The sequence below is a fragment of the Streptomyces sp. NPDC059256 genome (assembly GCF_042753785.1).
In the GTDB taxonomy this organism is placed as follows: Bacteria; Actinomycetota; Actinomycetes; order Streptomycetales; family Streptomycetaceae; genus Streptomyces.
Genome location: NZ_JBHYZO010000014.1, coordinates 113,374 through 163,453 on the forward strand (window position 1 = coordinate 113,374; position 50,080 = coordinate 163,453).

General features: G+C 69.0%; 43 protein-coding genes and 1 pseudogene (1 of these 44 cut by a window edge). 33 read left to right on the top strand and 11 right to left on the bottom strand.

Annotated features, from left to right (window positions below):
• Together kynU and ACFXJL_RS25745 are read right to left on the bottom strand one after the other, a co-directional pair.
• Positions 1 to 122 carry the beginning of a kynureninase gene (gene kynU / locus ACFXJL_RS25740; RefSeq protein WP_384696095.1) on the bottom strand. The gene continues 1,114 nt to the left of window position 1, outside the view, so 122 of the gene's 1,236 nt are visible here — the first part of the coding sequence; it begins with the start codon at positions 120 to 122; the stop codon falls past the left edge of the window.
• Positions 116 to 418 carry a hypothetical protein gene (locus ACFXJL_RS25745; RefSeq protein WP_358880553.1) on the bottom strand — a complete coding sequence of 101 codons (303 nt, stop codon included), beginning with the start codon at positions 416 to 418 and terminating at the stop codon, positions 116 to 118. Before ACFXJL_RS25745 ends, kynU begins: the two co-directional genes overlap by 7 nt.
• A 194-nt stretch (positions 419 to 612) precedes the next feature.
• Here ACFXJL_RS25745 and ACFXJL_RS25750 point away from each other — a divergent pair, with 194 nt between their 5' ends.
• From ACFXJL_RS25750 to ACFXJL_RS25780, 7 genes are all read left to right on the top strand, one after another.
• Complete coding sequence (locus ACFXJL_RS25750; protein WP_358880552.1) at positions 613 to 1,563, top strand: LysR substrate-binding domain-containing protein; 951 nt, start codon at positions 613 to 615, stop codon at positions 1,561 to 1,563.
• A gap of 293 nt (positions 1,564 to 1,856) precedes the next feature.
• On the top strand, positions 1,857 to 2,579 hold the full coding sequence (locus tag ACFXJL_RS25755; RefSeq protein WP_358880594.1) for an AraC family transcriptional regulator: 723 nt from the start codon (positions 1,857 to 1,859) through the stop codon (positions 2,577 to 2,579).
• Between the two features lie 244 nt (positions 2,580 to 2,823).
• Entirely contained in the window at positions 2,824 to 3,876 is a 1,053-nt protein-coding gene (locus tag ACFXJL_RS25760; protein ID WP_384634999.1) for an iron-siderophore ABC transporter substrate-binding protein, read from the top strand.
• 38 nt (positions 3,877 to 3,914) lie between these two features.
• Positions 3,915 to 4,916, top strand: a complete 1,002-nt coding sequence (locus ACFXJL_RS25765; protein WP_358880550.1) for an iron ABC transporter permease — start codon at positions 3,915 to 3,917, stop codon at positions 4,914 to 4,916.
• A gap of 41 nt (positions 4,917 to 4,957) precedes the next feature.
• Positions 4,958 to 5,968 (top strand): FecCD family ABC transporter permease, encoded by a 1,011-nt coding sequence (locus ACFXJL_RS25770; RefSeq protein WP_384635425.1) that lies wholly within the window; start codon positions 4,958 to 4,960, stop codon positions 5,966 to 5,968.
• Positions 5,965 to 6,813: an ABC transporter ATP-binding protein gene (locus ACFXJL_RS25775; protein ID WP_384696100.1), complete on the top strand. Its 849-nt coding sequence runs from the start codon at positions 5,965 to 5,967 to the stop codon at positions 6,811 to 6,813. Before ACFXJL_RS25770 ends, ACFXJL_RS25775 begins: the two co-directional genes overlap by 4 nt.
• Before the next feature lie 278 nt (positions 6,814 to 7,091).
• Entirely contained in the window at positions 7,092 to 7,595 is a 504-nt protein-coding gene (locus ACFXJL_RS25780; protein ID WP_384635422.1) for an MSMEG_1061 family FMN-dependent PPOX-type flavoprotein, read from the top strand.
• A 160-nt stretch (positions 7,596 to 7,755) separates the two neighbouring features.
• Here the strand turns inward: ACFXJL_RS25780 and ACFXJL_RS25785 are convergent, their stop codons facing one another.
• The 3 genes from ACFXJL_RS25785 to ACFXJL_RS25795 all read right to left on the bottom strand — a co-directional run bounded on the left by ACFXJL_RS25785 (position 7,756) and on the right by ACFXJL_RS25795 (position 9,377).
• The gene (locus ACFXJL_RS25785; protein ID WP_384696103.1) at positions 7,756 to 8,436 is read right to left on the bottom strand and encodes a 2-phosphosulfolactate phosphatase; all 681 of its coding nucleotides are present in this window, start codon (positions 8,434 to 8,436) and stop codon (positions 7,756 to 7,758) included.
• A 247-nt stretch (positions 8,437 to 8,683) separates the two neighbouring features.
• A complete protein-coding gene (locus ACFXJL_RS25790) occupies positions 8,684 to 8,974 on the bottom strand; it encodes a hypothetical protein (protein WP_384634987.1) in 291 nt (96 codons plus the stop codon).
• A gap of 70 nt (positions 8,975 to 9,044) precedes the next feature.
• Positions 9,045 to 9,377, bottom strand: a complete 333-nt coding sequence (locus tag ACFXJL_RS25795; protein WP_358880547.1) for a hypothetical protein — start codon at positions 9,375 to 9,377, stop codon at positions 9,045 to 9,047.
• Positions 9,378 to 9,759: 382 nt separating this feature from the next.
• Here ACFXJL_RS25795 and ACFXJL_RS25800 point away from each other — a divergent pair, with 382 nt between their 5' ends.
• From ACFXJL_RS25800 to ACFXJL_RS25905, 22 genes are all read left to right on the top strand, one after another.
• Complete coding sequence (locus ACFXJL_RS25800) at positions 9,760 to 11,394, top strand: helix-turn-helix domain-containing protein (RefSeq protein WP_384696181.1); 1,635 nt, start codon at positions 9,760 to 9,762, stop codon at positions 11,392 to 11,394.
• Positions 11,395 to 12,394: 1,000 nt separating this feature from the next.
• Positions 12,395 to 13,873: a sugar transferase gene (locus ACFXJL_RS25805; RefSeq protein ID WP_384634975.1), complete on the top strand. Its 1,479-nt coding sequence runs from the start codon at positions 12,395 to 12,397 to the stop codon at positions 13,871 to 13,873.
• A 73-nt stretch (positions 13,874 to 13,946) separates the two neighbouring features.
• Positions 13,947 to 15,272 carry a nucleotide sugar dehydrogenase gene (locus ACFXJL_RS25810; protein ID WP_384634972.1) on the top strand — a complete coding sequence of 442 codons (1,326 nt, stop codon included), beginning with the start codon at positions 13,947 to 13,949 and terminating at the stop codon, positions 15,270 to 15,272.
• On the top strand, positions 15,262 to 16,530 hold the full coding sequence (locus ACFXJL_RS25815; protein WP_358880543.1) for a glycosyltransferase family 4 protein: 1,269 nt from the start codon (positions 15,262 to 15,264) through the stop codon (positions 16,528 to 16,530). The genes ACFXJL_RS25810 and ACFXJL_RS25815 overlap by 11 nt, the downstream gene beginning before the upstream one ends.
• The gene (locus tag ACFXJL_RS25820) at positions 16,527 to 17,924 is read left to right on the top strand and encodes a Wzz/FepE/Etk N-terminal domain-containing protein (protein ID WP_384696108.1); all 1,398 of its coding nucleotides are present in this window, start codon (positions 16,527 to 16,529) and stop codon (positions 17,922 to 17,924) included. The genes ACFXJL_RS25815 and ACFXJL_RS25820 overlap by 4 nt, the downstream gene beginning before the upstream one ends.
• Positions 17,921 to 19,492, top strand: a complete 1,572-nt coding sequence (locus ACFXJL_RS25825; RefSeq protein WP_384696111.1) for a Wzz/FepE/Etk N-terminal domain-containing protein — start codon at positions 17,921 to 17,923, stop codon at positions 19,490 to 19,492. The genes ACFXJL_RS25820 and ACFXJL_RS25825 overlap by 4 nt, the downstream gene beginning before the upstream one ends.
• A 2-nt stretch (positions 19,493 to 19,494) precedes the next feature.
• Complete coding sequence (gene asnB, locus ACFXJL_RS25830; protein ID WP_384696114.1) at positions 19,495 to 21,414, top strand: asparagine synthase (glutamine-hydrolyzing); 1,920 nt, start codon at positions 19,495 to 19,497, stop codon at positions 21,412 to 21,414.
• Between the two features lie 42 nt (positions 21,415 to 21,456).
• Positions 21,457 to 23,682, top strand: coding sequence for a bi-domain-containing oxidoreductase (locus tag ACFXJL_RS25835; protein ID WP_384696118.1), 2,226 nt, complete (start codon positions 21,457 to 21,459; stop codon positions 23,680 to 23,682).
• On the top strand, positions 23,679 to 25,661 hold the full coding sequence (locus ACFXJL_RS25840; protein WP_384696121.1) for an alginate lyase family protein: 1,983 nt from the start codon (positions 23,679 to 23,681) through the stop codon (positions 25,659 to 25,661). Before ACFXJL_RS25835 ends, ACFXJL_RS25840 begins: the two co-directional genes overlap by 4 nt.
• 8 nt (positions 25,662 to 25,669) lie before the next feature.
• A complete protein-coding gene (locus ACFXJL_RS25845; protein WP_384696123.1) occupies positions 25,670 to 27,193 on the top strand; it encodes a right-handed parallel beta-helix repeat-containing protein in 1,524 nt (507 codons plus the stop codon).
• 1 nt (position 27,194) lies between these two features.
• The gene (locus ACFXJL_RS25850; protein WP_384635419.1) at positions 27,195 to 28,517 is read left to right on the top strand and encodes an O-antigen ligase domain-containing protein; all 1,323 of its coding nucleotides are present in this window, start codon (positions 27,195 to 27,197) and stop codon (positions 28,515 to 28,517) included.
• A gap of 2 nt (positions 28,518 to 28,519) precedes the next feature.
• Positions 28,520 to 29,794, top strand: a complete 1,275-nt coding sequence (locus ACFXJL_RS25855) for a glycosyltransferase (protein WP_384696126.1) — start codon at positions 28,520 to 28,522, stop codon at positions 29,792 to 29,794.
• Positions 29,791 to 31,035: a class I SAM-dependent methyltransferase gene (locus tag ACFXJL_RS25860; RefSeq protein WP_384696128.1), complete on the top strand. Its 1,245-nt coding sequence runs from the start codon at positions 29,791 to 29,793 to the stop codon at positions 31,033 to 31,035. The genes ACFXJL_RS25855 and ACFXJL_RS25860 overlap by 4 nt, the downstream gene beginning before the upstream one ends.
• A 13-nt stretch (positions 31,036 to 31,048) precedes the next feature.
• Positions 31,049 to 31,864 carry a glucose-1-phosphate cytidylyltransferase gene (locus ACFXJL_RS25865; protein ID WP_384696131.1) on the top strand — a complete coding sequence of 272 codons (816 nt, stop codon included), beginning with the start codon at positions 31,049 to 31,051 and terminating at the stop codon, positions 31,862 to 31,864.
• Positions 31,861 to 32,508, top strand: a complete 648-nt coding sequence (locus tag ACFXJL_RS25870; protein ID WP_384696133.1) for a PIG-L deacetylase family protein — start codon at positions 31,861 to 31,863, stop codon at positions 32,506 to 32,508. Before ACFXJL_RS25865 ends, ACFXJL_RS25870 begins: the two co-directional genes overlap by 4 nt.
• A gap of 3 nt (positions 32,509 to 32,511) precedes the next feature.
• Positions 32,512 to 33,546 carry an NAD-dependent epimerase/dehydratase family protein gene (locus tag ACFXJL_RS25875; protein ID WP_384696136.1) on the top strand — a complete coding sequence of 345 codons (1,035 nt, stop codon included), beginning with the start codon at positions 32,512 to 32,514 and terminating at the stop codon, positions 33,544 to 33,546.
• Positions 33,543 to 34,883 (top strand): DUF4910 domain-containing protein, encoded by a 1,341-nt coding sequence (locus tag ACFXJL_RS25880; RefSeq protein WP_384696139.1) that lies wholly within the window; start codon positions 33,543 to 33,545, stop codon positions 34,881 to 34,883. The genes ACFXJL_RS25875 and ACFXJL_RS25880 overlap by 4 nt, the downstream gene beginning before the upstream one ends.
• Positions 34,880 to 36,208 (top strand): hypothetical protein, encoded by a 1,329-nt coding sequence (locus ACFXJL_RS25885; RefSeq protein WP_384696142.1) that lies wholly within the window; start codon positions 34,880 to 34,882, stop codon positions 36,206 to 36,208. Before ACFXJL_RS25880 ends, ACFXJL_RS25885 begins: the two co-directional genes overlap by 4 nt.
• Positions 36,205 to 37,161 carry a glycosyltransferase family 2 protein gene (locus tag ACFXJL_RS25890; RefSeq protein WP_384634932.1) on the top strand — a complete coding sequence of 319 codons (957 nt, stop codon included), beginning with the start codon at positions 36,205 to 36,207 and terminating at the stop codon, positions 37,159 to 37,161. The genes ACFXJL_RS25885 and ACFXJL_RS25890 overlap by 4 nt, the downstream gene beginning before the upstream one ends.
• Positions 37,158 to 38,411, top strand: a complete 1,254-nt coding sequence (locus ACFXJL_RS25895; RefSeq protein ID WP_384696145.1) for a polysaccharide pyruvyl transferase family protein — start codon at positions 37,158 to 37,160, stop codon at positions 38,409 to 38,411. The genes ACFXJL_RS25890 and ACFXJL_RS25895 overlap by 4 nt, the downstream gene beginning before the upstream one ends.
• A complete protein-coding gene (rfbC, locus tag ACFXJL_RS25900) occupies positions 38,408 to 38,959 on the top strand; it encodes a dTDP-4-dehydrorhamnose 3,5-epimerase (RefSeq protein ID WP_358880527.1) in 552 nt (183 codons plus the stop codon). Before ACFXJL_RS25895 ends, rfbC begins: the two co-directional genes overlap by 4 nt.
• 8 nt (positions 38,960 to 38,967) lie before the next feature.
• Positions 38,968 to 40,350, top strand: coding sequence for a glutamate-1-semialdehyde 2,1-aminomutase (locus tag ACFXJL_RS25905; protein ID WP_384696148.1), 1,383 nt, complete (start codon positions 38,968 to 38,970; stop codon positions 40,348 to 40,350).
• Positions 40,351 to 40,357: 7 nt separating this feature from the next.
• Here ACFXJL_RS25905 and ACFXJL_RS25910 read toward each other — a convergent pair whose 3' ends face one another.
• Positions 40,358 to 41,014: a phosphatase PAP2 family protein gene (locus ACFXJL_RS25910; protein WP_384696151.1), complete on the bottom strand. Its 657-nt coding sequence runs from the start codon at positions 41,012 to 41,014 to the stop codon at positions 40,358 to 40,360.
• A gap of 543 nt (positions 41,015 to 41,557) precedes the next feature.
• On the opposite strand from ACFXJL_RS25910, the gene ACFXJL_RS25915 reads away from it, so the two are divergent.
• Positions 41,558 to 42,274, top strand: a complete 717-nt coding sequence (locus ACFXJL_RS25915) for a methyltransferase domain-containing protein (protein WP_358880588.1) — start codon at positions 41,558 to 41,560, stop codon at positions 42,272 to 42,274.
• A gap of 198 nt (positions 42,275 to 42,472) precedes the next feature.
• Here ACFXJL_RS25915 and ACFXJL_RS25920 read toward each other — a convergent pair whose 3' ends face one another.
• Positions 42,473 to 42,868, bottom strand: coding sequence for a DUF5958 family protein (locus tag ACFXJL_RS25920; protein ID WP_384634918.1), 396 nt, complete (start codon positions 42,866 to 42,868; stop codon positions 42,473 to 42,475).
• Positions 42,869 to 43,219: 351 nt separating this feature from the next.
• Between ACFXJL_RS25920 and ACFXJL_RS25925 the strand changes: the two genes are divergently transcribed.
• A complete protein-coding gene (locus tag ACFXJL_RS25925; RefSeq protein ID WP_384696155.1) occupies positions 43,220 to 43,873 on the top strand; it encodes a tetratricopeptide repeat protein in 654 nt (217 codons plus the stop codon).
• A gap of 21 nt (positions 43,874 to 43,894) precedes the next feature.
• Positions 43,895 to 45,169 carry a glycosyltransferase gene (locus ACFXJL_RS25930; RefSeq protein WP_384696157.1) on the top strand — a complete coding sequence of 425 codons (1,275 nt, stop codon included), beginning with the start codon at positions 43,895 to 43,897 and terminating at the stop codon, positions 45,167 to 45,169.
• Between the two features lie 27 nt (positions 45,170 to 45,196).
• On the opposite strand, the gene rfbD is transcribed toward ACFXJL_RS25930, so the two are convergent.
• From rfbD to rfbA, 4 genes are read right to left on the bottom strand one after another with little or no spacing between them, the layout of a single operon-like run.
• Positions 45,197 to 46,132 (bottom strand): dTDP-4-dehydrorhamnose reductase, encoded by a 936-nt coding sequence (gene rfbD, locus ACFXJL_RS25935; RefSeq protein WP_384696160.1) that lies wholly within the window; start codon positions 46,130 to 46,132, stop codon positions 45,197 to 45,199.
• Positions 46,129 to 47,103, bottom strand: a complete 975-nt coding sequence (gene rfbB / locus ACFXJL_RS25940; protein ID WP_384696163.1) for a dTDP-glucose 4,6-dehydratase — start codon at positions 47,101 to 47,103, stop codon at positions 46,129 to 46,131. The genes rfbD and rfbB overlap by 4 nt, the downstream gene beginning before the upstream one ends.
• The gene (locus ACFXJL_RS25945) at positions 47,088 to 47,708 is read right to left on the bottom strand and encodes a dTDP-4-dehydrorhamnose 3,5-epimerase family protein (protein ID WP_384696166.1); all 621 of its coding nucleotides are present in this window, start codon (positions 47,706 to 47,708) and stop codon (positions 47,088 to 47,090) included. The genes rfbB and ACFXJL_RS25945 overlap by 16 nt, the downstream gene beginning before the upstream one ends.
• 34 nt (positions 47,709 to 47,742) lie before the next feature.
• A complete protein-coding gene (gene rfbA, locus ACFXJL_RS25950; protein WP_358880518.1) occupies positions 47,743 to 48,672 on the bottom strand; it encodes a glucose-1-phosphate thymidylyltransferase RfbA in 930 nt (309 codons plus the stop codon).
• A 689-nt stretch (positions 48,673 to 49,361) separates the two neighbouring features.
• Here rfbA and ACFXJL_RS25955 point away from each other — a divergent pair.
• Positions 49,362 to 50,080, top strand: a pseudogene (locus ACFXJL_RS25955) (collagen-like protein); the annotation flags it as partial.

A 50,080-nucleotide genomic window follows, 5' to 3' on the forward strand; every position in this document is an offset into this window, starting at 1 on the left:
GCGGGCAGGGCGCCCAGGGAGTTGCCGTCGAGATAGACGACGCCCTTCGGGAGGATGAAGCGGGCACGGACGTGGGCGAGGGCGTCGGCGGCGTCCAGCGCGGCGGCGCGTTCGGTCAGCATGGGGTGTCTCCGTCGTCGTACGAGGGGGTGGGTCCGGCATCGCGGTCCCAGGTGGGATCGAGCGCGCGGTGCATGAGCGGTTCCTGCCGCTCGCCGACCGGCCGTCGTCCCGTCTCGACCAGCAGGTCGCGGGTGTCGAAAGTGTGGCGCAGTGCCATCGGGGCCGTGGGCACCGCCCGGTCGACCACCGTCCGAGGCGCTTCCGGTACCTCGCCGACGGCGCGCCCGGTGACCGCGTCGACGAGCGGGAAGGGCGCGTCGGACGCGTGGAAACCGCCTCCTACGTAATGCCGCACGGGTGAACCCACCTTGCAGACCTCCGTTGCTGGGCCGGGGTTATGTCCGAAAGTCGTCCCCGGGCGTGCCGGTATAGTGCGCCCACCCACCTATGCCGATCCAATGCCGATTGACGTGGGAGGTATAGCAAAACCGGTATGGCGTTGTGCCGCACCGCCCTCAGCCCCTCGCCTCACCGAAAGGAGCCCACCGGATGGACCTCCTGGACGGCCGACTGAAGTTCCGGCACCTGACCCTTCTCATCGCGGTGTGCGAGCACGGGAGCGTCGTACGGGCGGCCGAATCCCTCCACCTCACCCAGCCCGCTGCGACCCGGACCCTCCATGAGCTGGAGGCCATCGCAGACCTACCGCTCTTCGTGCGCGTACCGCGTGGCATGCGGCCCACTGTGTACGGCAAGGCGTTGGTGGAACACGCCCGCACGGTGGTCGCCGAGGTGCGAAGGGCCGGGGAACACCTCACCGGGCTGCGGCAGGGACAGGAAGGCACGGTGACCGTGGGCACACTGCTGGCCGGCGCCAATGTGCTCCTGCCCCGGGCGGTCGCCCGACTCAAACGGGAACGGCCGCGGCTCACCGTGGTCGTCAGGGAGGGAACCCTGGACGTCCTGCACCCGGCACTGTTGGCGGGTGAGCTGGACGTCATCGTGGGTCGGGTGGGATCGGCCCCCGCGGAAGGGGACGGGCAGTGTCAGCGAATGCTGTACCGGGAGCCCATCCGGCTCGCCGTCCGCTCCGGCCATCCGCTCCTGGACGCCACGGGCGTCACGCTCACGGACACCCTTGGCTTCCCCTGGATCCTGCCGGTCGAGCAGACCGCCCTGCGTCAAGAACTCGGTGCCCTCTTTGTGGACCGGGGCCTCACACTGCCCGCCGACCGCGTCGAATGCACCTCCATCCTCACCATGCGGGCACTGCTGCTGGAGACGGACATGGTGGCGCTCCTGCCCGAACTGGTCCTGCGCGAGGACGAGCACCTCGCCGCGCTGCCGGTCGAGCTTCCCTCGGTGGGACGCACGGTGGGCACCACCGAGGCCGCCCACCGCACGCGCACACCCGCTCTACAGGCGCTGCTCCACCACCTCGATCAGGAGGCGGTCCTGCTGCGGGAGACGCTCGGCGGCATTCCAGCGGTCCCACACTGAGGGGTCGGTTCGCTCCCGGACGCATCGTGACCCGGCGTCGTTCTCCCGGTTCACCGTCGACGGAGGGGTCCTGCCGGCCGCGGGGAGCGCCCTAGGGTGAAGGCATGTCGTCCCTGCGCCCTCATGCCAAGCCCTGCCCCGACGACGCCGACCGCGCGTCGGTGGCGACCGCGCCGGAAGCCTTGAAGGCTCCTGGTGCTCTCGCTGCCGCGGCGGCGCGCGGGGCGTCCGCGACGCAGCGGACGACCCGGGAGGCGCGTTCGCTGCCCGTGGTCGCGGCGGGCGCGGTGGTGATGCCATTCGGGATCCAGCCGTACGACGAGGTCGTGGCGCACGACACCACCTGGGGTGCGCACTCCCATCCCTTCCACGAGTTGCTCTGGAATGAGCGCGGCGCGTCGACGGCCGTGGTGGGGGCACGTGTCTGGACGATCACACCCGCGCTCGGCATGTGGATGCCGGCGGGCACACTGCACTCGGGGTCGGCGGTCGCCGGCACCTGGTTCCGGGCGAGCTTCTTCGGCTTTCACACCACGCCGTCCATCTCCGACACACCGGTGGCCGTCGAGATCACCCCGCTGCTGCGGCTGCTGCTGGAGCGACTCGGCGATTCTCGGCTCTCCCCCGCCTCGCGCGCGACCACCGAGGCGATGGTGCTCGATGTGCTCGAACCGTCGCCGCGCGAACTGCTCGTCCAGGCGCCCGCTTCGGCTCTGCTGCGCCCGATCGCCGAAGCGCTCCGTGAGGATCCGGGTGACCAGCGCACCCTCGCCGACTGGGCGGAGGAGTTGTGCGTGAGCGCCCGGACCATCAGCCGTGCGTTCAACGCGGAGACCGGTACCAGTTTCGCGCGCTGGATCGCCTCGGTCCGGGCTCAGCACGCTGTCGCCCTCCTCACCCGGGGCTGGGAGGTGGAGGCCGTCGCCGAGGAGGTCGGATATCGGTCCGCAAGTGCCTTCGGGGCGGCCTTCCGACGAACCACCGGGCTCACGCCGGGCACATTCCGGGTGCCCTGAGTCGCTCGGTCCGGCCCGCGCTAGGGCCGTTTCCCCCTGACCCCAGGGGATGCACGTCCCGTTCGCTACATCAGGTGTCTCATAAGCTCGATTGCGACACGGTTCAACGTCCTCCTAGAGTGCCAAGGCAAGCCTTACCTAAGCCGCTTGCACTCAGTGCGGTGCACACACTCCACGACGGCGTCCCGGGACCGGACGTGCGAGGACCGGCACCTGACAACCGGACCAGTGGGGTTGGAAAATCATGCGTTCACATCGCCTGCGGCTGCCCATCGCAGCCGCCGCTCTCCTGAGCCTCACGGCCTGCGGCACCACTTCCTCCAACGGGGACGACGACGAGACCAAAGGCGCGAAGGGCTCATCGTCGTCGTCCGAAGCATTCCCGCTCACGGTCAAGCACGCCCTGGGCACAACGACCATCCCCGAGAAGCCGAAGCGCGTGGCCACCGTGAACTGGGCCAACCACGAGGTGCCACTGGCGCTCGGTGTCGTCCCCGTCGGGATGGCCGCCGCGAACTTCGGTGACGACGACGGCGACGGGGTACTGCCCTGGGTGGAGAAGAAGCTCACCGAACTGGGCGCGAAGACCCCGACCCTGTTCGACGAGAACGACGGCATCGACTTCGAGGCCGTCGCCGACACCAAGCCGGACGTCATCCTCGCCGCGTACTCGGGTCTGACCAAGCAGGACTACGCCACACTCAGCGAGATAGCCCCCGTCGTTGCATACCCCGATGCCCCGTGGGCGACGCCGTGGCGGGAGATCGTCCGGACGAACAGCAAGGCCATCGGGCTCACCGACGAGGGCGAGAAGCTGATCGGGGACCTGGAAGGCGAGATCGGTCGGACCGTCGCCAAGTACCCGCAGCTCAAGGGCAAGTCGGCGATGTTCATGACCCACGTCGACCCCGGCGACATCAGCAAGGTGGGCTTCTACACCGCTCATGACACCCGGACGTTGTTCTTCAAGGACCTCGGTCTGAAGATCCCCGGCAGCATCGCCAAGGCGTCACAGGGCACGGACAAGTTCGCGCTCACCCGTAGCGCCGAACAGATCGATGAGTTCAACGACGTCGACATCATCACCGGCTACGGCGACGAGAAGGGCGAGTTGGCGACGGCGTTGCGCAAGGACCCGCTGTTGTCGAAGGTCCCCGCGATCAACAACGGCTCGACCTATCTGCTCCCCGGCAGCTCGCCCCTCGCAACGGCGGCCAACCCGACGCCCCTGTCGATCTCCTGGGTGCTGGAGGACTACGTCGCCGCGCTCGCCAAGGCCGCGGACAAGGTCAAGTGACCCCCTCCCCTGCCTGCCGGACACCGGACACCACCGCGATGCGACGTCCGGTGCGGGTCCAGCTGTTGTGGCTCCTCGCGGTGGGCCTGGTCCTGGCCGCGCTCATGGTGGCCTCGGTCGCCTTCGGCTCCCGGGCCGTCGGCTGGTCCGATGTCTGGGCCGCGCTCGGGGGCGCGGACGCGTCCCTGGAACAGGCCGCCGCCGGCAAGCGAATCCCCCGAACGCTGCTCGCAGCGCTGATCGGAGCGGCGCTCGGGCTCTCGGGGGCCGTCATGCAGGGGGTGACACGCAACCCACTGGCCGACCCGGGCATCCTCGGGGTCAGTATGGGCGCGTCACTCGCAGTCGTCACGGCCGTCGCGTTCTTCGGGCTCTCCTCGCCGACCGGGTACGTGTGGGTGGCCATGGCGGGGGCTGCACTGTCGGCCGGATTCGTGTACGGCGTCGGTACGCTCGGACGTGGCGGCGCCACCCCTTTGAAGCTGGCGCTCTCCGGTGCCGCCACCTCGGCAGCATTCGCCTCGCTCGTCACCGCAGTGGTACTTCCGCGCAACGACATCGCGGGGAGTTTCCGGCTCTGGCAGATCGGCGGGGTGGGCGGCGCCTCCTTCGAGCGCATCGGGCAGGTGCTCCCCTATCTCGCGGCGGGCTTCCTGATCAGTCTGCTGTCGGCCAAGTCGCTGAACTCCCTGGCACTGGGCGAAGAACTCGCGGCAGGACTCGGCGAACGGGTCGCCCTCGCCCGGGGCATGGCCGCGCTCGGAGCCGTCGTACTGTGTGGCGCGGCAACGGCGGTGGCCGGCCCGATCGCCTTCGTCGGTCTCGTCGTCCCCCATGCGTGCAGGCTGCTCATCGGAGTGGACCACCGCTGGCTGTTGCCCTTCGCAGCACTGCTCGGGGCGGCACTCCTCACGGCTGCCGATGTGGTCGGCCGGGTCGTCGCCCGGCCCACCGAGATCGACGTGGGCATCGTGACGGCGCTGATCGGCGCCCCGTTCTTCATCTGGATCGTCCGTAGGCAGAAAGTACGTGCCTTGTGAGCACCGTCGCCCTTCCCCCTCGACCGCCCTCCGCCGAGACCGTGGCCCGCGACCGGAGAGGCAGGGCGCTTCGCCGCCGCGCGGTCGTCCTGTTGCTGGCCGCTTTGGTGACGGCCGTGTTCACCGTGACCCTGATGGCTGGGCAGACGTACTACCCCCTGGATGAAGTGGTCCGTGTGGTCCTCGGCGAGCAGGTGCCGGGGGCGTCGTTCACGGTCGGACGGCTACGGCTGCCCCGGGCCGTCCTGGCCGTAGTGGCGGGTTTCAGCTTCGGGATGGCCGGTGTCACCTTCCAGACCATGCTCCGCAACCCGCTCGCCAGTCCCGACGTCATCGGCATCAGCTCGGGCGCGAGTGCGGCAGCGGCCATGGCGATCGTCACCCTCTCCTTGGGCGAGACGCAGGTGTCGATCGTCGCGATCACCGCCGCACTCGCCGTCGCACTGCTCGTGTACACCCTGGCGTTCAAGGACGGTGTGGTCGGCACCCGGCTCATCCTCATCGGCATCGGCATCGCCGCGATGCTCGACAGCGTCGTCGCCTACGTACTGTCCCAGGCAGCCGAATGGGACCTCCAAGAGGCGATGCGCTGGTTGACCGGCAGTCTCAACGGCACCACATGGCACCAGACCGCACCCGCCGCTGTGGCGTTGGCGGTGTTGTGCCCCGTACTGCTGTCGCAGGCGCGGAACCTGTCCGCGCTGCAACTCGGAGATGACACTGCCTCAGCGCTCGGGGTACGCGTCGAGCGCACCCGTGTCACGGTGATCGTCGCCGCTGTCGGCCTGATCGCGTTCGCCACGGCGGCGTCCGGGCCGATCGCCTTCGTCGCCTTCCTTTCCGGGCCCATCGCGGCACGGATCGCCGGGCCGGGTGGTTCGCTCCTGGTGCCCGCGGGCCTGGTTGGGTCCCTGTTGGTCCTGGTCGCAGACTTCACCGGCCAGTTCGCCTTCGACGCCCGCTTCCCGGTGGGCGTCATCACCGGTGTGCTCGGCGCGCCCTACCTCGTCTACCTGATCATCCGCACCAACCGGGCAGGAAGTTCCCTGTGACCACGACCCACTCCTTGGCCGCCGAGGGGCTCACCCTCGGCTACGGCGAACGCACCGTCGTCGAGTCGCTCGATCTGGTCGTGCCGCCAGGCGGCATCACGGCGATCGTCGGAGCGAACGCCTGTGGCAAGTCGACGCTCCTGCGCTCCATGTCCCGTCTGCTGGCGCCCCGCGCGGGCCGCGTCATCCTGGACGGAAAGGAGGTGCACCGCCTGCCCGCCAAGGAACTCGCCCGTACGCTCGGGCTGCTCCCCCAGTCGCCAGTGGCCCCCGAAGGGATCACCGTCTCCGATCTCGTCGGCCGTGGGCGCCATCCTCACCAGCGAGTCTTCTCGCGTTGGAACGCGGAGGACGACGCGGCCGTGGCGGCTGCTCTGGAGGCGACGGACACGCTGCCCCTCGCCCACCGCAGCGTCGACGAGCTCTCCGGTGGACAGCGCCAACGGGTGTGGATCGCCATGGCACTCGCCCAGCAGACCGACATCCTGATGCTGGACGAACCCACCACCTTCCTCGATGCGAGTCATCAGATCGAAGTCCTTGACCTGTTGACGGACCTGAACCACTCTCGGGGAACGACCGTCGTGATGGTCCTGCACGACCTCAATCTCGCTGCCCGATACGCCAACCACATCGTCGCTCTCGCTTCGGGCCGGCTGCACATCGCCGGGACGCCGCACGAAGTGCTCACACAGGACAACGTCCGCACGGTCTTCGGTCTCGACAGCCGCATCATCGAGGACCCCGTCTCCGGCCGGCCCCTGATGCTGCCCATCGGACGCCACGGGATCAGGCCGACGCAGAGCACACCCAGCGGAACCGTCCGTGAACGCACGCCCGACTGATGAACCCGGCCGTACCACCCTAGGTCCCGGCCACCGCACACCCCGGCAGATCAGTTGCCGCACACGGGGCCAACCGGCGGCAGACAACGGCCAGCACGCACCCCACACCACCACCGGGAGTTGAGTTGTCCAGCTTGTCCAGGAGAAAAGCCACCACGGCCACGGAGCGCACCACGGCCCCATCCGCTGGAGCGGCCGACACCCCGTACGAAACTGCGCGCACCGATGCGCCTGCCGGAACCGACCTCCCGGGCGCGCCCACCGCCCGGCCAGGCTTCATCGGCCTGCGCTCACACGCGGAGTTGCAGGAGTTGCTGGGCACCCCGCATCCGATCGTCATCGACAAGGTGCACGCCCGACTGGACGAGGACGACCACGCAGTCCTGGCCCGCTCCACCTTCTGCCTGCTCTCCACGTCCGACGCGCACGGCGCCTGCGACGTCTCCCCTCGCGGCGACGGCCCCGGCTTCACCCACGTCATCGATCCCGGAACCCTGGCGCTACCGGAACGCCCCGGCAACCGCAGGGGGGACAGCCTCCACAACATCCTCGACAACCCCCACGCCGGACTGCTCTACCTCATACCGGGGAGTCGGGACGTCCTACGGATCAACGGCCGGGCACGACTCCTGGCCAACGCGCCCTTCTTCGACACGATGGCTTCCGGGGACCGGCGTCCCGACCTCGCCATTCTGATCGAGATCGACGAGATCTATCGGCACTGCCCCCGGGCCCTGCACCGTTCCGGGCTGTGGGACACCACCACCTGGGAGAGTGCCTGACGAGGCCGGCAGACTGCATCGCCTTCCGCTGCTCGACCGCGCCTGCGGTCCGTAGGGCAAGGTGCGCACCGCCCGCCGCGCAGCTGCCCAAGACGACACCGACCAGTGAGAACACCACTGTGCGGGGCCTCACCAACGTTCACTTCGGGTGGTCGTCGGTCTAGGAAGGCACTGAGCGCGGACGGAGGACCAGCAGCGAACCCTCCAAGGTCGCCACCATGGCGAAGGGGAACCGGTCGACCTCAAGGCAGAGTTCGACGTCATCGGCATGCACTCCTTGACGCACGCCTCCAGCCAACTCGGCGGCGGCGCGCGACCCGGCAGCGCGCCGAAGGAACTCAGTGGCATCCGTTGCTGCCCCCGTGGCCCTCCGGGCGATGTACTGGGCACACGCCAGATCCTCGTCGGCCTGCCCGTCCTCACCGGTGACGACGAATGTGACGTTGTCACTCGGGCGGGTACGCACGAGCTGGGCTGTTGCCTCCGCCACCACGAAACTGGCGCACAGCACCAACGACGCCTCTTTGACCGCGAGGGCGCCGACCGTCCCTGCCGTGGTCTTCTGTACGACGGTCCGACCGCCCAGGTCAACATCCCGCAGCAGGCCAGGCGAGTTGACCAGGTCGAACCCGGGCGCTGGCGGACCGTCTTTGAGTGCCGCCCAATCCGGGTGACGAGCCTTGAGCGCCAGGGCCTCGTCCAGCGACTCAGCAAGAACGATCTTGTCTGCGCCTTGACCAAACGCCCAGGCGGCGACAGTGAAGGCGCGCATGACATCGACGACAACCGCCACGGGCGGGGCTTCGACCAGCTCGGTGATACCAAGGAAACAGGCGTCCATTTGGGTCATGATCGTGCATGCCCGACCCATGGCACTCGAAGAGTGGTCCACATCACGTGGGATCGGCGAACCCCCCGATGGCCACGGCCGCGACCCACACCAGAGACCCAACTGCTGTGTCATGCCGCCGGCCACCACCCCCAACAAGTCCCGGACCTCCTTCGGAAACAACGAGCCCCGCCCGGTCTACACGATCGGGCGGGGCTCGCTACCGGTCCCGAGCGAACTCGTGAATGGCCTCAGCAGATCAGCGAGTGCACCTGATGGCGGCGTTACCCGCGAAGTAGCCGGGTGCGAGTCGGGTGGAGTAGGCGTAGAGCAGCACACACTGCTCATGGAGATATCCGCTGATCAGCGCGGACCGGCGGGCCATGTTCTCAGCTTCCCGCTTCGCCTCCTTGGGGCTGTTCTCATATGCCCAACCCGTGAACGTTTGTGTCTCCTGGACGCTCACGTCGGCGTGTGCGACAGAGGGCGCAAATGTGGCGAGGCCCGCGAGAGCCAGGGCAACGCCGCCTCGGACGAGTAGCGATTTCATGTCGGTACCCCATTCTTGATGAGTTCCTGGTGAGTTGCTTGGTGAGGTTCTTGGTGGAATGCGGTGTGAGTCAGCGCTGGCAGAACAGGTCGGCGACCGCGGAGTACACACCGCCACCGACCGACCTGACGTCGGTGGCTCGGACATAGCAGTGGTTCGCCTGCCATCCGGCCGACTGGGCGATCGTGTAAGCCATCCGGACCGCGCCGTTCACCGCCTGGGACGGCGAGGTGCCCATCCCGGAACCGGTGAACGTCCGCACCTCAGGCAGAACCAGCTTCTGTTGGGCGGCTTCTACTCCAACCGGGGCCGCCTGGGCGGAGTTGACCCCTCCGATGAGAAGCGCCGAGGTGGCAAGGGCCACGGCTGTGGAACGCAGACGTATCGTGGACGAACGGGTCACCGGGACTCCTCGATGGTTGCTTCGATCGTCACTGAAACGGTCAGCGCCGACTGTGTTGGTGTGATCGTTTGTCGAATGGCTTCCAAGACACTTGGTTGAGCGACTGATTCCGAGCAGTGGCGTTCGTTCCCTTCACCCCGGGAATGCGAACCACGTTCAGCAGTTGCATCCCCCTGCTGCGTGGTGCATCCCCTTGCTGCGTGGCCGACTTGACGGTCAACAGCTTCAGCAGCACGACGATGGACGGCAAGCACAGGGGACACTGGTGGAACACTGGAACCATTCCAGCCCCACTGACGTGGGAATACTCGGCAGGGGTGGAACGCCGCCACGAAACGCTGGGGGGCTGGAACGGTTGAGCGCGTTAGATTCGGGGACCGAGGTGTTCGCGCGTCGGCTGCGGGGAATCCGGGAGGCGTCGGGGCGCAGTTACGGAGCTCTGGCCCACCGAGTGGGGGTGAGCGCTTCCACCCTCCACCGCTACTGTTCCGGTCACATCGTGCCGTTGGAGTTCACCCCGGTCGAACGGCTGGCACGGCTGTGCGGCTGTCAGGGTGAGGACCTCGTGGAGCTGCACCGTCTGTGGGTGCTGGCGGACGGGGAGCGCCGCAGACGTCAGGCCGCTGGCGGGGTTCAGGCGCGGAGTGCGGCCGGAAGCCCCGAGGCGTTGTCGAAGCTGACTCGCGGTGGGACCGTCCCGGGAGATGCCGTCCGGGCACTCGAAGTCAGCGAGTCCGTCCCCGGGATCACCGATGCCGCGAAGTACACCGGGACTGCCGCGTTGGAAGCCGCCCCCGAGGTCACCGTCGTCCTGGAGGAGATGCAGGCCAGGGAGCCAGGGCCGGAGGCAGCCGGGTCGACCGGGTCCCCGGAGGTGCCACGGCGGCGGGTCGTCCGTGCCACCAGGGGGCGCCGGTCGTGGCCCGGGCGAACAGGTGGCAGCGCACCGGCAGCGCACCTTGCCACCGGACTGGTCGCCGTTGTGACCGTCCTCACCCTCCTCATTGCCTTCCTCGTCCTGCTGGCGTTCGAGCACTCGCCTTCCTCCTCGGAAGACCGGAACGGTCGACAGCGCGCAACCGGTCCGCGCTACGCGGGCACCGCCGTCCCTTCTCTGCGCGCCTCGGACACCACTGCCGACCCGTCCGCCCTACCCGCCCCAACGCCCTGGTCCCTCTCCCCCGGGGTGACCGCTTCCCGTCTCCCGGCCGGTCCCACCGCATCCATGGGCCCGGGCCGCACCGGCTCCCGTCCTGCGCCCCGGGAGTCCGCGGGGGCGTCGAAGCCTCGCGACCGTGCCCTGCCGTTCACCTGGGGCGTCAACCAGCACATCTGGGCGAGCGGCTGTAGTCACTCCTACATCGTCGACCGCCCACCGACGGCGGTCCCCCCGCCGCCGTCGGTGTCCGACGCCGAGCCCTGGGCCCGCTCCCTGGGGGCAGTGCACGGGGGCGACACCCTGGTCAGGTTGACCGTCCAGGGCAGTGGTGAGCAGGCGGTGGTGCTTCAGGGGCTCCGGGTACGGGTGGCGGCCCAGCGTCCCCCGCAGCGCCGAAACGTCTATGGCATGAGCCTGGGCTGCGGAGGGACGATGACGCCTCGGCTGTTCGACGTGGACCTCGACGCCGCCCGCCCGACGGCCGTTTCCGTGCCCGGCAACGATTCCGGGGTGGAGATCCCTGCCGCTTCATTTCCCTACCGGGTCTCGGCCCGGGACCCGGAGATCCTGCTCATCACCGGCCGCACGGTGACGTGTGACTGCGACTGGTATCTGGAGTTGGAGTGGAGCAGCGCGGACCGCTCAGGGACCGTACGGATCGACGACGCCGGACGGCCGTTCCGTACGAGCAGTGTCCTGGGCGGTCCCGCCTATCTGTACGACACCAACACCCGGCGGTGGGTCCCGACGACGGGAGCCGACCCGGCCCCCCACCCCGGAAACGATCCCACCACAGGCACCCCAGAGGACCCAGAAGACCCAATGGCCAGCCCAGCCCCGGGGGCTCGGGCCGAGTAGATCCGGAGGCCACCGGGGGCAAACCCACTCTGCAATCCCCGGCCCGGATCCCGTCACTGCGACCGCGTTGTGCATCGGTCCGGGCCAGGAGCGGCGATCGGGTCCATCGCCAGGGATCGCGGGGTGAGCACCGAGGTTCCGGGCCAAGTCGTGGGTCTCGACGTACGGATCGATCGCCACTCCCCCACTGTGGGCACCAACAGCCACACTGAGCAGCGCACGAACATGGAGAAGCAAGGGACACACCGGGGACCGCGGATGGTCTGCTGTGGTCCGCCGACCACTCCCGCTTGGAAGCTGCGCCGGCCGGGCAACCCGCTGGAGTGGACACCGTGATCCGCGGGTGCCGACTCCACCCCGGCGCCCGGGTCCGGTCGACGTAGAAACGATCCGCCACGATGCTCACGCGAGGGTGCCAACAGGGCCTGGATACGGCCTATTTGCCAGTCCTTGAGCACCTCGGGTTTACCGGCGCCGCCACCCCGGCGAAATCCCATCACCACAGGTCACAACATACGTCTTCGCCGTCGGACACCCGTTGACAGTCGCCGATCGGTGCATCCGGTCTCAAAGCCTGAGCACAAATTCCACACATGGCCTCCTCATGCCGGCCCCGATGGTCTAGATTGACCGTGCTTCAGCCGTTCGGGCACGAGGCGAACGACATTGATCTATAGATCCGGCGCCACCAACAGCCAGTAGTCGAGTCCCCGGCCAGACTTGGGGATGATCAGTTCAGGGAGCCCGAGAGGGGGGCCTTGGGTGCGGGGAGCACCCGAGGTTTCGATGGGCTCCACGCACCTCAAGGGCCCGGCAGAACGAGCAAATCCACTGCCGTCAGGGCGAGTTGTCACATAGTGCTGCAATTGCAGCTGCGATGCGTGCACGGGGGGCGGGGGCCTCCCGAGGGGAGGAACAGCGCGGCTCGGGGGACGGGAGCTCCCGAGACAGGAACAGTGTGAGGCGAGTACGTCGAACTGCTGGTGACCTGGGGGGTTCTGTGGAGCAGGGGGAGTTAGTCAAGCCGTTTTCGTCAACGCGCGGGCGGTTGGCGAACGGGGCAATCAGACAGCCCGCGATTGACTGGGAGGAGCGGTACCGCCGTACCGTCATCACCAGCGATACCGTGGCCACCGCCTTGGTGGTGGCGGCAATAGGGAACTTCTTCGGGGCCCGGGACGCGGCCAACTGGCACGAGAAGTGGGGAATACTCGCATTCGGCACCGAACTGTTGGTGCTGGGAGCGCTTGCAGTGAGCAGGGCTTGGGCTCCGGCCGTGCTCGGCCAGGGCGCCGAGGAGTTCCGCCGGCTCGGACGTTCCCTCTTCGCGGCGGCCGTCGTACTCGCACTCGGCGGGATCGCCCTCACCTCGCGCAACATCAAACTCTGGATATTCGTTGCGATCCCCGCGCTCGCACTCGTCACTATGACCGCGCGATATCTGTTGCGCCTGTGGCTGCACAAGCAGCGCAAGGACGGCCGGTGCCTGCGGCCGGTGCTCGCTGCCGGGAGCCTGCCCACCGTACGAGATCTGATCAATCGGGCCCGCAAGTCCCCGCATCTCGGCTGGCGAGTGGATGCGGTGTGCACGACTGACGGTCTCGGACTCGACGGCGACCAACTGGACGGAGTGCCGGTCGTCGGCCAACTGGCCGACGTCGCCAATCACGTCCGTCGCAACGGCTACCGAGTCGTGGCGGTCACACCGGACCCGCACTGGACACCGGACCGGCTGCAACGGCTGGCCTGGAACCTCGAAGGCAGCGATGCCGAGATGGTCGTGGCCCCCGTGCTGATGGAGGTGGCCGGCCCGCGACTGCACGTCGACGCGGTGCTCGGAATACCACTGCTGCGGGTCAGCATGCCGACCTTCACCGGGGGCCGCCGGGCGGTCAAGGAGGTCGTCGATCGACTGGGCGCAACGATTCTGCTGATGGTGTTCGCGCCACTGATGATGTTCGTGGGGCTGCTCATACTGCTGGACAGTCGGGGTGGGGCGTTCTACCGCCAGCGCAGGGTCGGCAAGGAGGGTCGCGAGTTCACCATCCTCAAGTTTCGCACCATGGTCGACGGGGCTGACCGGGCACGCGCCGAACTGGCCGACCGCAACGAGGGTGCGGGTCTGCTGTTCAAGCTCCGCCGGGATCCGCGGGTGACCCGGGTGGGAGGAGTGCTGCGCCGGTACTCACTGGACGAGCTCCCGCAGCTCTTCAACGTACTCACCGGGTCGATGTCGCTCGTCGGTCCACGGCCCCCACTGCCTGAGGAGTCCGCTGCGTACGGCCCGGACATCCGGCGGCGGCTGCTGGTCAAGCCCGGGCTCACCGGCCTCTGGCAGATCAGCGGACGCAGTGACCTGCCGTGGGACGAGGCGGTCCGACTGGACCTTCGGTACGTGGAGGACTGGTCACTCGCCCTGGACACAGTGATCTTGTGGAAGACGCTGCGTGCGGTGCTCTACGGGCAGGGGGCCTACTGATGCGCCACTGTCGTCGTCCGGCCGACGCGCCGACCGCAGGCCAGGAGTGCCTGACTATGGGGAGGGACGGGTCATGAGGATCAGCGTTTTCGGCCTCGGATACGTAGGCTGTGTGTCGGCCGCGTGCCTGGCCAGCATGGGTCACGAGGTCATCGGGGTGGACGTGAACCAGGTGAAGGTCGACCTGGTCAACCGTGGCAAGGCGCCGGTGGTCGAGGAACGGATCGGCGAGCTCATCGCCGAGGTCGTGCGGACCGGAGCGTTACGCGCCACGGACGACGTCCACGAGGCGATCATGGGCAGCGACGTGTCGCTGATCTGTGTGGGCACCCCGTCCGAACCCAACGGCAGCCTGTGCACCACCTATCTGGAGCGGGTCACCGAGCAGATCGGCACCGCCCTGGCGGATGGTCCTGAGCGCGGCGGGCGGCACACCGTTGTGTTCCGCAGCACCATGCTCCCGGGCACCTGCTTGAAACTGCTGGTGCCGATCCTGGAGAAGTACGTCGGGGGCACGGCCGGAGTGGACTTCGGGGTCGCGGTCAACCCGGAGTTCCTGCGCGAGGGCACGAGCGTGCAGGACTTCTTCGATCCGCCCAAGACGGTCATCGGAGAACTCGACCCGGCCAGCGGGGACGCGGTACTGGCACTGTACGAGGGCTTACCCGGCGAGGTGTTCCGGGTGCCGATCCCCACCGCCGAGGCGATCAAATACGCGGACAACGCGTTCCACGGCCTCAAGGTCGGTTTCGCGAACGAGTTGGGCGCGGTGTGTCAGGCGCTCGGGGTGGACTCGCACCAGGTCATGGACGTGTTCCTGGCCGACCGCAAGTTGAACATCAGCCCCGCCTATCTACGGCCCGGTTTCGCCTTCGGTGGTTCCTGCCTCCCCAAGGACTTACGCAGTCTGGTCCATGCGGCGCAGCGGGCCGATGTGTCGGTTCCCATCCTTGCCAATGTGCTGCCCTCCAACTCCGCGCACCTTCAGCGCGCGGTGGAGCTGGTCGAGCGCACCGGCAAGCGCCGGGTGGGACTGTTCGGACTCTCCTTCAAACCCGGCACCGACGACCTCCGCGAGAGCCCGCTCGTCGCACTGGCGGAGACGCTGTTCGGCAAGGGCTATGACCTGCGGATCTATGACGCCAATGTGAGCCTCTCCCGGCTGCTGGGTGCGAACCGCGAGTACATCGAAACCCGGCTGCCACACCTCGCGCAGCTGCTTGCCGACTCCGTCAACGACGTTCTCGAACACGCCGAGGTGTGCCTGATCGGGACGAGGGATCCGGCCGTGCTGTCGGTACTCCCCCATGGCGACGGCCCGGTGCTCATCGATCTCATCCACCTTCCCGACGCCGAAACGCGCCGGACAGAACCGGGGTACGTGGGCCTTGCTTGGTGATGCAATCAGCGACGAACGACCGGACCGGCGCGCGCTGATCCTGGTGGAGAACCTCTCGGTGCCGTTCGACCGGCGTGTGTGGCAGGAGTGCAAGACGCTGCGCGACGCGGGCTGGGAGGTGCACGTCATCTGTCCCCGAGGAACCAAGCGGGACACGGAGTTGGAGATCGAGATCGACGGGGTGCGGATCCATCGCTACCCGTTGCGCGCGGCCACCGGAGGACCGGCCGGCTATCTGCGGGAGTACGGATCGGCGTTGTGGCATACGGCCCGGTTGGCCCGCAAGGTCGGTCCGGTCGACGTGGTGCACGCCTGCAACCCGCCCGACCTGCTGTTCCTGCCGGCGTTGTGGTTGAAGCGGCGCGGCGCGCGGTTCGTCTTCGATCAGCACGACCTGGTACCCGAGTTGTACCTCTCCCGGTTCGATCGTGGTGAGGACCTGCTCTACCGAGGCGTGTGCGCCTTGGAGCGGCTGACCTATCGGGCCGCGGATGTCGTGCTCGCCACGAACGAGAGCTACCGGGATGTCGCGATAGGCCGTGGCGGTCAGCGTCCGGCGGATGTCTTCGTGGTGCGCAGCGCGCCCGAGATCGAGCGGTTCCAACCGGTGTCGCCCGAGCCGGAGCTGAAGCGCGGCAAGCCCCATCTGTTGTGCTACCTGGGTGTCATGGGCCCTCAGGACGGTGTCGACTACGCCCTGCGGGCCCTGGCGAAGTTGCGCGACGAAATCGGGCGCACCGACTGGCACGCGGTGTTCGTGGGCGCCGGCGACGCCTTCGACGCGATGGTGGAGCTGTCCGAGCGGCTCGGGCTCTCCGAGCAGGTGCAGTTCACGGGGCGCATTCCGGACGCCGATCTGGTGCGCTATCTGTCGACCGCCGATGTGTGCCTCTCCCCCGACCCGCGCAATCCGCTGAACGACGTGTCGACGATGAACAAGGTCCTGGAGTACATGGCGATGGGCCGGCCGATCGTCTCGTTCGACCTCCGTGAGGCGCGGGTCTCCGCCGGTGATGCCGCCGTCTACGCGCCCGCCAACGACGAGGCCGAATTCGCCAGGCTCGTCGCGCTGCTGCTCGACGATCCGGAGAAGCGGGCCCAGATGGGCAAGATCGGTCAGGAGCGGATCAGCGGGGAGCTCTCCTGGCGGAACTCCCAACGATCACTGCTCGCCGCTTACGCCGTTGCCTGCCGCGACCACACTCCGGTGTCGGCGGGCAACCCGGTCAGCACCGGGAAGAAGAGGCCGCGTCGTTGAGCAATGAGATAATACGCCTGGTCACGATCGGGCGGATCCTCCGTCGGCGCTGGCGGCTGCTCGCCGTCCTCACCGTGCTGGGCGCAGTCGTCGGCTACGGCACCTCGCTGCTGTTTCCGCCGCGCTACACGGCGTCGGCATCCGTACTGCTGCCGGGGCAGTGGGAAGAGCGCGAACTGCTGACCCAGGTGGACATCGCGACCAGTTCGGCGGTGGTCGACCGTGCGGCTGCCACCCTCGACTGGAGGGGCGTCAGCGGCGGTGAGTTACGGGATCGGGTGAGCGCCGAGACCGCTGACGGGAACATCATCAAGATCTCGGGCACGGCCGAGACTCCGGAGCGCGCGCAGCAGCTCTCCGACCGGGTGGCCCAGCAACTCGTGGCCTTCGCCGCGCGCATCGCAGGCGACGGTGCGGACTCCGAAGCGGCCACGGGCCCCGAGGCCCTGCGACAGAAGGTCGTGCAGACGAACCGTCACATCACCGAACTCGCCAATGCCGCCGATCCGGGGCAGACCGTGGAGAGCGTGCAGGCCCGCACCGCGCTCGCGAAGCTGCGTACCGCGCTGGAAGAGGCCATGAAGAAGCTGGACCAGGCGGATACGGCGCGCAACAAGGCCGGCATGGTGATCATGGGGCCGGCTCCGCGGCCAACCGGCGAGGCGCCGCCGACGAGGGTGCAACTCATCTCCGCCGGTGCGCTGCTGTTCCCTCTGCTCGCGGTCGTCGGACATCTCGCAGCCGCACGGCTGAATCGCCGACTGCGCACCGAGCCTGAGATCGTCGCGGCACTGGGCTCGGCGCTGCTGGGCACGGTCGACGTGCCAGGCGACACCAGCTCGGACCGGGCGGAAGACCTCGGCCCGCGGGCCCGGATCCGCCGGCTGCTGGGTATGGACAGCCGGTGGGACACGCCGAGCCCACAAGCATCCGGCGACGAGGCCAGCCGACAGATCCGCTATCGACGGGTGTGGGCTCGCCTTCGGGACCACCTGCCCTCCCCCTGGCGACTGCTGGTCGTCGTGCCGGAGGGAGATGGGACCGCCCTTCGAGCAGCGGGGCAACTCGTCACCGAGGCGGAGGGCGATCCTTCACCGAGCCCTACGAGCACGGCGAACCCCGTGCTGCGGGTGGTGGAGGTCTCGGTGTCCCAGCCGATGGTGCCGGACCGCGACACCGAGTCGGGTGCCCTGGTCGTGCTCAGCGCGGGCAGTTGGACCGCGGGCGAGCTCGCCGGCATCGCCGAGGCGTGTGCGGACGGTGGCCACGACATCATCGGCGTCGTCGTCGCCGGCGCGGTCCGGGCCCGACCGACGCCGTCCACCGGCCCCCCACCGGAGAAGGCCACTCCCGCACTCGCGGTGCGCGGCCACGCGACGGGAGAGTCAGTGTGACGACGAGCACGACTTCGGAACCGTCGACAGGCGCTCCGTTGCTGGACCTGCAAGCGCTGGTGGTAGCCGTACGCAGGCGCCGCCGCCTCTGGTGTTCCATGGCGATCCTGGGGCTGCTGCTCGGTGCGGCAGTGGCGGTCGTGCTGCCGCCGCCTCCGACCGCGGTGACCAAGGTGCTGGTCACCCACAAGGAGGACCAGCCGAACGACACCGGAACACTGATCCGTACCGACGTCGCGCTGCTGGGGACCACCCGGATCGCCGGGAAGGCCCTCAAGGCCCTCAACTCTCCCGACAAGCCGGAAGACTTCATACAGGACTACCGCGGTACGGGTCTGACCAACAACCTGTTGCAGATCGATGTGACGGGTGACAGCGACGCACAGGCGGTGGCCCGGGCCAAGGCGTTGGCCGATGCGTTCATCGCCGATCACGTGGGGCGGATGTGGGCAGCCGCGAAGGCCGAGTCCGAGGCCCTGCTCGACCAGCGTGACCGCATGCGGGACGAGCTCGCCCGGGTCAACAAGTCGATCGGAGACCGGTCGCCGGAGAGCGACCCGAAGTCATCGGCGAGCATCGAGTCGCTCTTCGCCCGCCGAGCCGAGCTCAACTCACGAATCGCCGAGTTCGACCAGCGCGCCGCGGAGGTGCGCACCGGCACGCCCCAGGTCATCACCGGAACACAGATCGTGGATGCACCCCGGGCGGTGCAGCACTCCCTGCCCAAGACCGCCGTCACCAACGCCGCGATCGGGCTCGTGCTCGGACTTGTCCTCGGACTCGCGCTGGCAGCGGTCGGCACGGTGGTCGCGGATCGTCCCGTGCTGCGCCGGGAGATCGCGACGAACCTGGGCGCCTCCGTCATCGCGGAGCTGCCTCGCGTGCCCCGCCGGTCGATCGGGCTGTGGCAGGGCCGACGGACCCGGGCGGCACGCGAACGGCTCACCGTGACCCTGACCCGCATGGTGCGGGGCTCCACGGAGCCGGTTTCGCTGCTGGAACTGGGGTGTGCGCACAGCGCGAGTGCGATCGCCCTGAACGTCGCCGAGGCACTGGCCGCGGAGGGGCCGATGGTGGTCGTCAACGGTCTGCCGGGCCCGGAGCTCGCCAACAGCCGTCAGAAGTTGGGAGGGCCGACCGTGGTCAGCGGCGACATCGTCGCGTCCGTGCCGCAGCAGGCGCGCCGGATCGGCGTCGGCTCGGTCGCGCCCGGCACGGCGTGGACCGACCTCCAGTACCTCGGTGCCCAGACCGTGCTCGTCGTACGGGCCGGGCACGGCAGCGCCGCATGGCTGCACACCGTGGCCCGGCAGCTCGCGGACCAGCGCATACCGGTGATCGGTGTGGTGCTGATCGACCCCGATCCGCGTGACCGTACCGACGGCACGCTGTGGGACGGCCTGCACACCGCGTTGCGCGGCCAGTACGAGCGGTTGGCCCGACAGAACGGAACGGGGCAACTGCTGACCGAGCGGCTGACCCGCCAGAACGGAACGGCCCAGCCGCGAACGGAGCGGCCTTCGATGCCGACCGCGCTGGTTCCGGACAGCGACCAGGAGGCGCGGTAGACATGTGTGGAATCGCAGGCACGTACCGATGGCCGGACGGAAAGGTCGTGACCGACCGGCTCACCGATGTCCTCGCCCACCGCGGCCCGGACGGGGCGGGCCGCTACAACCACTCCGTCGGCGACGGCGAAGTGCACCTCGGACACCGTCGGCTGGCGATCATCGACCTGTCCGAGACCGGCGCCCAACCGATGGTCTCGGACGGTCTGGCCCTCACGTACAACGGCGAGCTGTACAACGCGCCCGAACTCCGTGCCGAGCTGACGGCCGCCGGCGTGCGCTTTCGTGGCACGTCCGACTCCGAGGTGCTGCTGGAGGCATGGCGGCGCTGGGGTACGGACTGTCTGCCCCGGCTGCGCGGCATGTTCGCGTTCGCGGTCTTCGACGAGCGAACCGGTGAGCTGGTGCTCGCCCGCGACCAACTCGGCGTCAAGCCGCTGTTCCTGCTCCGGCGCGGTACGGGCCTGATGTTCGCCTCCGAACTCAAGGCGCTCGTCGCCGTGACCGGTGGGTCGCTGGAGGTGGACCATGCGGCGCTGGTGGCCTCGCTCCTGTACTACTGGGTGCCCGACTCGCGGTGCGCGTTCCGCGAAGCGGAGAAGCTGCCGCCGGGTAGCTGGCTCAGGTGCCGGCCCGACGGTCGGGTGGAGCGCGGTCGGTTCTGGAACCTGAAGGAAGTGGCCGCCGAAGGTCGGGAGCTGGCCCGCAGCGGCGAGCAGCCGGACGTGGGCGCCGTCGTCGAGGAGTCGACCCGGCGGCACCTGCTCTCCGATGTGCCCGTGGCGACCTTCCTCTCGGGTGGTCTCGACTCCAGCTATCTGACCGCGCTGGCGGCCCGCGACCGGCCGGGGATCTCCGCGTACACGATCGGGTTCCGTCCCGAGGACGCCAAGTTCGAGGCGATGCCGGACGATCTGCGCTACGCGCGGCAGGTGGCCGAGCAGTTCGGCGTCGACCTGCATGAGATCGAGATCGCTCCGAACGTGCTCGATCTGCTGCCGCGGATGACGCACCACCTGGACGAGCCGATCGGCGACCCCGCAGCGATCAACACGTTCCTGATCTGCGAGGCCGCCCGGGAGGCCGGCGTCAAGGTGATGCTCTCGGGGATGGGCGCCGACGAACTGTTCGCCGGGTACCGCAAGCACCTGGCCAACCTCCTTGCGCTGCGCTACCAGCGCGTCCCGCGGCCCCTGCGGCGGGGGGTCACCGGGGTCGTGGACCGGCTGCCGGTCGCCACGGCCCGCCGGGGGTACCGGTCGGTGCGCTTCGCCAAGCGGTTCCTCTCCTTCGCCGAGCTGCCTGAGGAGACCGCGTTCCGACGCAGCTACACCATGTACGACCAGGACGAACTGCTCGCCCTGATCGATCCGGACCTGGCCGGGACGGTCGACGACGTGCTGGGTGAGCACCGGGACGTCTACCAGGACAACGACCTCGACGACTTCGTCAACCGGATGTGTCTGGGCGATGCCCGGATGTTCCTGCCGGGGTTGAACCTCGCGTACACCGACCGCTCCAGCATGGCCGCGTCGACCGAGGTGCGGGTGCCGTACGTGGACGTCGAGGTGGTCAAGGCGGCCTTCGCGGTGCCAGGCAACCGCAAGATCGTCGGACGGCAGGGGAAGGCGGTCCTCAAGGAGGCGGCCACCTCGATCCTGCCGCGGGAGATCGTGTACCGGCCCAAGGGCCTGTTCAGCGCCCCGCTGCGGGCCTGGATGAGCAGGGATCTGGCACCGCTGGTGCGCGAGGTGGTGAACGACGGCGTGCTCGTCCGTTCCGGGTTCCTGCGCCGGGATGCGCTGGCGCGACTCGTCGCCGAGGACGCCGCCGGGCAGCGGGACTTCTCCAAGCATCTGTGGCATGTGCTGACCCTTGAGTACTGGTATCGCGGCGCGACCTCTGGCTCCGGCCAGAACTGAACGGCTTGACGGCTTGACGGCGTAGAAACAAGAGGAGCTCGGGTGAAACAGGTTGTGCAGAACTACAAGAGCGGCGAGCTGGCGCTGCTCGACGTGCCGGTGCCCCGGTGCAAGCCGGGCGGCGTGCTGGTACGGAGCTCCTATTCGCTGATCTCCACCGGGACCGAGCTCATGAAGGTCTCCGAGGCCGGTATGTCGATGCTGGGCAAGGCCCGTTCCCGGCCGGACCAGGTGGCCAAGGTGGTGCAGAGCGTGGCCACCAACGGGGTGCCCGCCACTTACCGCAAGGTGATGGGCAAGCTGGACTCCTACACCCCGCTGGGCTACTCGCTGTGCGGGGTGGTCGAGGAGGTCGGCCCGGGGATCGACGATGTGAAGGTCGGCGACCTGGTGGCCTGCGCCGGCAATGAGCACGCGTTGCACGCGGAGCTCAACTGGGTGCCGAAGAACCTCTACACGCCGGTGCCGGACGGTCTCTCACCGCGGCACGCGGCCTTCGGAACCGTCGGGTCGATCGCGTTGCAGGGCGTCCGCCGTGGCGAGTCACAACTCGGGGACGTGGCACTGGTCATCGGCCTGGGGCTGATCGGGCAGTTGGTGGTGCAGTTGCTGGCCGCCTCGGGAGTACGCGTCGTCGGTGTCGACCCCGACCCGGTGCGGTGCGAGATCGCCGAGCGGCTGGGTGCGGTGGCCTGTGGGGATCCCGCGTCCGCGGCCGTGGAGAGCGCCGTCGCCGAGCTGTCCGACGGCCATGGGGTGGACCAGGTGTATCTGGCCGCGGGTGGGGGCAGCAATCAGCCCGTCGAGCTGGCCGCCCGGCTGAGCCGGGACCGCGGCCGGGTCATCGACATCGGCAAGTGCCGCCTTGACCTGCCGTGGAACGCGTACTACATGAAGGAACTCGACGTCCGGTTCTCCCGCTCGTACGGCCCCGGGCGCTACGACCCGGAGTACGAGCTCGAAGGCCGGGACTACCCGATCGGCTATGTGCGCTGGACCGAGCGCCGCAATCTGGCGTGCTTCCTCGACCTCATGGCGCGCGGTCGCATCGACGTGGAGCCCCTGGTCTCCCACATCGCCGACTTCGATGACGCAGTGACGACGTACCAGAGCCTGAAGGACGGCGATCTGAAGGCCGTGGCGGTGCTGTTCCGCTACTCCGAAGGCTCCGATCACCCCGCAGGCCATGGCGTATCGGAGAAGGCGGCCGAAGCGGTCGCCCCGGTGATCACCGTGCCTGCGGTGCGACGCGGCGGTGGAGCCTCGGTCCCGGCCCGGTCCGCCAAGGCATCGGTACGGGTGGGCTTCATCGGCGCGGGGAACTACGCGACGTCGATGCTGCTGCCGCACCTGGCCGGGCGCGACGGCGTGGAGCTGTCCACGGTCGTCACCACGACGGCGCTGTCCGCGGTCAATGCGAAGCGGAAGTTCGGCTTCGACGAGGCGACCACCGATCTCGACGCCGTACTCGGCGACCCCTCCATCGACGCGGTGTTCGTCGTCACCCGGCACAACTCCCACGCCGAACTGACCCGGAGAGCGTTGCTGGCCGGCAAGGCGGTGTTCGTGGAGAAGCCGTTGGCGCTCGACCAGGACGAGTTGGCGGGCGTGCTCGCGGCGGTGGAGGAGTCCGGCAACGACCGGCTACAGGTGGGCTTCAACCGCAGGTTCGCACCACTGTTGCAGGAGGCCAGGAAGCGGTTCGGTACCCGGACCGGTCCGGCGAGCCTGCGCTACCTGGTCAACGCGGGCCGCCTGGAGCAGGGCAGCTGGTACCTCCGCCAGGACACCGAAGGGTCGCGGTTCGTCGGCGAGGGCGGGCACTTCATCGACACGGCGAGCTGGCTGCTCGCCGCCGACCCGGTGTCCGTGTACGCGGTCGCCACGTCCGGCAGCGAGGGCGGCGGCGACCTCCAGATCGTGCTGGGCTACCCGGGCGGGTCCACCGCCACCATCAGCTACGTCACCAGCGGCTCACCCGGCTTCCCCAAGGAGACGCTGGACCTGATCGCCGACGGCAAGGTGTTGCGGCTCGACGACTTCGTCCGTGCCTCGGTGTACGGCCGCAAGCGGTGGAGCAGCCCGCGGCTGGCCAAGGCCCGTGACAAGGGCCAGCGCGCCGAAGTGGGCGCATTCCTTGAGGCCGTGCGGACCGGGGGGCCGATGCCGATGCCGCTGGAGTCGTTGGTCGCCACCACGGCCGCCACCCTCGCCGTACAGACCAGTCTGGCCGGCGGCGCGCCGGTGACGTTGGCGAGTGGCCGATGACCACGAGCACGTCCTTGGGCTGGTACCTGCGGAGGCTGTCGCGGATGGGGCCGCGGGAGGTCGGCGGCCGGGCGGGCGACGCGGTGCGCAGACGACGCTGGCGCTCCGGGCTGCCGGACGGCCCGAGCGTGACCGACGCCCGGTTCACCGCGGTACTGCCCGTCGGGACGATCGCCGCGGTGCCACCGGACGCCGCGAAGCGTCTGATCGCCGAGGCGGACCGGCTGATGGCGGGGCAGGTCGAGTACTTCGGTGTGGTCCGCGACGACCTGGACGAACCGGACTGGTGGTACGACCCGAAGACCGGGCGCCGGGCTCCCTGGGGCTACGCCTTCGACGTGCCGTACCGGAACGAGGACGCGGCCGGGGACATCAAGCAGATCTGGGAGCTGTCCCGGCACCAGTACCTCACCGTGCTCGCCGCCGCCTATGCGATCACCGGGAACGAGCAGTACGCGGAGCGGGTGGCCACGCATCTGCGGTCGTGGTGGGCGGCCAACGCGCCGCTGCGGGGCGTGCACTGGATCAGCGGCATCGAGCTGGGGATCCGGCTGCTCTCCTGGGTGTGGATCCGCCGGCTGCTGGACGGCTGGTCGGGCGCGACCGCGCTGTTCGAGGGCAACCCGGTGGCGCTCCAGCAGATCTGGCACCACCAGCGCTGGCTGGCCGCCTTCCCCAGCCGGGCGTCTTCGGCGAACAACCACATCATCGCTGAGGCGGCCGGGCAGTTCGCCGCGGCCTGCGCGTTCGGGTGGTTCCCCGCATCGGAGCGCTGGCGAACCGACGCACTGCGGTCACTGGAACGGAACCTGCGCGGCAACACCTTCGGCTCCGGCCTCAATCGCGAGCTGGCCACCGAGTACCACGGACTCGTCCTGGAGCTCGGCCTCGCCGCGGTGGCCGAGGCGGATGCCGCCGGCGTGCCGGTCCCCGACACCATCCGGTTGGTGCTGCTGCGCATGACCGATGCGCTCGCGGCCATCGTGGACAACCGGTTACGGCCGCCGCGCCAGGGGGATGCGGACGACGGTCACGGCCTGGTCCTGGACGGCGCCGGGACCGACCGCTGGGGCTCGCTGCTGACCACCGGGGACGCCGTGTTCGGCGGGCTCAGCTGGTGGCCCGCGGTGACCGGCACCGATGTGCGCACCCCGCTGCTGGCCGCGCTCATCCGGCCGTACGCGCGGGATGGAAGCGCAGCGGCAGCGACCCGCCCGACAGACCGACCGGCCCACTTCGCCGATGCGGGGCTCACCATCCTGCGCGGTCCTGCGGGGATCTGGTGCCGCTGTGACGGTGGTCCGCACGGTTTCCTGTCCATCGCCGCACATGCCCATGCGGACGCGCTGTCCGTGGAGGTACGGCACGACGGGGTGGATGTGCTCGCCGACCCGGGGACCTACTGTTACCACGGGCAGCCCGAGTGGCGGCAGTACTTCCGATCGACCCTCGGTCACAACACCTTGCAGTTGGACGGCGATGACCAGTCCGGCTCCGGTGGCCCGTTCCTGTGGACCCGGCACGCCCGCAGCCGCGTCCTGGTCGCGGACACAGCCGGAGGCGCCGAAGGAGCGACGGCCCGTTGGTCCGCCGAGCACGACGGCTACCAAGGCTCGGTGCACCGCCGTCGGGTGGAGCTGACCGCGGCGAGCCGGGAGTTGCGCGTGGTCGACGAGGTGCGCGGCCCGCGCCGGTCCGCCCGACTGGCATTCCACCTCGGGCCGGAGATCACAGCGGACCTGGTGGGAAGCCGGGCAGTGCTCACCTGGACCCGGGACGGCGAGGACCGCTCCGCGGCGCTCGACCTGCCCGAACAACTGCGCTGGCAGGCTCACCGCGGCGAGAGCAACCCACCGCTGGGCTGGTACTCCCCCGGCTTCGGGCGCAAGGAACCCACCACAACGCTGGTCGGCACCGGCTTCACCGACGGCGCCGCGCCGTTGGGGGAGTTCACCACCGTGCTCACGTTCCACGACTAGGGGGATACGTGGGAATCAAGTGGCGGAACTGGGCGTTACCGGTGGCGGCACCGGCCATGCTGGCAACCGGCTGTGTGGGAACACAGGGCGCCCCGGCGGAGCCGACCGTCGCCCCTTCCACCTCAGTGGCCCGGACCGTGGCACGGGTGTGCGCCAAGCCGGTGGCCGGGCCGTCGCAGGCACCCGCGGGCGCGGTGACGATCGATCCCGCGGTGGTCGGCGATCTGGCCACGAAGACCCGGAACAGCCCCCCGAACAGCACGTTCTGGCTTCGACCGGGCCAGCACAGGCTCGAACCCGACCGCTACGCCCAGGTCATCCCCAAGAAGGGGAACCGCTATCTCGGTGCATCGGGCGCGGTGCTCGACGGCCGGCGGACCAATCAGTACGCGTTCGGCGGCAGCGCCCCCGATGTCACGATCCGCCATCTGACCGTGCAGGGGTTCGTCGCGCCGCACAACGAGGGCGTGGTCAACCATGACTCGGCCGATGGATGGGTGGTCGAGCACTCGACGATCCAACACAACTCCGGTGCCGGGTTGATGGCCGGCGCCCGTCAGCGGGTCCGCGCCAACTGTCTGCGGAGCAACGGTCAGTACGGATTGAACGCGTACAAGACCAGCGGCCTGGTCAGCGACCTGGTGGTCGAGGGCAATGAGATCGTGGGCAACAACACCCACGACTGGGAGCGGCGGCGGCCCGGCTGCGGCTGTACCGGAGGCGTCAAGTTCTGGGCCGTCAACGGAGCCGACATACGTGGGAACTGGGTGCACGACAATCGCGGGGCCGGGTTGTGGGCGGACACCAACAACAATGACTTCCGCATCGAGGACAATGTGCTCGAAGCCAACGACGGTGCCGCGCTGATCTACGAGATCAGCTACAACGCGGTCATCCGGAGGAACACGATCCGGCGGAACAACTGGGTCGAGGGCCGCCGGTACGCCGAACGCGGCGACAGCTTCCCGCTCGGAACCATCTATCTGTCCGAGGCCGGCGGCGAACCACGCATACCCGCCCGCACCAACCGGATCGAGATCTACCGCAACGTTCTGGAGAACAACTGGTCCGGAATCACCCTCTGGGAGAACGCCGACCGGTTCTGCAACAGCCCGGCCAACACGTCATCCGGCGACTGCACACTGCTGGTGCGGGACGTCCGCCGCTGCGCACAGCCCGCGATCGCCACCACACCGCTCCTCGCCGACTGCCGGTGGAAGACCCAGCGGGTGGACATCCACGGAAACCGCTTCGTGCTGGACAAGTCCGTCGTCGGGTGCACGGTGAAGTGCGACCGCATGGCGGTGCTGGCCAACTACGGCACCTATCCGGACTGGTCCCCGTACCAGGGCGAGCGGGTGGCGGAGGCGATCACCCACGAGCAGCGCAACCGCTGGCACGACAACGTCTACCTCGGCCCGTGGAAGTTCGTCGCCCACGACCCGAGCCGGGTCCTCGACTTCGGGCAGTGGCAGAACGCGCCCTACCAGCAGGACGCGGGCAGCACCCTTGACCTACGGGCCGGTGATTGAGATGGGCGGGGAGCTACGGCGCGGTGGGTCAGCGAGCGGACCGGCCGACACAGCCACCACAGACACTGCGGACGCACAGCCCGGCTGGGAACCGCGCCCTGTCGGCACGCCGAAGGCCGTCGGGCTGGTCTGGGGGTTGCTGATCCTCAACACGCTCGGCTCCGCCGGGGCGAAGACCATCATTCCGCTGCCACGCTCCCTCATCCAGATGGTCACCATGGGCGCGCTGCTCGCCGCGTTCACACTGGCACTCGCGCTCAACCTTCGGCTGCGCATCCGAGCCAGCGCCTTCTTGCTCCTGCTCACCCTGCTGTTGGTGCCGAGTGTGATCTCCAGCGTGCACCTGGAGTCCGGGTTGGGCGCGCTGTTCCGTTGTACCCGGCTGGCTCTCTTCGTCGGGACGCTATGGCTGCTGAGCCGCTGGTGGGACGGAGGGGTGCTGTTCGTCCGGCACCACATCCGGATGTACTTCGCGGTGCTCGGATCGGTGGCGGCCGGCGCGGTGATCTCGCCGGGCGCTGCCGTGCCCGAGCTCTACGGTGGCCGGCTGGTCGGCGCGTTGTGGCCGCTCACCCCACCACAGATCGGACAGTACGCAGCGGTGATCATCGGGCTTACCGTGCTGCTCGTACTGGGCCGTCGGGCCGACAGGACCAGCGCGGTGGTGATCATCGTGCCGTCACTCGTCCTGCTCGCGTTGACCCACACCCGAACGGCCACGCTCGGCCTGCTCATCGGATTGGTGCTGGCGATCGGCTCGCTCGTCCTGACGAGCGCCGCCGCCCGTCGGTTCTTCGCCTGGGCGGTGCTGTGCGCCGTGGTGGCAGCGGTGGCGCTCAGTTCCGCGCTCCAGGCGTGGTTCCTACGCGGACAGAGCCAGGAGAACTTCTCCAACCTCACCGGTAGGGCCAAGGTCTGGGACGCCTTGCTGGCGGCCCCTCGGACCACCTCGGAGTACCTGTTCGGCGTGGGCCTGGGCGACAAGTCGTTCGGCGGGCTGCCGATCGACAACAGCTGGCTGGCCGTCTACCACGAGCAGGGCCTGTCCGGTGCGGTCATCGTGGCGGCGATCTTCCTCGTGCTGGGCGGTGTCGCACTGCTCCGGCCGCCTTCGCTCCAGAGGGCCTGTGCGATCTTCCTGATCAGCTACTGCGCCATCGCTTCGTACACCGAGGCGGGGCTGGGCGACGCCTCGCCGTATCTCCTGCATCTGGCCGTGGCCGCCTCGCTGCTGACGTCGACCGCCGCCACCACACCACTCTCGACGCCCGCAGTTCCACGACGACGTCTCCCGCGCTTTGCCCGGGGATCGGAGGTGACCTGACCATGCACGTTCTCGTAGTACACAACCGCTACTCCTCGGCGCAGCCGAGCGGGGAGAACAACGTCGTCGACCGGGAGGTGGCACTGCTGCGCGCCGCCGGCCACCGGGTCGAGTTGTTCGAGCGACGCAGCGACGACATCGCGGGCCGGTCCCTGCTGGGCAAGGCCGCGTTACCCCTCCTCGTGCCGTGGCACCCGGGGGTCCGCTCGGAGCTCGCCGCCCGGCTCCGCAGCGACCGGCCGGACGTCGTACACGTCCACAACGTCTTCCCGCTCCTGTCGCCGGCAGTACTGGCCGGCTGCGCCGACGCCGGGGTGCCCGCCGTCGCCACATTGCACAACTACACCCAGGTCTGCCCGCCCGGCACCTTGCAGCGGGACGGCCGGCCGTGCACCGAGTGTGTCGGATCGACGCCGTTGCCCGCCGTCCGGCACGGCTGCTACCGGAACTCCCGGCTGGCGACGGTACCGCTCGCGATCAGCCTTCTCGTCAACCGGCAGCGGTGGTGGTCCGGCGTGGAGCGGTTCTTCTGCATCTCCGCGGCACAGCGCGAAGTGCTGGTGCAGGCCGGCATGCCGGCCGAGCGACTGGCGGTGAAGCACAACTTCGTGCCCGAGCCGGGCACCCTCCGCACCGATGGCGGCGACCATCTGCTCTATCTCGGCCGACTCGCGGAGGCCAAGGGCGTGCGGCTGCTGATGGCCGCGTGGGACGAGATCACCGCCGAAGGCGGTGTCGGCGTACCGCTCGTAATCGCCGGCACGGGGCCGTTGGAGGAGGAGGTGACGGCCTGGGCCGCGGGCCGGGACGACGTGCGGTACGTCGGTCTGTACGACCCGGCGCAGTGCCGGCAGGCCATCGCGCGATCGGTCGCGGTCGTGGCCCCCTCGACATGGCTGGAGGCGTTCGGCCTGGTGGTGGCGGAGGCGATGGCGGCCGGGGTGCCGACCGTCGCGGCCGGTCACGGCGCCTTCGTCGAACTCGTCGATGACGGCGTGAGCGGGCTGCTGCACCGGCCGGGCGATGCGGCCTCGCTCGCGTCCTGTCTGCGCCGGATCACACGAGAGCCGGACCGCAACCGGGAGATGGGGCGGGCGGCCCGGCGCCGTTATGAACTGGACTTCAGCCCGACGGTCGGGCTGGAGCGCCTGGTGGATGGATACCGCACCGCGATCGCGGGACGGTCCGGCGACGGGGACAGCCCGCCGCCGGTTGGGGACAAAAGCACTGGCTCGCGGCGGGGACCCCGCGCGAGCAGGGATGGGGACAGTAGATGACACCGTGCCGACTCTGTGGCTCGGCGGCGATGGCAAGCGTCGTCGATCTTGGAGCGACCCCGCCGTGCGAGAGCTTTCTCGCCGCGGACCAACTGGAGCGACCGGAGCCGGCGTATCCGCTGCACTTGCAGGTCTGCACCGACTGCTGGCTCGCTCAGATCCCACCGCTGATCAGCCCGGAGGAGACGTTCACGCAGTACGCGTACTTCTCGTCCTACTCGACCTCCTGGGTGGAGCACGCGCGCACGTTCGTCGCCGACGCCGTGGAGCGGCTGGGACTCGACTCCCAGGCCGAGGAAGCCTTCGTGGTCGAGGTCGCCAGCAACGACGGGTATCTGCTCAGGCACCTGGTGGACCGAGGTATCCGCTGCCTCGGCGTCGAGCCGTCGGTGAACGTCGGCGCCGCGGCGCGCGACGCGGGCGTACCCACGCTCACGGCCTTCCTGGACCCGGCCACCGGTGCCGCCGTGCGTGCCGAGCACGGTCCGGCGGACCTGGTCGTGGCCAACAACGTGTACGCACACATCCCCGATGTGGTCGGGTTCACCAAGGGGCTGCGGGCCCTGGTCGCCGACGATGGCTGGGTCTCCATCGAGGTACAGCACCTGCTGACCCTGATCGAGCAGAACCAGTACGACACGATCTACCACGAGCACTTCCAGTACTACACGGTCGCGTCCGCGGCCCGGGCGTTGGAGAGCGGCGGGCTCTCGCTCGTGGATGTCGAGTTGCTGCCCACGCACGGCGGCTCCATCCGGCTGTGGGCCCGGCCGACCGAGGTGGCCGGCGAGCCGACCCAGCAGGTGGCCGAAGTGTTGGATCGGGAGAAGGCCGCCGGTCTCCAGGAACTGTCCGGTTACACCGAGTTCGCCGCTCGGGTGGCCAAGGTGCGCCGGGACCTCCTGCGGTTCCTCATCGAGGCGGCCGAGCGCGGCGAGAGGGTCGTCGGGTACGGCGCACCCGGCAAGGGCAACACCCTGCTGAACCACTGCGGCATCCGGCCGGACCTGCTCGCGTACACGGTCGACCGCAACCCGTACAAGCACGGCAGGTTCACCCCGGGCACCCGCATCCCGATCCTGCCGCCCGAGCAGATAGCCATCGACCGCCCGGACTACGTGCTCGTCCTCCCCTGGAACCTGCGGACCGAGTTGGTCGAGCAACTGTCCTTCGTACACGAATGGGGCGGCCGGTTGGTCTTCCCCATCCCGGAACTGAGCATTGTCGAGGTCGCGTCGTGAAGGAGATCGCAGCATGAAGGTCGTACTGTTCTGCGGCGGTTACGGGCTGCGCATGCGCAACGGAGCCTCCGACGACGACATGCCCAAGCCGATGGCGATGGTCGGGCCTCGGCCGTTGATCTGGCACGTCATGCGCTACTACGCGCACTTCGGGCACACGGAGTTCATCCTGTGCCTCGGCTACGGGGCCCAGCACATCAAGAACTTCTTCCTCAACTACGAGGAGACGCTGTCCAACGACTTCGTGCTGCGCAACGGGCGCGCCGAACTGCTGTCCAACGACATCGCCGACTGGACGATCACCTTCGTGCAGACCGGCATCGAGTCACCGATCGGGGAGCGGCTGCGCCGGGTGCGACACCATCTGGACGGCGATGAGATGTTCCTCGCCAACTACGCTGACGTACTCACCGACGCTCCCCTACCGGAGATGATCGATCGGTTCACCCAGCGCGACGCCGGTGCGTCGATGATGGTGGTGCCCCCGCAGTCCTCCTTCCACTGCGTCGACCTGGGCGAGGATGGCCTGGTGGGAGGCATCACCGCCGTGAGCGAACTCCCCCTGTGGGAGAACGGCGGCTACTTCGTGCTACGGCAGGAGGTCTTCGACCACATCCCGGAGAGCGGGGACCTGGTCGCCGACGGCTGCGCCCAACTGGCCAAGCGCGGCCGGCTGATCGCACACCAGCACCGCGGCTTCTGGAAGCCGACCGACACCGTGAAGGAGCGGGCGGCGCTCGATGCCGCATACGCCCGGGGCGACCGTCCGTGGGCCGTGTGGGAGCGGAGCGGCGCGCAGGCGAATGTGACCGAAGGGAGGCCCGCGTGATCCGACTCGGAACGGGACCTCTGAACCAGGTCGTCGTGGTCGGCGCGCACTGCGACGACATCGCCATCGGGGCCGGCGGCACGCTGCTGGCCATGTGCCTGGCACGGCCGGGCATCCGCGTCGACGCGTTGGTCCTCTCGGGCGGTGGCAGCGAGCGGGAGCAGGAGGAGCAGGCCGCACTCGCCGCCTTCTGCCCGGGCGCCGACCTCCGGCTGACCGTCCTCAAACTGACGGACGGCCGACTGCCCGCGCAGTGGGACGAGGCCAAGGCCGCGGTCGAGGAGTTACGGGGGCGGACCGAGCCGGACCTCGTACTGGCGCCACGCACCGAAGACGCACATCAGGACCACCGCGGCCTGGCGAAGTTGATGTCGACCGCCTTCCGCGACCACCTCGTGCTCGGCTACGAGATCGTCAAGTGGGACGGGGATCTGGGCCGTCCGGTGGCGTACCAGCCGCTGTCGCCGGAGCTCGCCGAACGGAAGGTGCAGCTTCTACAGGAGCACTATGCGTCCCAACGGCACCGGCCCTGGTACGACCGGGAGGCATTCCTCGGTCTGGCACGGATCCGGGGCATCGAATGCCACGCACGCTACGCCGAGGCGTTCGCCGTCACCAAACTCACTCTCGACCTGGGGGAATGAACCATGCGCGTGCTACTGACCGGACACCAGGGCTATTTGGGCACCGTGATGGCCCCGGTACTCGCAGCCGCCGGGCACGAGGTCGTCGGCCTGGACGCCGGACTGTTCGCCACCTGTGTGTTGGGCCCGACGCCAGCGGACCCGCCGGGGCATCGGGTGGACCTGCGCGACATCACGGCCGAGCACGTGGCCGGGGTGGACGCCGTGATCCATCTGGCCGCGCTCTCCAACGACCCGCTGGGAGCGCTGGCACCGGACCTCACCTACGACATCAACCACCATGCGTCCGTGCACCTGGCCCGGCTGGCACGCGACGCCGGAGTGCGACGCTTCCTGTACGCGTCGACCTGCTCGGTCTACGGGGCCGCGGGCGGTGACGGCCTGGTGACCGAGGACGCCCCACTGCGCCCGGTGACGCCGTACGCGGAGTCCAAGGTCCGGGTGGAGGACGATCTGCACGCACTGTCCGACAGCGACTTCACCCCGGTCTACATGCGCAACGCCACGGCGTTCGGCTACTCCCCCCGGCTGCGCGCCGACATCGTGCTGAACAATCTGGTGGGCCATGCGCTCCTGTCCGGCGAGGTGCTGGTGCTCTCCGACGGCACCCCCTGGCGCCCGCTGGTACATGCCGCCGACATCGCACAAGCCTTCGCGGCGGCACTGATCGCGCCTCGGGAAGCCGTGCACGACCGGGCGTTCAACATCGGCAGCGAGATCAACAACGTCACGGTCGCCGAGATCGCCGAGCAGGTCGCCGAAGCGGTCTCCGGCTCACGGGTGGTGATCACCGGGGAGGCCGGTGCCGATCCCCGGTCCTACCGGGTGGACTTCTCCCGGTTCCGTGCCGCGGTGCCCGACTTCGCCTGCGAGTGGTCGGTGAAGCGGGGTGCGCTCGAACTCGCCGACGCCTACCGGGAACACGGGCTGACCAAGGAGGACTTCGAGCAGCGCTTCACCCGGCTGGCTGTGCTGCGCGCGGCGCTCCAGCAGCAGGGCGCCGGCGCCGTCGACGAAACCCTGCGGTGGCGCCGATGACCGCGGCAGGCGAGCAGATGCACGAACTGGTGGAGCGGCTGTACCCGCTGTGCCGGAGCATCACGGGCGACGGTGTGCGCGCCACCTTGGAGATCGTCGGCGAGTACATTCCGCTCCAGGTGCACGAGGTGCCGACCGGGACGCAGGTTCTCGACTGGACGGTGCCGCAGGAGTGGAACATCCGGGACGCCTACATCGCCGACGCCGCCGGCAACCGGGTCGTCGACTTCGCGGCATCCAGCCTGCACGTGCTCGGCTACAGCGTGCCCGTGTCGGCGACCATGCCGCTGGCCGAGCTGCGCGAGCACCTGCACACCCTGCCGGAGCATCCGAGCTGGGTGCCGTACCGCACCAGCTACTACAAGCCGGACTGGGGGTTCTGTCTGGCCCAGGAGACCTTGGACGCGCTGCCGGACGGCGACTACGAGGTGCGCATCGACTCCACGCTCGCCGATGGCCATCTCACCTACGCGGAGCACGTGGTCCCCGGCCAGATCTCCGACGAGGTGATCGTCTCCTGCCATGTGTGTCACCCATCGCTGGCCAACGACAACCTGGCCGGCATCGCGGTGGCGACGTTCCTGGCCCGGGCACTGGCGCAGACGACGCCGTACTACACCTACCGGTTCATCTTCGCGCCCGGCACCATCGGGGCGATCACCTGGCTGGCCCGCAACGCGGAGCGGGTGGGTGGGACATCCACTGCTGCGGGAGCCCCTCTCGGTGGAGGGTCGAGGGAGGAGCCGAGAGCCGGCGGAAGGGTCGAACACGGTCTGGTGCTGGCCTGCGCGGGCGACCCGGGCCAACTGACGTACAAACAGAGCAGACGTGGCGACGCGGAGATCGACCGGGTGGTGCGACATGTGCTCCATGCCTCCGAACGCCCCCACCGGATAACCGAGTTCACTCCGTACGGCTACGACGAGCGGCAGTTCTGCTCGCCCGGGTTCGATCTCGGGGTGGGCTCACTCAGCCGTACCCCGTACGCCGGCTACCCCGAGTACCACACCTCGGCGGACAACCCGGACTTCGTCTCCCCGGAGGCGATGGCGGACACCCTCGCCGTCTGCCGTGAGACATTCGCGGTGCTGGACCGCAATCGGCGGTACCTCAACCTCAGCCCCTACGGCGAACCACAGCTGGGACGGCGCGGGTTGTACGAATCACTCGGCGGCCGAAGCGATGCGAAGCAGGCCCAGATGGCCATGCTCTGGGTGCTCAACCTCTCGGACGGCGAGCACAGTCTGCTGGACGTCGCCGAGCGGTCCGGGCTTCCGTTCGACACCGTCGCCGTCGCCGCCGACGCCCTCCACGGCGCCGGGCTGATCAAGGCATGACGCCGATGACCACCGGGAGTCAGAACCCGAGCACGGCGGAGCCCTCGGCGGCCCCGGCCGAAGGCGGCCGGCCCAACGCCAAGCGCGCCATCGTCGGCCGGTTGTCCTGGGGACTGGCCGATCAGGCGGTCTGCAGCCTGACCAACTTCGCGGTGGGAATCTATGTGGCACGCTCGCTGGGGCTGGCCGCGTTCGGTGTGTTCAGCCTGGCCTGGTTGACCTACGGCGTGGTGCTCAGCGTCTCCCGCGGGCTGGCCACCGACCCGCTGATGGTGCGCTTCAGCGGTGTGGAGGTCGCGTCCTGGCGCGGGGCGGTGGCCAGCTCGTCGGGTACGGCCCTGGGCATCGGTGCGACCGTGGGAACGCTGTTCCTGCTGGTCGGACTCGCGCTGGGCGGCCAGTTGGGGATCGCGTTCGCAGCGCTCGGCCTCGTCCTGCCCGCACTGCTCCTGCAAGACGCCTGGCGGTTCTCGTTCTTCGCCGCCGGCACCGGGCGGAAGGCGTTCGTCAACGACCTCCTGGGGGGCATCGCACTCATCCCCGCCATGGTGGTGGCGGCCCGCGTGGACACCGTGGCCGCCTTCGTGCTCGCCTGGGGCACGTCCGCCGCGGTGGCCGCGGTGTACGGCTGCCTCCAGTCCGGTATCCGCCCCCGGTTGACCGGAGCGCGCGAGTGGCTCCGCCAGCACCGCGACCTCGGATACCGGTACCTGGTCGAGAACGTCGGTGTCAGCGGCGCGGCCCAACTGCGGGCCTACGGACTCGGTCTGATCGTCGGGGTCAGTGCGGTGGGTGTGATCCGGGGCGCCGAACTCCTACTCGCCCCATTCCTCGCCGCACTGATGGGGCTGTCGCTGGTCACCGTGGCGGAGGCGGCACGGGTGCTGCGGCAGGCGCCGCACCGGCTGCGCATGTTCTGTCTCCTGCTCGGTGGCGGGCAGGCCGTCGCCGCCCTGCTCTGGGGCGCGGCGCTGCTGCTGGTGCCGGACCGGTTCGGAGAGTTCGTGCTCGGCGCTGTCTGGCACTCCGCATCGACGCTCATCGTGCCGGCCACACTCGGTGTCGCGGGCGCCGGCCTCGGCGTCGGCGCAGCGGCCGGGCTGCGCGCGCTCGGCGCGGCCCGACGCAGCCTGCGCTGCCAACTGTTCGCCTCGGCCTGCTATGTCAGCGGTGGGCTCGGCGGAGCCGCCGTGGCCGGCACGGTCGGCTCGGCCTGGGGCGTGGCCGCCGCGACATTGAGCGGGTCGGCCGTGTGGTGGCTGCAGTTGCGGTCCGCCCTGCGTGAGCACCACCAGAACTCCCTTCGTGAAGTGAGGACACCATGACCGCATCTCGCCGCATTCCACGGTTGAGCATCGGCCTGCCCGTGTACAACGGCGAGGAGTACCTCGCCGAGGCGTTCGACGCCCTGCTCGGCCAGACCTACGAGGACTTCGAACTGGTCGTGTCCGACAATGCGTCGACCGACGGGACCGAGGACATCTGCCGTCGGTACGCCGCGCGGGACTCGCGCATCCGGTACGTCCGGCTGCCGAAGAACATCGGCGCCGCACCGAACCACAACCATGTGTTCACCGAGTGCCGCGGCGAGCTGTTCAAGTGGGCTTCACACGACGACCTGTACGCCCGGGACCTGCTGCGACGCTGTGTGGAGGCGTTGGACGAACGGCCGGAGATCATTCTCGCCCACACCGGCCAGGCGGTCATCGACGGCGACGGCCAGGTGAAGGTCCCGTACGACTACGGGCTCGCCACCGACTCGCCGCACGCGCCGGAGCGCTTTCGCAGTCTGCTGTTCGAGCCCGGTGGTGACGACTTCTACGGGGTGATGCGGGCCGATGTACTGCGCCGGGTGAAGCCGCACGACAGCTACCACCATGCGGACCGCACGTTCGTCGCCGAGATCACCCTGCACGGGCCCTTCCACCAGGTGCCGGAGTTGATGTACTTCCGCCGCGACCACCCCACGCGCGCCGAGCGGGCGAACCCGGGCAAGCGCGCCCGGTGCGTCAATCTGGACCCGCGGCGGGCAGGGGCGCTGCATCCGACGCCCCGGTTGCTCGCCGAGTACGTCTGGGGCTTCGTCGCGGCGATCCGGCGGGCGCCGTTGTCCCCGGCCGACCGGCGGGCGTGCTACGGCCACCTGGCCACCTGGATGACCAGCCGGGTCCGGCCGGGCGCAGGTGAGCGGGTCGAGGACCGCGCCCCGGTGGACCCGAGCCGGCTCACCGTCTCCGTCGACGCCCTCGTCGCCGGCCGTGAAGGCAGGCAGGCGTGAAGTCCCCGCACGGAACCCCGGTCCCGGTGCGTGTCGGGGTGTTCGGCCTGCTCGGCTCCGGCAACCTCGGCAACGACGGGTCGCTCGAAGCCATGCTCGGGTACCTCCGTGCCGAGCACCCGGAGGCGGTCGTGGACGCGCTGTGCGGTGGGCCCGAGGTCGTCGAGGCCCGGTACGGGATTCCCGCGACACGACTGCACTGGTACCGCGGGGAGTACCGGACCGCCTCACGTGCGGGCGCGATCGCGGGGAAGGGCCTGGGCAAACTCGTCGATGTCTTCCGCACCGCTGCCTGGGTGCGCCGGCACGACGTGGTGATCATCCCGGGCATGGGCGTCCTGGAGGCGACGCTGCCACTGCGGCCGTGGGGCTTCCCCTACTCGCTGTTCCTGCTCTGCGCGAGCGGCCGGCTGTTCGGTACCCGGGTCGCACTCGTCAGCGTCGGCGCCGCCACGATCGGCAGCCGACCCACGCGCGCCCTGGTGCGCTGGTCGGCGCGGCTGGCAACGTACCGGTCGTACCGGGACGCCCCGTCCCGCGACGCGATGCGGGCGATGGGCGTGGACACCGCGCGTGACGAGGTCTATCCCGACCTGGCCTTCGCGCTGCCGACACTGCCCAGGACCGGAACCGGCACGCCCCCTGGGGCGCCGGGCCCGGTCTGCGTCGGTGTCATGGCCTTCCACGGCAGCAACGACGACCGCGCCCGGGCAGAGGAGATCTATCGGCGCTACCTCGACGGGACGACCCGCTTCGTCCGCGCGCTGGTCGACGACGGCAGGCCGGTCCGACTGCTCACCGGCGACGGGGTCGACGCGGCGGTGGTCGCCTCGATCCTCGACACGGTGAAATCGCCGCTGGTCACCGCTGCCGAGGCGGCCTCGGTGACCGATCTGATGAAGGAGATGGCGGCTGCCGACACCGTGGTGGCGACCCGCTACCACAACCTCATCTGCGCACTGAAGGTCGGTACGCCGACGCTCTCGCTCAGCTATGCGGCGAAGAGCGACGCGCTGATGGCTCAGATGGGACTGGAGGCGTACTGTCACCCGGCCCGCGAGGTCGACGCCGACCGGCTGCTCAAGCAGTTCCGGGAGCTTGAGCAGAGCTCGGCTGAAGTCCGACGCACCCTCACCGAGCGAAACGCGGTCGCCGCCCAGCACCTTGAGCGCCAGTTCACCGCCTTGACCGCGGCCCTCTTCCCGACGACCGACCACTCCCACACCACCACCCTGCGGAAGGCTCCATGAAAGCGATCGAAGTCCCGGCCATCACTGGCGCATACCAGTTCGAGCCGACCCCGTACGCCGACGAACGCGGCTTCTTCTGCCGCACCTTCGACGCCGACGTGGTCCGCTCGGTGGGCCTCGACCCGGACGCCTTCGTCCAGTCCAGCGTGTCCCGCTCGGTGCAGGGGGTGTTGCGCGGCCTGCATCTGCGCTCCGGAGCCGGCGAGGCCAAGTTGGTGCGGTGCTCGTACGGGCGGATCTTCGATGTCGTCGTGGACCTGCGGAAGGACTCGCCGACCTACCTCAATCGGGCCTTCTTCGAGCTGTCCGGCGAGACACAGGTGACCCTGTACATCCCAGCGGGGTGCGCGCACGGCTTCCAGGCACTGACCGAGACCGCCGACGTCTCGTACCGGATCGACCGCCCGCACGATCCGACCGAGGATGTGACGATCGCCTTCAACGACCCCGAGCTCGCCATTCCCTGGCCGCTGCCGATCACATCGATGTCCGCACGGGACCGGGAGGCACCGAGCCTCGCCGAGGTCCTCCAGCACCAGAAGAGCTGAGGTTCGGCGTGTACACCCAAGGCATCGCAGGCACCGAAGAATTCCTCCTGCCCCGGTCGCGGCTGGCGAACGAGCGGCTGCACGCCCTGGTCCCCGGGGGCGCGCACACCTATGCCAAGGGCGACGACCAGTACCCCGAGAACCTGGCCCCGATCATCAGTCACGGCCGCGGCGCCCATGTGTGGGACCTCGACGGCAACCGCTACATCGAGTACGGCTCCGGCCTGCGTTCGGTCAGTCTCGGCCACGCCCATCCACGCGTGGTCGAGGCGGTGCGGCGGGAACTCGACCGCGGCAGCAACTTCGTCCGGCCGTCCATCGTGGAGGTCGAGGCCGCGGAACGCTTCCTGGCCACCGTGCCGACCGCAGAGATGGTGAAGTTCACGAAGAACGGCTCCGACGCCACCACGGCCGCGGTGCGCCTCGCCCGCGCCGTCACCGGGCGCCAACGCGTCGCCATCTGCGGCGACCATCCGTTCTACTCCGTCGACGACTGGTTCATCGGCACCACGCCGATGTCCGCGGGGATTCCGGCGGCGACCACCGAGCTCACCGTGGCGTTCCCGTACGGGGACCTGGCCGCCACCGAGGAGTTGCTCACCCGGTATCCGGGCGAGGTCGCCTGTCTGATCCTCGAACCCGCCGACCACACCGGGTCCTCGTCGAGTTCTTCCCCTCGCTCCGGTGAGGAAGACCCCACTGCCACATATCTGGCCGGCCTGCGCGAGTTGGCCCACCGACACGGCTGCGTACTGATCTTCGATGAGATGATCACCGGCCTCCGCTGGTCCGAGGCGGGCGCGCAGGGCCTGTACGGCGTCGTCCCCGATCTCTCCACGTTCGGCAAGGCACTGGGCAATGGGTTCGCCGTCTCCGCGCTGGCCGGACGCCGTGAGCTCATGGAGCGGGGTGGGCTGCGTCACTCCGGCGACCGGGTGTTCCTGTTGTCCACCACGCACGGTGCGGAAACACACTCACTGGCCGCCTCGATGGCCGTGCTGACCACCTACGTCGAGGAGGGCATCACCGCGCAACTGCACGCACTCGGCGAACGGTTGGCCGCCGGAGTGCGCGAAGCGGCGGCCAGCCTGGGCGTCGGTGACCACATCGTCGTCCGGGGCCGGGCCAGCAACCTGGTCTTCGCCACCCTCGACGAGAACCGGAAGCCGTCGCAGGAGTACCGGACCCTGTTCCTGCGGCAACTCCTCATGGGCGGGGTGCTCGCCCCGTCGTTCGTGGTGAGCAGCGCGCTCGACGACGCCGACATCGACCACACCATCGACACGGTGGCCCAGGCATGTGCGGTGTACCGGAAGGCGCTGGACGCCGGTGATCCCACTCCCTGGCTGGCCGGGCAACCGGTGAAGCCCGTGTTCCGGCGCCTCGCATGAGGTGACGTCAGCGACGCTCCTGCCGGCCGGCGTCAGCCGTCCGATCGACCAGCCATGCGGTCGCCGGTACCACCGCCAGCGCGGTGCACCAGCCGCCGATGACATCGGTCGGATAGTGCGCGCCCAGAGCGATCTGGGCCCACCCCATGGCTGCGCCGGCAACCAGCGCCGCGGCGAGCAGGAAGAGGGTGCTGCCCGTCCTGCCGAGGCCGAACCGGCCGACCGCGAGCAGAGCCGCCATGAGGGCGAGCGCGGTGAAGAAGGCAGTGTGCCCGCTCGGGTAGGCCAGGTGTTCGCCGTGGATGGTGCGTCCTACCAAGGGCTTGAGCAGCTTCGTCGTCCCCACTGTCAGGCCGGTGCCGACCACGATGAGCACCGCCGCGCGGGGGCGCCGGAGCAACAGACAGCAGGTCACTGCGGCGAGGACCAGCGCCGCCGCTCCCGCGGGCTCACCCAGGAAGTCCGTGGCCAGAGCGATGTTCCGCCAAGGCGGCTGCACGCCGTCCACCGCCGGTTGGATCCATGCGTCCATCATGCCGGGCTCGTCGTGGTCTGCGTACAGGACGGCGAGCGCAACGACCGTCAGTGTGGCGAGGGCTGCGATCAGCCCGAGCCACGCACGCAGCGTCGGGGGCAGTACCGCGGACGCCGGGCGGCCGGTCATCCGTGCACCGCTTCCGGTCGGCCGAGGGTGGCTTGTGGTGATGGGTGGTGGCCGTGGATGCGGCCGGCTGCGCCCGATCCAACGAGCGCATGCTCCACCAGCCGGCTCCCACCGTGCATCAACGGTCTGCCGATCCGGTGCCCCGCCGCAACGACCAACGGGCAGCCCGGGCAGCCACCATTCAGCGCAGGCCCAAACCCAACCGAGATCCCCATCACCTCAGAATCGATCCCTACGTGTCGGCCCGGCCCTCGAACTGGTCTTGGTGCAGGGTACGTTGGCGCGGTCGAGAGGGGCACTGGATACGTCAGCCGGGTTCCGCGTCGTCGACGTTGAAGCCTGCATGGGTGCGCATTTCGGTGATACGAACCCGGCGTCGTGAACCGGCCCTTGCACTGCTGTGTAGCGAATTGGACGTCCCACTGCGCGTCCGCGTCGGCGATCCTATGCTGACACCGAGAGGTGCAGACGACCTGGGGAACATGCCTGGTGAAGGCAGCAGACAGGAGAACGTCAGTGTTGAAGTCGGGGATCAAGCGGCTCTTGGGGCGCGCTGGATTCGACATCGTGCGCAGCACCAACAACTTGGGAGGGGTCGACGACTTCATCCCGTTCGAGGCCACGATGCGGGCTGCGCGGGCGGCCGGTCTGTCGGTCGGTGACCACATCGACCAGGTCATGAACGGAACGCCCGGCGCCACCCAGTCCACCATCGATGAACTCAGCGCTCTCGGCGTCTTCGCCGCCAAGCCGAACACGGTGCTGGAGATCGGCCCCGGATCCGGACGGTATCTGGAGAAGACGCTGAAGGAGTGTTCACCAGACCGCTACGAGATCTACGAGACGGCGGCGCCCTGGGCGAACTACCTGGTGGAGACCTTCAGCGTGGTCGCCCAACCGACCGCGGGATCCAGTCTCGCCCCGACACCCGACGAAAGCGTCGACCTGGTCCAGGCCCACAAGGTCTTCAACACGGTGACCTTCCTCTGTGCCTCCCGCTACTTCTTCGAAATGGCACGCGTGACGCGGCCCGGTGGTCGGATCGTCTTCGACGTCATGACGGAGACCTGCCTGGACCCGGCCGGGGTACGCGCCTGGGCTACGCAGGGCGGCGCGGGTCACGGCTCCTACCCGGCAGCCATGCCTCGTCGGACCTGCGTGGACCTCTTCGCCACCCTCGGCTGCCGACTGGAGGCCAGCTTCCTGGCGCCCATGGGCATCGCCTCGACGGAGGTGCTCGTCTTCGAGAAGGGGGCTTGACCTCGGAAGGCTTCTGCCTGGCGATCGAAACGGACCGTGGGAGGAGCGGCGGGGTGATCCGCCGCTCCTCCCACCCTTGTACGCCACTCCCCCGCCAGGATCGATGCCTGAGCAAGCACTCCGGGCCGGGGGCGGCACTGAAGGCTGAGCAGGCCCTCCGCCAGGGGCGGTCCCAGGAAGTGGGGTGCTGGGTCGTCGTCAGACGGCGGACAAGCCGTGCCACCAGTGGCTACAGCCGCCTGAACAGAAGCGATCGCGACGCCGTGCGTCGGCAATCGCGAGTACCGCGATCAGCAACTTGAGCGCCTTGCGGCGTTCGTCCAAGGGCGCGAGAGCGGCGATCTTCGCGAGTTGACCGTCGATCCGGCCTTGCGAGATCAGCACTGCGGGCGTGTGCGTCGGACGCAGCCCGGCGCGGCGGATGCTCTCCGTGGCGTCCTCGGCAACGGCGCGCGCCTGGAGACAGTGGTGGCGCAGCACCAACAGAGTCTCCGTCTGCGCTTCCTGGCCGAGGCCGTCAAACCAGTCGATGCCCTCGGACATCGGCCGCAGCCCCTGCGCGAGCTCGTTGAGCAGAACGTCGCGTTCGTTCATGACTGCCTCTCATCGCACAGACGCCGCTGCACTGCGGTGATCAGGATTCCGAGCACACCGCCGGTTCGGCTGCGCCTTCAGCGCCGTCGGCTCGGCGGGTGATCTGCAACGCGGGTGCCCCCGGTCAACAAGGACACCCTGACATGCCGGAAAACCGGCCAGCCTCGCGGGCGGCCTCCGGTGTGCCGGACTCGTAGACCCGCTTCGGCACACCGGGGCGTGGGTGTGGCGGCGGCCGGGTGCTGCGTACGTTCGGGTGGTCTGCGGTGGGCCGAGCCCGTGTGAGAGGACGGTGCGGCAGACGCATCGCTACTTTGACCGCCGTATACCACATCGAATGAATGGCGATAAATGAGAAGAATGTGGACGGGAGTCGGAGTGGCGCTCACGCTCGCCACCGGCGCGGTCGTCTGGGCCGTCACGACGCATTCGGACCCGGCATCGAACGACGCCGTGCTCGACCATGCGAACGGCAAGAGGCTCGCGGCGGACGCCTTGCTGGAATCCGGTCTGTTGCAGGTCCGCCACCAGGAGATTCCCCACGCGAAGGCCACTTTCAAAAGGGTCCTGGCCCTGGACCCGAAGAACAAGTTCGCCTGGTACAACCTCGGCGTCCTCGCCCAGAACGAGGGCCGCGAGGCGGACGCCCACCACGCCTACGACGCGGCACTGAAGACCGACTCGTCGTACACCTCTGCCCTCTTCAACAAGGCACTGCTGCTGGAGACGGGTGACCCCGACACGGCGCTCAACCTCCTGCGGCGGGCGGTCGCCGCCGACCCGAAGGCGTCCACCGCCTACTTCCACATCGGCGAGACGCTGGCCCGGAAGGGCCTGGACAAGCAGGCGCGGGCCGCCTACCGCCAAGCAGTCGAGCTCGACCCGTCCCTGCACCCCCACGTACCGCAGGCGTTCGGGTGGTCGGCCGCACCCGGCCCCGCGCCCGACGAGACCACCAAGAGCACCGAGACCACCAAGAGCAACAAGAGCACCGAGAACTCCTAGACCCCAGGCAGGTATCTTCAGATGGCATCGACCGCGACACCCAGGTTCTCCGTCTTCACCCCCAGCCACCGCCCACGATTCCTGGACGAGTGCCTGACGACGCTTCAGGCGCAGTCCTGCCAGGACTGGGAGTGGATCGTCCTCCTCAACAACGGCGCCCGGTGGCGGCCCGAGCAACCCGACGAGCGGATCCGTGTGGAGGTCGCCGACGACATCCGGGGCGTCGGCGCGACGAAGCGCAGGGCCTGCGAACTGGCCCGCGGCGAGATCCTGGTGGAGCTCGACCATGACGACCTGCTGGCCCGCGGCTGTCTGGCCGAGCTGGGGAAGGCGTTCGACGAGAACCCGGACGCCGTCTTCGTCTACAGCAACACCGCCCAGATCACCGAGGACGGCGGCCGGGACGACACCCGGTTCAACGAGACGTACGGCTGGCAGTACGAGGAGGTGGTCGTCGACGGCCGGCAACTACTGGCCGCGAAGACCATGGCGCCGACGCCGCACAACGTCTCGTACATCTGGTACGCGCCCAACCACGTGCGCGCGTTCCGCAAGGACGCCTACACGAAGGTCGGCGGCTACGACGCCACCCGCTCGGTCCTGGACGACCAGGACCTGATGTGCCGACTGTTCCAGGTGGGCGACTTCCACCACATCGAGAGCTGCCTCTACCTCCAGCGCATGCACGCGGGAAACACCCAACGCGACGCGGAGGTCAACGCACACATCCAGCAGGAGACGGTCGCCCTCTACGACAAGTACGTCGAAGCCAATGCCCTGGCCTGGAGCCGGCGCCATGGGCTGCTCGCGCTGGACCTGGGTGCGGCCCACCGAAAGCCCCCGGGCTATCTCGGTGTGGACCAGCACCCGGGGGAGGGCGTGGACATCGTGGCGACGCTGCCCGACCCGCTGGACCTGCCGGACAACTCGGTCGGGCTGATCCGCGCGGTGGACTTCCTGGAGCACGTGCCCGCGAAGGTGCCGCTGATCAACGAGCTGTACCGGCTGCTGGCACCCGGTGGAATGCTGCTGACCACGACACCCAGCTCGGACGGGCGCGGGGCCTACCAGGACCCCACGCACGTCGCGTTCTACAACGAGAACTCCTTCTGGTACTACACGGACAACCAGTACCGGACCTTCGTCCCCGAGATCGAGGCGCGCTTCCAGAGTTCCCGCCTGGTGACGTACTTCCCGACCGAGTGGCACTCCTCGAACAACATCTCCTACGTGGTGGCGAACCTCATCGCCATGAAGGAGGGTGCGACACGCTGCGGCGGGCCGTTGCTGGTCTGAGTCGGCTTCGCGACTGGTCTGCGGCCCTCACCCTGCTGCGAGGGTGAGGGCCGCGGCACGAGCGGTGGCGGCCGGTCCCGCGAACCGGGGGGTTGCCAGCGCCGCTGCCAGTTGATCCCGCCAACTCGGCTGACAGGCGACCCCGGCGCGCACCCATCCGTCATGTGCCAATACTCCGTACGCCGGTCGAGCAGCGGGCCTTGGGAACGCCACCGAGCCAACGGGTCGCAGCCGTTCGGGGTCGAGCCCGCTCAGCCGGTACACCTCCCGGGCCAGCCCGTACCAGGTCGTACACCCCTCAGCCGTGCCGTGGTAGACACCCGCCGCAGCCCGCCCGGCCAGCGCGGCCCGCCCGAGTACGGCCACTTGTCGCGCGAGCGCCGCCGACCAGGTGGGCTGGCCGTGCTGGTCCGCGACCACGTCCACGGTCGACCGCCTACACGCGAGATCGAGCATCGTCGCCACGAAGTTGTGCCCGTGCTCGCCGTAGAGCCAGGCGGTGCGCACGGTGTAGCCGGTGCGCGGGAGCAGCTCGGCCACCATCCGCTCGCCCAGCAGTTTGCCCCTGCCGTAGGCGTTGAGCGGCCCGGTCGGCGCGTCCTCCGCATACGGTAGGCCAGCGTCACCGGGGAGGACGTAGTCGGTGGAGACGTGCAGCAGGATCGCCCCCGTCTCGGCGCAGGCGCGGGCCAGATGCCGCACGCCCGTGCCGTTGACGGCGGTCGCGGCGGCCTCGTTGTCCTCCGCACCGTCCACATCGGTCCAGGCGGCACAGTTGACGACCACGTGGTGGGCAGCGACCGCTGCGCGCACGGCCTCCGGGTCGGTGATGTCGAGCTCGCCGCGGGTCAGCCCGGTCACCGTGGCGCTCGGGGCGGCCATGAGTTCCGCCACTACGTCCCGGCCGAGTATCCCGCCCGCGCCCGTCACCAGCCACGCCGCGTTCGCAACTGATCCGGTCATCCGTGCTCCGATCGGGACTTGAGCGGCTCCCACCAGGAACGGTTGTCCCGGTACCAGTCGACCGTCGCCGCGAGACCCTCCGCGAACGGGACCTGGGGCTCGTAGCCGAGCTGTTCGCGGATCTTGCTGTCGTCCAACGAGTAGCGCAGGTCGTGGCCCTTGCGGTCAGCCACCCGGGTGACCCGGTCCCAACCGGCGCCGACGGCGTCGAGCAGCAGTCCGGTGAGCTTGTGGTTGCTGACCTCGGTCCCACCGCCGATGTGGTAGATCTCCCCCGGCTTGCCGCCGTGCAGGACGAGCTCGATGCCGCGGCAGTGGTCGGAGACGTGCAGCCAGTCGCGGATGTGGCGACCGTCGCCGTAGAGGGGGACGGTCCTCCCATCGAGCAGCTGGGTGATGAACAGGGGGATGACCTTCTCGGGGAACTGGTGTGGCCCGTAGTTGTTGGTGCAACGGGTGACCACAACGTCCAGGCCGTGGGTGCGGTGGTAGGCGAGGGCGAGGAGATCGGCCGCGCTCTTGGAAGCGGAGTACGGGGAGTTCGGCGAAAGCGGCCACTCCTCGGTCCACGAGCCCTCGCTGATCGAGCCGTACACCTCATCCGTCGACACCTGGAGGAACCGACCCACACCGTGCCGCAGGGCTGCGTCCAGCAGAACCTGGGTCCCGACGACATTGGTGTGAACGAACGGCCCGGCTCCTTGGATGGACCGGTCCACATGCGACTCGGCCGCGAAGTGCACAACGACGTCCTGACCGGTCATCACCTGGTCGACCACAGCGGGATCACACACATCGCCGCGAACGAAACGATAGCCGGGACGGTGTGCGATCGACGTCAGGTTCGCCTCCACCCCGGAGTAGGTGAGTGCATCGAGGACCGTGACATGTGCCGTTGGATCGGACCGCAGCCAACCCCGGATGAACTCCGAACCGATGAACCCGGCCCCGCCGGTCACGAGGAGACGCATGCTTCTCCCCGAGTTCCGCGCAGCCGTCGCCGGTAGGCGACACACTCCTCATGGGTGGGCAACAGACCCAGCAGCCCGGCTTCCTCCAGTGTGGGGGCCGCAGCGTCCTTGTCCGAGAGTTCCGGGGTGAGGCCGTCGGGCCATGCGATCGCCAACTGTGGATCGAGTGGATGGATCCCGAACTCGCGTTGCGGTGCATACCCTTCGGAGCAGAGGTAGACCACGAGCGAGCCCTCCTCCAACGCCATGAAAGCGTGACCGAGGCCCTCCGACAGATACACCGCACGGTGCTCTCGATCATCAAGGCGAACGGCCTCCCACGTACCGAAGGTCGGGGAGCCGGTGCGAAGGTCCACCACCACATCGAGCACCGCTCCACTGACACAGGTCACGTACTTGGCCTGGCCCGGCGGGACTGCGGCATAGTGGATTCCCCTGAGGGTGCCACGACCGGACCTGGAGCAGTTCGCCTGCTCCAGGCGCAGCGAGTGACCGGTCAGTTCACGGAACCGGTCGGCCCTGAACCATTCGTGGAAGCGGCCCCTTTGATCCGTGAACACCCGTGGTGTGTCCACCCAGGCGCCTTCGATACCCAACGGTCTCACCTGTAGCGTTCCTTCCGTCTCCGCCGGTTTGTCATCAGGCGGTCGCCACGGGCCGAGCCTGCGAGCCGCCGCCCCGAGGCGACACCACGGCACACTGGCCGTCCTGGTCCAACAGATCCAACAGGTACTGGCCGTAGCCGCTCGCCAGCAGCGGTCGGGCCAGGGTGCGGAGTTGGTCGTCATCGATCAGGCCGACCCGCCAGGCCGCTTCCTCCACACAGCCGATCTTGAGGCCCTGGCGCTCCTCGACGACCCGGACGAACTCCGAGGCTTGGACCATGGATGCGAAGGTCCCCGTGTCCAGCCAGGCGGTGCCCCGGTCGAGTCGGGTGACGCAGAGTTCGCCGGCCTCCAGATAGACGCGGTTGACATCGGAGATCTCCAACTCGCCACGCGCGCTGGGCCGCAGTCCACGAGCGATCTCCACGACGCGGTTGTCATAGAAGTACAGTCCGGGCACGGCATACCGCGACCTCGGGCGTGCGGGCTTCTCCTCGATGGACAGCACCCTGCCATGCTCGTCGAAGTCGACCACGCCATAGGCGGAAGGGTTGGCCACCTGGTACGCGAAGACATGACCGCCATGGGTGCGGCCCACCTGCTCCAACCGGGCGCTCAGCCCCGAACCGTGGAAGATGTTGTCACCGAGGATCAGCGCGACCGATCCGTCACCGATGAAATCGGACCCCAGCAAGAATGCCTGGGCAATTCCCTCCGGACGCTCCTGCGTCGCGTAGTCGATACGCAGACCGAACTGACCGCCGTCGCCGAGCAGTGAGCGGAACTGATCCTGGTGTTCCGGGGTCGTGATGACGAGCACTTCACTCACCTTTGCCAGCACCAGCGTGGAGAGCGGGTAGTAAATCATCGGCTTGTCGAACACCGGAAGAAGCTGTTTGGAAACGGAACGGGTCAGCGGCCAAAGCCGTGAACCGGTACCACCGGCCAGCAGAATTCCACGCATGGGTAGTCAGGGAAGCCATGCCCGTACAGGAACGCTTCCCCATCCCCTTTCACTCCGTGCCTTCGATTCTCCGCCTACGACTCAACGATGGTCTTCCTGACCTCGTTGCACTGCCTTCGGACTGCGGTTTTCGCCACGCAGAGAGTACAGACAGCGCCCTTCTTGCGAGCACTTCCCTCACGGCGCGGCATGTCGCATGCGGACCAGCGGTGCCAAGCCCCGCATGGACGCCCACCGCACTCCAGGTGTTTCCACCATCCACAAGGGTGTCCGGTCTCCGCTCGCCTGGCACCAGGTGCCTTCTGTGAAATCTGCCCGGACGGGACTTGCCATCCGCATGCCCGGCCGAGCTCCCCAACAGCACCATGGAGCCCGTCTCACATGGGGCACCAAAAACCTCCGCATGGACGGGAAATGGAGTTCTCAGCCGATGGGCCCCTCAAAAGCGCCCCGCACCCTCACCGCTTTGCGTCACCATTCGTGTGATTTTCTGCATCTGCCGCGAGCCATGGACGCACCTGGCCTCCGCGGCTGCCAAAAATGACCTGCTTCATCATTCTCTACGAATTTCGCACAAATGCGTCATTCGTTGAACGGCTGCCCTCCGCGGTAGCCGTGCGGGTCCACTGGTGGCCTCTCAGCTGGTTGCCACGACCCGTCTCCACCACTTCTTCGTGAAAGGAATTCTGGTGAACCGTAGAACCATCGGTCGAAACCGGGTGAGAGCCATCACCCTGGTTTCGGTAGGTACCTTGGCCGCCGTGCTCAACGTCGCGCCGAGCGCAGCGGCCATCGCCGATGCCGTCGAGCGCTCAGGCAGTCAGCACAGCCTGGGCCTGCCAGGACCGAACGGTGCCATGACCGTCAGTGGCCCCGAGCGACCGGGCGACGGCGGAAAGGGCAAGGGGAACGCACAGGGCCCACGAGGTCCGCAGGGCCCTCAGGGCGCTACCGGCCCACAGGGACCGCAGGGTGCCGATGGCGCGGACGGCGCGCAGGGAGCCACCGGCGCGCAGGGCCCGCGGGGCACCCAGGGAACCCAAGGCACCACCGGCGCACAGGGTGCCGACGGCGCGGACGGCGCGCAAGGAGCCACCGGAGCTCAAGGCCCGCGGGGCACCCAGGGAACCCAAGGCACCACCGGCGCACAGGGTGCCGACGGCGCGGACGGCACCCAGGGAGCCCCCGGAACCCAGGGCCCGCAGGGAACCCAGGGAACCAACGGCACGCAGGGAGCCCAGGGCGCACAGGGCACCAATGGCACCAATGGGACGCAAGGCCCGCAAGGAACCCAAGGCACCACCGGCGCGCAAGGTGCCGACGGCGCGGACGGCACCCAGGGAGCCCCCGGAACCCAGGGCCCGCAGGGAACCCAGGGAACCAACGGCACGCAGGGAGCCCAGGGCGC

Excerpts from the sequence above, each read along its gene's own strand:
- ACFXJL_RS25890 (WP_384634932.1), top strand. The coding sequence starts at position 36,205 with ATGACCGCATCTCGCCGCATTCCACGGTTGAGCATCGGCCTGCCCGTG.
- ACFXJL_RS25880 (WP_384696139.1), top strand. The coding sequence starts at position 33,543 with ATGACCGCGGCAGGCGAGCAGATGCACGAACTGGTGGAGCGGCTGTAC.
- ACFXJL_RS25790 (WP_384634987.1), bottom strand. The coding sequence starts at position 8,974 with ATGAAATCGCTACTCGTCCGAGGCGGCGTTGCCCTGGCTCTCGCGGGC.
- ACFXJL_RS25860 (WP_384696128.1), top strand. The coding sequence starts at position 29,791 with ATGACACCGTGCCGACTCTGTGGCTCGGCGGCGATGGCAAGCGTCGTC.
- ACFXJL_RS25930 (WP_384696157.1), top strand. The coding sequence starts at position 43,895 with ATGGCATCGACCGCGACACCCAGGTTCTCCGTCTTCACCCCCAGCCAC.
- ACFXJL_RS25765 (WP_358880550.1), top strand. The coding sequence starts at position 3,915 with ATGCGACGTCCGGTGCGGGTCCAGCTGTTGTGGCTCCTCGCGGTGGGC.
- rfbA (WP_358880518.1), bottom strand. The coding sequence starts at position 48,672 with ATGCGTGGAATTCTGCTGGCCGGTGGTACCGGTTCACGGCTTTGGCCG.
- rfbC (WP_358880527.1), top strand. The coding sequence starts at position 38,408 with ATGAAAGCGATCGAAGTCCCGGCCATCACTGGCGCATACCAGTTCGAG.
- ACFXJL_RS25785 (WP_384696103.1), bottom strand. The coding sequence starts at position 8,436 with ATGGACGCCTGTTTCCTTGGTATCACCGAGCTGGTCGAAGCCCCGCCC.
- ACFXJL_RS25920 (WP_384634918.1), bottom strand. The coding sequence starts at position 42,868 with ATGAACGAACGCGACGTTCTGCTCAACGAGCTCGCGCAGGGGCTGCGG.
- rfbD (WP_384696160.1), bottom strand. The coding sequence starts at position 46,132 with ATGACCGGATCAGTTGCGAACGCGGCGTGGCTGGTGACGGGCGCGGGC.
- asnB (WP_384696114.1), top strand. The coding sequence starts at position 19,495 with ATGTGTGGAATCGCAGGCACGTACCGATGGCCGGACGGAAAGGTCGTG.
- ACFXJL_RS25885 (WP_384696142.1), top strand. The coding sequence starts at position 34,880 with ATGACGCCGATGACCACCGGGAGTCAGAACCCGAGCACGGCGGAGCCC.
- ACFXJL_RS25865 (WP_384696131.1), top strand. The coding sequence starts at position 31,049 with ATGAAGGTCGTACTGTTCTGCGGCGGTTACGGGCTGCGCATGCGCAAC.
- ACFXJL_RS25840 (WP_384696121.1), top strand. The coding sequence starts at position 23,679 with ATGACCACGAGCACGTCCTTGGGCTGGTACCTGCGGAGGCTGTCGCGG.
- ACFXJL_RS25925 (WP_384696155.1), top strand. The coding sequence starts at position 43,220 with ATGAGAAGAATGTGGACGGGAGTCGGAGTGGCGCTCACGCTCGCCACC.
- ACFXJL_RS25760 (WP_384634999.1), top strand. The coding sequence starts at position 2,824 with ATGCGTTCACATCGCCTGCGGCTGCCCATCGCAGCCGCCGCTCTCCTG.
- ACFXJL_RS25850 (WP_384635419.1), top strand. The coding sequence starts at position 27,195 with ATGGGCGGGGAGCTACGGCGCGGTGGGTCAGCGAGCGGACCGGCCGAC.
- ACFXJL_RS25875 (WP_384696136.1), top strand. The coding sequence starts at position 32,512 with ATGCGCGTGCTACTGACCGGACACCAGGGCTATTTGGGCACCGTGATG.
- ACFXJL_RS25855 (WP_384696126.1), top strand. The coding sequence starts at position 28,520 with ATGCACGTTCTCGTAGTACACAACCGCTACTCCTCGGCGCAGCCGAGC.
- ACFXJL_RS25750 (WP_358880552.1), top strand. The coding sequence starts at position 613 with ATGGACCTCCTGGACGGCCGACTGAAGTTCCGGCACCTGACCCTTCTC.
- ACFXJL_RS25910 (WP_384696151.1), bottom strand. The coding sequence starts at position 41,014 with ATGACCGGCCGCCCGGCGTCCGCGGTACTGCCCCCGACGCTGCGTGCG.
- rfbB (WP_384696163.1), bottom strand. The coding sequence starts at position 47,103 with ATGCGTCTCCTCGTGACCGGCGGGGCCGGGTTCATCGGTTCGGAGTTC.
- ACFXJL_RS25810 (WP_384634972.1), top strand. The coding sequence starts at position 13,947 with ATGAGGATCAGCGTTTTCGGCCTCGGATACGTAGGCTGTGTGTCGGCC.
- ACFXJL_RS25755 (WP_358880594.1), top strand. The coding sequence starts at position 1,857 with ATGCCATTCGGGATCCAGCCGTACGACGAGGTCGTGGCGCACGACACC.